Origin of the sequence: Tritonibacter sp. AK171 (assembly GCF_030127025.1) — a bacterium.
In the GTDB taxonomy this organism is placed as follows: domain Bacteria; phylum Pseudomonadota; class Alphaproteobacteria; order Rhodobacterales; family Rhodobacteraceae; genus Epibacterium; species Epibacterium mobile.
In genome coordinates this window covers 1,356,377-1,412,894 of record NZ_CP126134.1, presented here as the reverse complement: position 1 = coordinate 1,412,894, position 56,518 = coordinate 1,356,377, and the positions used below count along the sequence as shown (strand labels likewise).

Below are 56,518 nucleotides of genomic sequence, written 5' to 3'. Positions count from 1 at the left end.
GCGGATGCCGCGCCGGCAAAGCCCAGAGCAACAGTTGCAGCAGATGCGAGAAGTGTTTGTTTGAGGACCATAAGTTCTCTCCCTGATTTAAAACCGAAATCGGTCGCGGTGCCGATAGTATGCGGGCGATGCTTCCACAAGTTATTTTTGTAGTCACGACATAACTAATGTTTTTTCTTCGCCACCCAATAGGCGTTGTTGTCTTTGCGTAAGGTCTCGTACGACGTGATTCTGTCCTTCACATCCTGCCCCCCCAAAGCAACCAGCAATGACACGAGATTTTCGGCCACAGCCATAACGCCCGTATAACACCCAAAGTGATGTGTGCTTAGTGTAGATGCAACCAGAGTTTCTTCAGGGGTGAAATTTGAAGAAATGACCTCACTATCGGAGATCATCACCAGCTTCACACCTTTTTTTCGTGCGAATTCACAGGCTTCGATGGTTTCACGAGAATACGGGGTAAGTGTAATAGCGATCATCACATCGCCCTCGTCAGCGTAATTCAATTCATCAATGGCACTGTTGATATGGCGTGGAATCAGCTGCAACGAGGGCAGCGCCATGCGCCCCACATAGTGAAAGTAGTAGGCAATTGAATAGCTTGCGCGCACAGCCGTCAAATAGACATTCTTGGCACCCAATAGCATTTCCGCCACCCGTTGCAGCTGTTTAAGGTTCTGCCCCTCCAAACTACGCTGCACAATCGCCATAGAATTCAGTGCGGCTTCGGCCTGTTTTTGTCCAATTTCACCGCTTTCCCGCCATCTGTTGATCCACTCCGGCGCGTCAATGAATTGTGTCGGAGCCACCAGAGCCACGCGAAATGGGTCGCGCATGTCCTCATAGCTATCAAAGCCCAGCCGCTCTGAAATTCTCACAAGTGTATAGGTCGACACATCCGCCTTTCGCGCCGTGTCGCGGATCGAGTCGAGGCCAAAATCCGCAGGGTGATCGACAATGTACTTTGCCGCCACTTGCAGCCGGGGTGACAGCTCGGGGATTTCTTCCTTGAGGCGAGTTATTGTTTTATTTCGGATGGTTGGGTCCACGTTCTCACCTGCGTCAGCGCATTGCGGCCTGATAACGAATGTTATTTTTCACCTACATTGACGAGATTTGTGATTTCATCAAGGCTTTTCGCGTGCCCCACCCATCGGCATGCAACGTCTGCTGCCGCAGAAATGGAACGAACTCATGTCCACCTCCCTTCCCGCTCATGCATCTGTTGTCGTCATCGGCGGCGGAATTATGGGGTGCTCGACCCTCTATCACCTCGCCAAGATGGGGGTGAATGATGCCATTTTGCTCGAGCGCAATGCACTAACATCCGGCACCACATGGCATTCTGCAGCCCAAGTACGCGCCTTGCGTCATTCGCGCAATCTCACACGGATGATCCAATATTCTGTCGAGCTATACAGCCAGCTTGAGCGTGAAACCGGGCAAAACGTGGGATGGATTCAAAAAGGCTCATTGTCGCTCGCGACAAATCCGGACCGCCTTACCCACATCAAACGACAAGAGGCGCTGGCGCATGCTTATGGGATCGACGCAAGCTCGATTTCGACCGAAGAAGCCAAAGAGCGCTGGCCGTTGATGAACGCGGATGATGTGCTCGGCGCTGTTTGGTCACCGGACGATGGCCGCGTGTCGCCTTCCGATGTCTGCGCCGCCTTAGTTAAGGGCGCTAAGTCACTGGGTGCACGTATCTTTGAAAGAACGGGCGTCACTGGCATTCTTACGGAAAACGGGCGCGTAAAAGGAGTTGAAACCACGCAAGGTGTGGTGAAGTGTGACGCAATTGCGCTCTGTGCGGGGCTGTGGTCACGTGAGGTCGGAGCCATGGCCGGTGCGGAGGTCCCTGCCCTCGCTTGTGAGCATTTCTATCTGCTGACGAAGCCGATCGATGGGATTGAAGGAAACACGCCAACGCTGTCGGATCACGACAACCATCTTTACATCCGCGACGATTCCGGCGGCCTCCTCGTGGGGTGTTTTGAGCCGATGGGCAAACCGATTGCGCCCGGCATTCTGGATGAGAGTTTCGAATATGGTCTGTTGCCAGAGGATTGGGATCATTTCGAACCGATGATGCTCAACGCTCTGCACCGCCTGCCCGCGCTGGAAACGGCTGAGGTTAAAATGCTGCTCAACGGGCCAGAGAGTTTTACACCGGATGGCACATTCATGTTGGGTGAAACTGCAGAAACCCGTGGGCTCTTCCTTGGCTGCGGCATGAACTCCGTTGGCATCGCATCGGGCGGTGGCGCGGGCATGAACCTTGCGCATGCAATCGTGCATGGTGCGCCCGCTTACGATTTGTCTGAGGCAGACGCCAAACGCTTTGCACCTGTCTTCAATTCGCTTGATCATCTGATGGCCCGAGCGCCAGAAATCCTCGGAACCCATTACGAAATCGCATACCCGGGCAAGCAGCTCTCAACCGCTAGGGATCTGCGCCCCCTGCCCGTCGATAGCGACTATCGCGCGGCTGGGGCCCAGTTTGGCCAGGTGTATGGCTGGGAGCGTCCGCTATATTTTGGTAAAACCGCAGAACCAAAACTTCGGTTCGACAAGCCCGACTGGTTTGCCATTGTCGCAGCAGAAGTCGAGGCGGCGCACCAACGCGCTGCAATATTTGATGCCTCTTCCTTTGGCAAAATTGACGTAACGGGGCCGGATGCAGAGGCATTCCTTTTGCATGTTTGCGCAGGGCGAATGGCACGCGCGCCTGGATCTGTCATCTATACGGCGGTGTTGAATGAACGCGGCACCTTCGAGAGCGACATCACGGCGCAACGGATTACAGAGGATCACTATCGCCTGTTTGTTGGAACCGCAGCCATAAAACGCGATATGGCGTGGTTCCTGCAGCACGGTGAAGGATACGATGTAAGTATCTGTGATACAACGGAAGAATACGCGATTTTTGGGTTGATGGGGCCGGAGGCTGCGAAGATTGCTGGCGCGGTCGGTGCCGAAAGCCTGACGCGGATAAACTACTTCAAACATGGCGAAGCGACCATTGCCGGCCATCATATTCGGGCTGCGCGTCTATCTTATGTGGGCGAAGCGGGCTGGGAAATCACCTGTCGCGCCGCCCATGCACAAGATGTGTATCGCGCATTGACCCAAGCCGGAGCCGCGCCAGCGGGTCTTTATGCACAGACGTCGATGCGAATTGAAAAAGGCTTTTGCGCCATGGGGCATGAGTTGGACAGCGATGTCACTCCATTGGACGTTGGTCTAGGCTTTGCCCTGCGCAAATCTGGCGGCTACATCGGCGCAGAGGCTGTTGAAGAGAAACGAAAAACTTCTGCCACACATCAAGTCGTATCGCTCATACTTGATGATCCAGATGCGGTGCCACTGGGGCATGAACCTGTTTATTCAGGGGATCAGATCATCGGGCATACCACCTCTTGTGCCTTTGGGTATCGGGTCGGACGTCCAGTTGCATTGGCATTTTGCAAAACCGGGTTCGTCGGTGGTGATCAGGTTGATGTCAATATCGCAGGGCAAAAGTTCACGGCAACTGTGCATCTGGGCGCGCTGTTTGACCCCAAAGGCAGTCGGATGCGCAATATGGACGAGTGATGAACCGGACCGCGAGGGTCGCGCTGGCTCTCGCCCTTCAATTTTTCAGGTGCTTCCCTATCAGCCGTGTCGAGGTTACGGAAAAGATGCAGAGGTTGTTAACTGAATGGCGGAGGGGCGCAGAGCCACTCACGGCGCTGGTTTTGCGACAATGCCCGACCGCAGCCCTAACAAATCTTAAATCACGGAGTTTGCAAAAAATGATGTACCTAGATGTCAATGATGAGGTCATGCCGTCACGAACGCAAATCACACTGCGCCCATTAAGAGAGCTTAACAGCGCTCTCAATTCGCTAAGGAGTTTCAGGCGTCGTTGTTAACCCGAGTGTTAAGGTCTCATCGAGAGGCTTGTTTCGCAATTAGAATTGCTGGGCGGGCGTCATAAGGGAACCCCCGCAAAATGACCGCCCTTGCATAATTGCAAGGGCGGATTTGCATTATTGTGTCGCGTTAAGGTTTAGAAAAACGCCTGAAGGCCGGTTTGCGCGCGCCCGAGGATCAGCGCGTGCACATCATGGGTGCCTTCATAGGTGTTCACCGTCTCAAGGTTCATCATGTGCCGGACCACTTGGAACTCGAGGCTGATGCCGTTGCCACCATGCATATCTCGCGCATGACGGGCGACTTCCAACGCCTTGCCGCAGTTGTTGCGCTTCACGATGGAGATCATCTCCGGCGCTGCATTGGCCTCATCCATCAGTCGTCCAACACGCAGAGAGGCTTGCAGGCCAAGCGCGATTTCGGTTTGCATATTGGCCAGTTTCAGCTGAAACAGCTGCGTGTTCGCCAAGGGGCGGCCAAACTGGTGGCGATCAAGACCATATTGGCGAGCGGCGTGCCAGCAGGCCTCCGCCGCGCCCATGACTCCCCAGCTGATGCCATAGCGTGCCCGGTTCAAACAGCCAAACGGCCCTTTCAAACCTTCGACATGCGGCAGCAATGCATCTTCACCGACCTCGACACCGTCCAGAACGATTTCGCCGGTGATCGATGCACGCAGAGACATTTTCTGCTGAATTTTCGGTGCGGACAGGCCCTTGGTGCCTTTTTCCAGCACAAACCCGCGGATCTTGCCGCCATGCGCTTCAGACTTGGCCCAAACGACGAACACATCCGCGATTGGTGAGTTCGAGATCCACATCTTGGAGCCGGTCAACCGGTAGCCGCCATCTGTTTTTTCGGCGCGGGTTTTCATTCCGGCGGGGTCAGAGCCTGCGTCCGGTTCCGTCAGGCCAAAACAGCCGATCCACTCGCCAGATGCCAGTTTCGGCAGGTACTTTTGACGCTGCTCTTCGCTGCCATAGGCATAGATGGGATACATCACCAGCGAGCTTTGAACCGACATCATGGAGCGATAGCCGCTATCCACGCGCTCCACCTCGCGCGCGACCAGACCGTAGGACACATAGCCACCACCCAGTCCACCGTACTCCTCGGGGATCGTGGTGCCCAGCAACCCCATCTCGCCCATTTCGCGAAAGATCTCGGGGTCGGTCTGCTCGTTCTCATAAGCGTCAGTCACGCGGCTTTGCAGTTTTTCCTGTGCATAAGCGCGTGCAGACGCTTCGATCATGCGTTCATCTTCGGTCAGCTGATCGCTAAGGCGCAAGGGATCGTCCCAGCTGAAGCGGCCAAGGTCAGGTGCATCTTTTGCGCGAAGGGTCGGTTTGTCATCCAGCATGGGGACCTCCTGTGAAAGTGTTGACGAGACCTTAAGCTCGTGAAGCTGCAAAAAACAGCGAGACTTTCGCAATCACATATGACAATACCTCATACATGTCTGTGCCCCGCCGTTTCCTTCCCTCCATTGCCTCGCTGCGTGCGCTCGAAGCGCTGGACCGGCTGGGCAGTGCGTCTTCAGCTGCGGCGGAGTTATCGCTTACGCAAGGTGCCGTAAGTCGTCAGTTGCAAGCACTTGAGCGGCAGTTGGCCGTAGAACTGGTGGTGCGCGAGGGAAAATCCCTGTCATTGACACCTGATGCGACTGCCTATGCCGAAGAGGTGCGCTACGCATTGGATCGGATCGCCAAAGCAACGCTCCAGCTGCAATCTGCGCCTCTGGCCGGAAGCCTCAATCTTGCGATATTGCCTGCCTTTGGCATGCGCTGGTTAATGCCGCGCCTGCCGGAGTTTTCCCGTCGTCACCCGGATGTGACAATCAATATGTCCACGCGCTTGGCTCCGTTTAACTTTGCCTCAGAGAGCTTTGATGCGGCTATACATTTTGGAAATGCGGATTGGCCAGGAACACAGGCGCTGTTGCTAAAGCACGAACAGCTTGTCCCAGTGTGTTCGGCGGATTTGGCGGGACGTGCCAAAATCGAGGCACCCCGAGATATCCTCTCCCTGCCCTTGCTGCACATCCAGACCCGCCCTCATGCGTGGGCAGATTGGTTTGCACGACAGAATGTGCCTACTGAGGGCAATCTTGGGGGCACGATCTATGATCAATTCTCCACCATTAGCCAGGCCGCGCTGCATGGCTTGGGCGTTGCGTTGATGCCTGATTATCTGGTGGAGCAGGATCTGGCCACAGGTCGCCTAGTTGCGCTCCATCATGTCTCAGAGGACATAGGCGGCGCGTATTATCTGGTCTGGCCAACATCGAAGTCCCGTCATAGTGGCCTGTCCCAGTTTCGGGAATGGCTCGCCGGGCAGGCTCAACCCGAAGATCCGTTGCCAAGATAGATCAGCCGGATGTAACAACGGCCCCGGGAATTCCGAAGCCGCTAGAACTCGTTACGCAAAATACCTTATGTAGTCCTTTAACCGAGAGCGTAGCCTGCGCCGCGCACGGTTCTGACCGGATCATCGCCGCCATGCTGGGTCAGCGCCTTGCGCAACCGCCCGATATGGACGTCAACAGTGCGGGTATCCACGTAGATGTCGCGCCCCCAAACACGGTCCAACAACTGTTCGCGGCTCCAAACCCGACCCGGTTTTTCCATAAAGGTAGACAGCAGGCGGAACTCAGTCGGGCCCAGCTTCAGTGGTTGCTCAGATCGGCTCACCTTATGCGTTTCCGCATCCAGAATGATGTCGTCGAACTCCAGTCGCATACCGACCGTGGCAGGACGGACCCGCCGAAGCTGCGTGCGCACCCGTGCCATCAACTCGATCACAGAATAGGGTTTTACCACGTAATCGTCCGCGCCTGTTTCCAGTCCGCGCACCTTGTCCACCTCTTCAGAGCGGGCTGAGAGCATGATGATCGGAATCCCACGCGTATCAGTGCGTGTTTTCAGGCGCCGGCAAATCTCGATCCCGGTGAGATTGGGCATCATCCAGTCCAGAACGATAATGTCAGGCATGTCCTCTTCGACGAGTAACAATGCCTCTTCGCCATTTTCCGCCTTGATCACCCGAAAGCCGTCGGCTTCCAGGTTATAGGCCAGCACTTCACGCTGAGCCAGTTCGTCCTCGACGACCAGAACAGTGGGCTGATCGACTGCCATAGCTTAGATCTCCTGCGTCGTGACCGACGTGGTGTCGGCTTTAGCACGCTCTTCTTCGGGTTTGTTGCCGGTCACCAGATAGACCACCTGCTCGGCAATCGCGGTGACATGGTCGCCCATACGTTCGATGTTTTTTGCGATAAAATGCAAATGCATACAGGACGTAATGTTGCGCGGATCTTCCATCATATGGGTCAGGAATTCCCGGAACAGAGCGTTATACATCTGGTCCACATCGCGGTCACGATCAATCACGTCGCGGGCCAGTTCATCGTCGCGCTGGATGTAGCTGTCGAGCGCATCCTTGAGCATCAACTCGACCTCGCGCGCCATCCGGCGCAGGGCTGCTGCGCTGTCGGAAACCGCGGGGCTTTGGGCCAGAACGCCGGTGCGTTTTGCCATGTTCTTGGCGTAGTCACCGACACGCTCCAGATGGCCCGAGATTTTGATAACGCTCAGTACCACGCGCAAATCAACCGCGGCGGGCGCACGAATGGCGATGACACGCGCTGCGTCCTCGTTGATCAGCTCCTCAAGGCCGTCGATCGCAGCATCGTCTTTGACCACTTTTGCGGCGAGTTCTTCATCGCGGGCCTCGAGTGCGCGAGCGCCTTCCATGATGGCTGCCTCAACAAGGCCGCCCATCTTCATGATCCGGGCCTGGATGGCCTCTAGGTCGCGGTCGAATGCAGATGCAATATGTTGTTCAACCATTTGATATCTCTCCAACTTAGCCGATTCGGCCAGTGATGTAGCTTTCGGTGCGCGGATCTTCTGGGTTGGTAAAGATCTGACCAGTTGGGCCGAATTCCACGAGGTTGCCGAGGTGGAAGAACGCGGTCTTCTGGCTCACACGGGCGGCCTGTTGCATGGAGTGCGTCACAATCACCACCGAGTAGTTTTCGCGCAGCTCGTCGATCAGTTCTTCGACCTGTGCGGTGGCGATTGGGTCAAGCGCGGAACAGGGTTCGTCCATCAGCAGAACCTCAGGTTCGGTGGCAACGGCGCGCGCGATACACAGGCGCTGCTGCTGCCCCCCGGACAGACCTGTTCCGGGGGAATGAAGACGGTCTTTAACCTCATCCCAGATCGCACCGCGACGCAGAGATTTCTCAACGATTTCATCCAATTCCGCCTTGTTCTTTGCAAGGCCGTGAATGCGCGGGCCGTAGGCCACGTTGTCATAAATCGACTTCGGGAACGGGTTTGGCTTTTGAAAGACCATGCCGACCTGCGCGCGCAGCTGAACCGGGTCGACGCGCTTGTCGTAGATGTCTTCGCCTTCCAGCAGGATATCGCCCGTCACGCGGCAGATATCAATCGTGTCGTTCATACGGTTCAAGCAGCGCAGAAACGTCGACTTGCCGCAGCCCGATGGGCCGATAAAGGCGGTGACGGTCTTGTCCTCGATCTCGACGTTGACGTCTTTGATGGCATGGCTGTCGCCGTAATAGACGTTGACGCCATTGGCTGCGATCTTGGTACGTTGGGTTTCCACGGTGCTATCCATTGCTGTCATATCGTTCATTGTAGTGCCCCCTCTTACCAGCGGCGTTCAAATCGGCGGCGCAAGATCACGGCCAGTGTGTTCATGGTGATCAGGAAGACCAGCAGAATGATGATACCGCCCCAGGCGCGTTCGTAAAACGCCGGGTCAGCGCGCTTGGCCCACTCATAGATCTGCGCGGGCATGGCAGAATTGGGTGAAAGCAGGCCTGAGGCAATGCTATCCGGTGCGTTTGAGGCGATGAAGCCCACCATGCCGATCAACAGAAGCGGTGCGGTTTCGCCAAGAGCTTGCGCCAGACCGATGATGGTTCCGGTCAGAATGCCCGGTGCGGCCAGCGGCAGGACATGGTGAAACACCGCCTGCATCTTGGACGCACCAACACCAAGCGCGGCATCACGGATGGACGGCGGAACCGCCTTCAGCGACGCGCGTGTGGAGATGATGATGGTCGGCAGTGTCATCAAGGTCAGAACCAGACCACCCACCAGTGGCGCAGAGGTCGGCAGGTGCATGTAGTTGATAAAGACCGCAAGCCCCAGAATACCAAACACAATCGACGGAACCGCCGCGAGGTTTGAGATATTCACCTCAATGATGTCGGTGAGCCAGTTTTGCGGTGCGAACTCCTCCAGGTAGATCGAGGCCGCCACACCAATGGGCAATGCCAGCGCCAGCACCACAAACATCATAAAGAGCGAGCCCAGCATGGAGACACCCATGCCTGCGGCTTCGGGGCGTGCGTCGGATGCATCCGCGCCGAGGATAAAGTCGAGATTGAAGGTCTTCTCGATCACATCCGCTGCGACAAGTGCATCTACCAGATCGAGTTGCTCGGCAGAGATGTTCTTATCGTTCTCAATACTATCACGGCTCACACGCCCTTTCAGATAACCGTCAACACGGCTCTGAGCGAGGAAGCGGAATTCGACCGTTTTGCCGATCTCATCGGGGTTGGCGATGACAAATTCGCGCAAGGTTGCTGCGGCGTCCTTGGACAGCAGCCCAGCCATGTCTTTGGCCTTGAGCGGTGTTTCGACACCCAGCTCGGTCACTTTCGTCTCTACGGCGTTGCGGATGATCGGGGCATAACCGAAGGTGGTGACCTTCTTGATGTCGTCCAGATCGCGGTTGCCGTTTTTGTCGAGTTTTTCTTCCAAAAGCTCCACCTGAAGCGTGATGAAAGTCTGCTGGAAGGCGCCGATGCCCTTGCTGAAGATGGTCGTTACGAGAACCACCAGCATCAACAGGCCGACCGCAATGGCCGCGATGCCATAGGCCTTGAACCGGGTCTCGGCAGCATTGCGGCGCTTGGTACGATCCGTCAGTTCGAGCAGGGAGTTGCCATGTTTGCGAGGCATAGGGACGTCTCCGGAGGCGGGAGTTTGGCTAAGATCGGTCATCAGTCGTACTGCTCCCGATATTTGCGCACGATATAGAGCGCGAGAACATTAAGCCCGAGGGTCAGCACAAAGAGAGTCAGACCAAGGGCAAAGGCGACCAGCGTTTCGGGGCTAGCAAAGTCAGTATCCCCCGTCAGCTGGCTGACGATCCGGGTGGTGATTGTTGTCATGGATTCCAGCGGGTTGAGCGAGAATTTCGCAATCGCCCCTGCCCCCATAACCACAATCATGGTCTCGCCGATGGCGCGCGAGGCGGCCAGCAGGACGGCACCGACAATACCGGGAAGGGCTGCGGGCATGACCACCTGACGTACGGTCTCGGATCTGGTTGCGCCCAGACCCAGAGAGCCGTCGCGCATCGCCTGAGGCACTGCGTTGATGATGTCATCCGAAAGCGACGACACAAAGGGAATGAGCATGATGCCCATCACCACGCCTGCGGTCAGAACAGAGGTGGCGCCACTCATCCACTCGACCCCAAGGATGCCGTTTTCGCCCTGACCAAAAAACCGCACAAGCGCTGGACCGACAGTCAGCAGCGCAAAGAGGCCATAAACAATGGTCGGGATACCGGCGAGGATTTCCAGAAGTGGTTTGGCAAAAGAGCGCGTTGTTTTGCTGGCGTATTCGCTGAGGTAGATCGCCGCAAACAGACCGATTGGAACGGCGACCAGCAATGCGATCACCGAAATATAAAGTGTGCCCCACAAAAGCGGCAGGATCGACAGATCCGAGTCGCCGCGGAAGTTTGGTGCCCATGTGCCGCCAAAGAAGAAGTCGGTCCAGGAATGCAGCGAGAAGAAATTGCGTGTCTCAAACAGCATCGACAACACAATACCAATGGTGGTCAGGATCGCGAGCGAGGCTGCAAGGATCAGCAGCGCCAGAATACCTTGTTCGACCACATTGCGGGCACGAAAATCCTTATGTGTGCGGCTATAAGACCAGCCAAACCCACCCAGCGCGACCAAGGCAACCATCACGGTCATTGCGATATTGCCGGTGTTCGAAAGGGTCCGGTAGGTTTGCGCGGCGCGCAGAACCTCGGGACGCACATCCGCGCCAAGGGCTACGCCGATTTCGCCCAGACGCCCGCGCACATCAGAAAACTCACTGCGCAGGTTGCGGGCCTGTTCTTGGGTCATTGCCCCTTCGGCCACCGCCAGATCAAGCCCTTCGGCGACCCGACGCACGTCACTCATGACGAGGCCAATGGTGGACCCTTCAGAAATCGTTTCTTCGGGGATCATACCTGATACCCGCTGATCAATGATCATTGGCTGCACCAACAACCAAATTGCAAGAAGTGCGAGCGCCGGCACCAAGGCCGAGAGCGCCACGTTGTGCCCATAGTAAGAGGGCAGCGAGTGAAGGTCCTTGGAGTTTCCGCCAGCGGAAACCAGAGCGCGATTGCGGCCGAGGAAGAAACCGGCGACCGACAGCGCGATCAGGGCGAGGACAAGCCAGAAGGTGGGCATCAAGAGCTCCGTTTGACGGTGCAAATTAAGGGGAAACAGGTTTGCTTTTGATACGAAAGGCCGGGACGTATGATCCGCCCCGGCCTGGTTTAACCGTGCGCGGGGCTCTTAGGAGTTGCCGCCCATGGTTGCTTCGGAAGCAACAGCTTCCTGAGTTTTTGCCAGTTCCGGGTCAGCAACGAGGCCGTACTCGGAGAGCGGGCCGTCGGGGCCTGCAACTTCATCAGAGACGAAGAACTCAGCATATTCTTTCAGGCCGGGGATCACGCCGATGTGGGCTTTCTTCACGTAGAAGAACAGCGGGCGGGAGACCGGGTATTCGCCAGTTGCGATCGACTCGGTGGAGGGAACGATACCGGACATGGTTGCGACTTGCAGCTTGTCGGTGTTGTTCTCGTAGAAGGCCAGACCAAAGACGCCGATGCCGTCTTTGTTGGATTCGATACGTGCGAGGGTCTCGGTGTAGTCGCCGTCGATATCCACGGACACGCCGTCGGTGCGCAGAGCGATACAGGCTTTCTCAGCTGCTTTCTCGTCGCCGCCATTGGCTTCTTTGAACAGCTCAAACGCGCCGGTTTCTTCGCAGCCTGCGAGGATCACTTTTTCTTCGAACACTTCACGGGTGCCGTGCTTGGTGCCGGGGATGAACGCTTGGATGGCTTGTGCCGGGAAGTCGCCGTTCACGTCGGCCCAGGTTTTGTTCGGGTTGTCGACCAGCTTGCCGTCAACGGAAACTTTGTCGGACAGTGCCAGGAACCAATCGGTCGGGGTGAATTCGAACCCGTTGCCGTTGATGTCGGAGGCGAACACGATGCCATCATAGCCGATGCGGACTTCGATGATGTCGGTCACGCCAGCTTCGGCGCAGGCCTTGATCTCTTTTTCTTTGATCGCGCGGGAGGCGTTTGCAACGTCGATGGTGTTCTCACCAACGCCTTCGCAGAAACGCTTAAGGCCAGCAGAGGAGCCGCCGGATTCGACAACCGGTGTCGGGAAGTCAAAGTTCTCACCGAAAGCTTCAGCAACGATCGAAGCATAAGGCAGAACGGTGGAGGAGCCTGCGACCTGCACCTGATCACGCGCAGCAGCTGCGGTGGCCGATACGGCGGCGATGGCCAGGGTGGATGCGGTCAGTTTCACAAAGGACATTGAAGTCTCCATGAGTTTAAGAAGTTTACGATCACCCCCAAGATGATCTTGAGCCCGTCCTAGAAGGCTCAGATGTGGCTTTTGTGACAGCTGTGTAACAGCTGTATGACAACCGCAGCCCTGAAGTGAAAAAAAACCGAAACACTTGGCCAGTCGCCCGGCAATGTTGAATGAAACACGTATTACGTGCGTCGTGTGCGCGATCTGATTGATTAACCCATTGTCACAAAATGGCAGATTTGCCTTCTTGGGGCATGCGAAGTGGGCGCGATAGAGGCGGCGACAGGTTTATTGCGGCAAAATGACCGTGAATGTCGCGCCTTTTCCCAGATCGCTTTCGACCCGCAAGCGTCCGCGGTGGCGATTGATGATGTGTTTCACAATCGCAAGCCCAAGCCCCGTCCCGCCCAACTCGCGCGAGCGGTGGTTGTCAGCGCGGTAGAACCGCTCCGTCAGGCGTGGCAGATGCACTGGATCAATACCGGGGCCATCATCGATCACCTGTACCCGCACTGCAGGACATCTGAGCGCCGGGTCGCGATCCAGCGCCGTCAGAGAGACAGTGACATTCTCACCGCCGTACTTCAGCGCATTCTCGATGAGATTGGTGAAAACCTGCTGAATCTGGTCGGGGTCCGCCGGGATTTCAATCGGCAAGTCAGGCGCTTCCAGAGTGAGGTTGCGGCCACCGCTCTCTGCGATGGGACCGAGTGATTTGATGGTGGAGCTAAGATAAGCGACCAGATCTATACGCTCTTTGGGGCGCACACGCTCTTCGCTCTCAACCCGGTTTAGAGACAAAAGATCGCCGACCAGCCGGTTCATGCGGCTGGCTTCGCCTTCCATGATCTCAAGGAAACGATCCCGCGCATTTGCGTCGTCACGGGCCGCGCCGCGCAGCGTCTCAATGAATCCCATCAGTGCAGTCAGAGGCGTGCGCAGTTCATGGCTGACATTGGCGACAAAATCACGACGCATCTGGCTGGCGTGTTCGCGATCTGTGATGTCGTCAAAACAGATCAGCACCGCACCGCCATTGACCGCTCCAACGCCCGGTACATAGCGCAATGTGACCTCAAAGGTGGTATCTTGCGCGCCGTCATTGGACAGATGCCGCGCCGTGCGCGGTTTGCGGTCCAACAGACAGGACTCGATTGCGGTGGTCACATTGGGTTGCCGCAGGATGGTGGCAAAATGGCGCCCGATCACCTGCGGGCCAAGCAGGGTGGCGCCTTCGACATTTGCCGCAATCAAACGCTCAGTCTGATCGATCAAAACAGCGGGCATCGGAAACGCGGCCAGCAGCCCGTCGATCAGCTCTTGCGACATGATTTTTTGCCTCGTCATTGCGTCGTGACGGCCTTCTTAGGGTTTGAATGTAACTATGACATGGCAGAGTTGATTGCCGCCTCAAAAATCGCGCAAAGCGTGTCCGGGTCTTCCAGCCCGACCGACACGCGAAAGAACCCCTCATGCAGACCAAGTGCTGCGCGATTTTCCGGGGTAAGGGCGCGGTGTGACGAGGAGGCCGGGTGCGAGAGCGTGGTGCCCACATCCCCGAGGGTCGGCGCAAAGGACAGCCCTTCGGCCCCGCGGGTAAACGCGTTGGCCGCGTCGCGTCCGCCACTCAGCTCAAAGCTCACCATATTGCAGCTCCTGCCCTTCAATAGCGCCTGCGCGCGGGCATGATCCGGGTGGTCGTGGCGCGTCGGGTAAATGACGCGTTCCACCCCCGGCAGCCCTGCGATGTGATCGGCCAGACGCGCTGCCGTGGCCTCAGCGCGGTCAAAACGCAGATCGAAGGACAACAGCCCCCGCTCTGCCAACCAGCAATCAAACGGGCTCGGCGTCATGCCGGTGGTAACGGAAAACACCCGCATCCGGTCATTGAGCGCAGGGTCCTTGGCCACCACATAGCCCAGCATCACGTCGGAGTGCCCAGCGAGCAGCTTGGTGACGGAGTGGATGACAATGTCTGCGCCATGCTCAAACGGTTTGAACGCGCGGGGCGTGGTGAAGGTGTTATCGACCGCCAGCAGGATGCCGTGTTCCCGGCACAGCGCGGCGATTCCGTCGATGTCCGCCACCGCAAGCGTTGGGTTCGACACCGCCTCCACCAGAATGAGCTTGGTCTCGGGGCGGATCGCGGCGCGGATTGCATCGACGTCGCCGGGATTGGCCAGAGACGTGTTGATCCCCAGACGCGGCAGATCCTCCTTCATCAGCCGCAGCGAACGCCCATAAAGCTGATCGCCACCGATGACATGATCGCCTGCCTGCAACAGCCCCATGAGCACTGCGGAGACTGCCGCCATGCCAGAGCCAGTCACAACGCCCCCGGTTGCGCCCTCCATGTCATCAAGCCGACGCGCAATTACATCGGCGTTGGGATGCCCCTCACGGGAATAGGTATAGCCATGCACGCGGCCCTCATATTGATCGTCCAGCGCATCCGGGGTTTCGGACGCATAGACCACCGAGGGGCTGAGCGGTGTCACCACAGGGTGGCTGGCACTGTCGGGAAGACCATGCGGGCGCATCACGGAGGGGCGGGAATTCTTCACGGTCAAATCTCCTTCAGCTCCGCTTTGAAACGGCGCATGTTTTCCTGATAGTGCACGGCGCTGTCGGTCAGCTTGGCGGCGAGTTCGGCATCCACCTCGCGCACCACTTTGCCCGGTGCGCCCATAACCAGAGAATTATCAGGGATTTCCTTGTTCTCCGTAATCAGCGCGCCCGCCCCGATCAGACAGTTCTTACCGATCTTGGCGCCGTTCAGGATGGTCGCCCCCATCCCGATCAGGGAGTTCTCGCCAATGGTGCAGCCATGCAGCATGACTTTATGGCCAATGGTGCAGTTTTCGCCGATGGTCAGCGGGTAGCCTGCATCAATATGCATGACCACGTTTTCCTGTACGTTGGAGCCCCGCCCGATGCGGATTTCCTCGTGATCGGCGCGGATGGTGACGCCAAACCAGACCGAAGCCCCCTCTTCCAGCACCACCTTGCCGATCAGATTGGCATCCGGGGCCACCCAGGTATCTGCGTGGATTTGCGGGCGGTGTTCGCCAAGCGCGTAGATGCTCATGACAGATCCTCGAATTCCTGTTGCAGGGTGCGGGCGTGCTCGATCAGCGAAGGCTGTTGAATGCGGCGCAGGCGGGTGGCTGTGATGATGGTCTTCAGCGCCTCTTCGGTCTCATCAAGGTCCTCGTTGATCAGCACATGATCGTAGGAGCCCCAGTGCGAGATCTCGTCCCAGCTCTTTTGCATGCGGCGTTGGATGGTCTCGGCATCATCCTGTCCCCGGCTTTCCAGGCGGCGTCGCAATTCTGTGATGGAGGGTGGCAGCAAGAAGATCGACAGCGTGTGTTTGCCGAGATCCGAATTGGTGATCTGCTGCGCGCCCTGCCAGTCAATGTCGAATAGCACATCGCGGCCTTCATTGATGGCCTTCTGCACCGGCCCCTTGGGTGAGCCGTAGAAATTACCAAACACGTGGGCATGTTCCAGCATCTCGCCATCTGCCACGTCATGTTTGAACGAATCCACCGAGACAAAGTGATAATCCTGCCCGTCGACCTCGCCGGGGCGAGGTTTCCGTGTGGTGGCCGACACCGAAAAGCTGATATCGCTGTCCCAGGCCCGCAGCCGCTTGGCCAGTGTTGATTTCCCCGCGCCGGAGGGAGAAGACAGGATAATGAGAAGGCCCCGTCGCTGTGCTTTTGAGTGTGCCATAATGAGGGTGCTCTCCTTATTCTATGTTTTGAACCTGCTCGCGCATCTGGTCGATCACGGTTTTGAGTTCCAATCCCACCTCGGTCAAGGCCGCGTTCTGCGCCTTTGAGCAGAGCGTGTTGGCCTCGCGGTTGAATTCCTGCATCAGAAAGTCGAGCTTGCGCCCCACTAGACCGCCCTGCCCGATCAGTTTTCGCGCGGCGGCCACATGGGCCACCAGCCGGTCGAGTTCTTCGGTTACGTCGGCTTTTACCGCGATCAGTGCGAGTTCTTGGGCCACGCGATCCGCATCTGCGCCGTCGCTGTTGCTCATCACGCGCGCAAGATTGGCTTGGAGCGTTTCTTTAATCTGGACCTCTCGGTCCGCGGCGCGCTGGGCTGCGGCATCGGTCAGGGCCTCAATCCGCGAGAGCTGTTCTGTCAGCACCGCGTGCAGAGCCGCACCTTCACTCGCACGCATGTTAATAAAGTCGGCCAAAAGTGAGTCGAATTCGGATAGGAGCCGCTTAACCAGATGTTCGGATTCATTCTCCGCTGTGGCCTGTTCCAATACCCCGCGCATCTGAAGGATATCGGTTGCGCGCACTGGAGCGAGTTGCAATCCCACCTGCGCCGCCTGTGCTTGTGTGGCTGCAATGGCGGCCAGCATCGCCTCCATCGCAGCCGCGTTGATCTGGAGTTGCCCCTTGCAATCCTCCGCGCGGCCGAGGCGCAAGCCAACAGTCACATTGCCGCGACCAAGCTTTTTGGACGCGCGGGTTTTTATTTCGTTTTCAAGGCCTTCTAACCAATCCGGCACCCGGACGCGCACGTCCAGCCCCTTGGCGTTTACAGATCTGATATCCCAGACCCATGTATATGCGCCCTCTGCGCCCTGCCCGGAGGCAAATCCCGTCATCGAATGCAAAGTCATCTGTGACCCTCCTGCATCCTGAATACAGTGGCACAGAGCGGGGTCAATGGCCGGGCGTATGCCCGCACACTGCAAAGGCAGAGACCGCCTATACCAAAGTGTTAACCATTGATTAAACTATTGGTCCAAACTTTATTCAGATTGTGTCATGTTAACTCCAAGGTAACCACTTCGGCGTTAACACTTGGGCATGGGCCTCTTGCCAAGTTTCGATGCTGGAACCGGATGCAGAGGACAAGATAATGATTTTTCGCGGTCACGACGGCGCAGACAAGAAGACAGGGTTGGATAAAGTGGTAGCAATGGATCGCTTTCGCACACGCTCGAACGTGTCGCCTCTGCGTCAGGCCGAGGCTTATTGGACTGCTCTGCGTCGTGGTGACGATATTCCCAGCCGCTCGCAGGTTGATCCGCGTGGTCTGGAAAATATCCTCAGTCAGACTTTCATTCTGGAGCGTGTTGCACCGGGGATCGCACGTTTCCGTCTTGCCGGTCAGAAGGTCAACGAACTGGCCGGAATGGAAGTTCGCGGCATGCCTCTGACCGCATTTTTCACCGCCGAGTCACGCAAGACCGTCAGCGCTGCGCTGGAACATATGTTCGACGATCCCTCCATTCTGGAATTTGATCTGCACACTGAGGCAACGCGCCTGCGCGGTAGCCGCACTGCCAAGATGATCCTGCTGCCACTGCGCAGTGATCTGGGCGATGTAAGCCGCGCGCTGGGTGTGATGGTTTCCGAAGGTGGGGCAAGCCGCGTCTCGCAGCGCTTCCTCGTCGACAATTGCGAGATTCGCAAAATCACCAAAACCGAGCAATCGAAGGCTGCTCCGGAGTTCAAAGCGACACCACGGGTGTCCGATCCGCACCTACAGGACATGTCACAGCGTGATTTGACCAATAAAACGCCGCAAACGGACGGCTTTGGTGAACCGCGTTCGACTTTTGAGCGTAAATCCACCAGCTTGATGGATGAGGCCCGTTCTTTGTTGGATCGCGCCCGCCGCGAAAATAAGGATGCGTTGAAATCCACGCGCTCGCCGTCTCGCTCGGACGCAAAACCCGCGCCGGTCGCGCTGGAAACCGTCTCGACGACAGAAGCCGAAAAACTGGTGTCGCGCCCGCCTCGCGGTGGCAAGCTCAAGAATGGCGCACCACACCTGCGCCTTGTGGTTTCGCGGGACTGATTACTAAAATTCGAATCGAAAGCACCGAGAATTAGCTTAAGTTTCAACCTACTGGACATAGACGTTGAAGCATTGACGCCCGGACGCAGAACGCGTTCCGGGCGTTCTTTTTTGAGTATGACGCAAAGCGAGAACGATCACAAAAAAACGGCCCGCAAAAAATGCGAGCCGTTGAGTTTGAAGGAAAGCCTGCGCGCGTTAGATCGCGGCGCGAGAATCGTCAGGCGTCCGAAGACGTGAAAGCTCTTCCGCCACAAGGAACGCCAGTTCCAGCGATTGATCGGCATTCAGACGCGGATCACAGGCTGTATGATACCGATCGCTGAGATCCTCGTCGGTCACCTCGCGTACGCCACCTGTGCATTCGGTTACGTCCTGACCGGTCATTTCAAAATGAACACCACCGGGAATTGTGCCCTCGGCCTGATGCACGCCAAAGAAGTCACGCACCTCGCGCAGCACAGATTCAAATGGGCGGGTTTTGTAGCCGCTTGCGGATTTGATTGTGTTGCCGTGCATCGGATCACAGACCCAAGTCACCTTGGCACCCTCGTCCTTCACCGCTTGCACAAGCCGGGGCAGATGATCTGCGACTTTGCCTGCGCCAAAACGTGCGATCAGGGTTAGCTTGCCTTCTTCGTTCTCAGGATTGAGCTTTTGCATCAATACTTTGAGGTCGTCGGCTGAGGTGGTTGGACCGCATTTCAGACCAATCGGGTTCAGCACCCCACTGCAGAATTCGACATGCGCGCCATCGGGTTGGCGCGTACGGTCACCAATCCAGATCATGTGACCAGATCCCGCCAGCCATTTTCCAGAGGTGGAATCAAGACGGGTCAGCGCTTCTTCATATTCGAGCAACAAGCCCTCGTGGCTGGTGTAATATTCCACCGTCTGCAGCGTGTGCGCGTTGTCTTTGGTCACCCCTGCCGCTTTCATGAAATCAAGCGTATCGGTGATCCGGTTCGCCATGTCACGATAGGCTTCGGCTTTATCGCCTTCGGTAAAGCCCAGCGTCCACGCGTGGACCTGATGCACATCTGCATACCCACCGGTAGAGAAGGCGCGGATCAGGTTCAGCGTTGCCGCAGCCTGCGTGTAGGCCTGCAGCATTTTCTTCGGGTCGGGAATGCGCGCTTCGGGGGTGAAAGCCAGCTCATTGATGATGTCCCCACGATAGCTCGGCAGTTCTACCCCATTGATGGTTTCCGTCGGGGCGGAGCGTGGCTTGGCAAATTGACCAGCCATACGGCCGACTTTGACCACCGGCACCTTTGCGCCATAGGTCAGAACCATCGCCATCTGCAGCATCACCTTAAAGGTATCGCGAATGCCATCGGCGCTGAATTGTTCAAAGCTTTCCGCACAATCGCCCCCCTGAAGCAAGAACGCCTCGCCCCGGCCGGCTGCGCCGAGTTGCGCCTTCAGGCGGCGCGCTTCGCCTGCAAAAACCAGTGGCGGATACTTGGCCAGCTGCGCTTCGACAGAGTGCAGCGCATCCTGGTCGGTATAGTCCGGCATCTGGACCCGCGGCTTGCTGCGCCAGTTCGATTTTTGCCAGTTGCTCATGGTTTTCACTCCGAAAATGACTTTGGAACCGTGATTTACGAAAGAAGCGTATACATAAGAGCGCTAACAGTGGCCAGTTTAGAATTTCCACATCTTGACCCGGACGCTATCCTGTGAGCAGGTTTCCCGAATTCGCGGCCTCCGTGTCGCGTGGCTTTCCCAGCTCCGTCTGAAAAGACCCGATTTGTAAGGACCCGAGCCATGCAAACCAAGCCAGAGACGCTTCCTGAACTGACTTCGGGCGGTAAACATCGCCGGTTTACGTTTGTCCTTCTGGATCAGTTCACATTGCTGTGCTTCTCCGCTGCGATGGAATCGCTGCGCATTGCCAACCGGATGGCTGGGCGGGAGCTCTATTCGTGGAACCTCGTCGGTGAAGGTGGCGAAACCGTCACCTGTTCTGCCGGGACAGTATTTCAGGTGGATTCTGATTTTTCTGAGCTTCAGCGCGATGACACCATCATGGTGTGTGGCGGGATCGAAGTTCAGAAAGCCACCTCGAAACGGGTTTTGTCATGGCTTCGGCGCGAGGCGCGTAAGGGGCTGACAATCGCCGGACTTTGTACTGCGTCCTACACGCTGGCCAAAGCGGGCTTGCTGGATGGGAAACGTGCGACAATCCACTGGGAGAACTCTGACAGTTTTGCCGAAGAATTCGAGGACGTTGATCTGACCAAATCGGTCTTTGTGATTGATGGCAACCGCTTGTCGACTGCGGGTGGGACCTCCTCAATCGACCTGATGCTGAAGATCATCGCCGATGACCATGGCGAAGAACTGGCAAATCTGGTGGCGGATCAGCTGATCTATTCGTCGATCCGGACCGATCAGGACACCCAGCGTCTGTCGATCCCCACGCGTATCGGTGTACGCCATCCGAAACTCTCGATGGTGATCCAGATGATGGAGAAAAACATCGAAGAGCCCATCAGCCCGTCGGTTCTTGCTGAGGATGTCGGCATGTCCACCCGGCAGCTGGAACGGCTGTTTCGCCGCTATCTGAACCGCAGCCCCAAGCGCTACTACATGGAACTGCGCCTGCAAAAGGCCCGTAACCTGTTGATGCAGACAGATATGAGTGTGATCAACGTGGCGCTGGCCTGTGGGTTTGCCTCCCCGTCGCATTTTTCCAAATGTTACCGGGCGCATTATGACACAACGCCCTATCGCGAGCGTGGCAGCAAAGGTGTGCGTCAGATCACCTGACGTCTACTCTGGGGTGATCCTGTAAAGGGCCCCCTCATACTCAGATGCGAACCAGATTGCGCCGTCCGGGGCTTCGCGGATGTCACGTATACGGCCTGTCTCGGGGGATTGCAGCTTTTCTACTTCCTGCAGCTTTGTTCCGGACAGCCTTGATATGTAATCGAACTTCAGCGATCCGACAAAGATGTCCCCACGCCATTCTGGCCACAGCGCGCCAGAATAGATCAACATACCAGACGGCGCGATCGAAGGGTCCCAATACCATTCGGGCTGCTGCAGGCCGGGTTTGGCGCTGCCTTCGCCAATCTTGAGGCCCGAATAATGCCTGCCATAGGATATGACCGGCCAGCCATAATTTGCGCCGCGCTCAATCCGGTTTACCTCATCGCCACCTCTCGCACCATGTTCGACCGCCCAGATATTGCCCTTCGCGTCCATCGCCATGCCCTGCGGGTTTCGATGGCCATAAGACCAGATTGCAGGACGTGCACCCGCAACATCGACAAAGGGATTATCACCGGGAACACGCCCATCCGGCAGAATGCGGATGATTGATCCTTGCTCGCGCGCCAGATCCTGGGCGCTGGGACGGTCGCCACGCTCTCCGAGGCTTACAAACAGGCTGCCATCCTGCGCTTCGATCACCCGAGAGCCAAAATGACGCCCCCCGCGCGCACCGGGTGTGGCCTCAAATATCACCTTGATATCCTCGAATCGTGTGGCATCGGAACTAAGCCGCCCACGCGCAACAGCAGTTCCGGCACCGCGCCCCTGTGGGCGTGAGAAGGTCAGGTAAACAGTTCGGCTTTGTGGAAAGTCCCGCGCGGCCACAACGTCGAGCAAACCACCCTGCCCGTCAGCCGCAACATCTGGCACGCCTTTGACCTGATGACGCCTATCACCTTTCAGGTACCAAAGTTGCCCGGCTCGTTCTGTTACCAGCATCGCTCCGTCGGGCAGGAAGGTAAAAGCCCAAGGAACATCAAAGCCATCCGCCATTTTTTCAACCCGCAGTTCACCTTGCGAGCTTTCCATTGCGATTGCGGAAATGGGCTGCAGGATGGTGGCTCCAAACGTGAGTGCCGCGATCACGGCGAAGGGTCGTAGCATTGGCTTTCTCCTTTGATGCAGAGGTGTTAGCGCAGACAATGTAACGTAACAAAAAGCCTGTCTGATCGCTCTTCCCTTTCCTGCGGGGCTTGCATAGGGTTCCTCTCGAACAACATTGTTCCAACAAGGGAGTTTTCAAATGAAAAAACTGCTGACCGCGACTGCAGCCATCGCATTGAGCGCTGGCACCGCGTTTGCAGAGGGCCAACCCAAGGAAGTCAAACTCGGCATCCTGTTTGGCTTCACCGGCCCGATCGAATCTCTGGCACCGACCATGGCGTCTGGCGCCGAGCTCGCCATGTCAGAGGTCTCCGAGTCCGGCAAATTGTTCGATGGCGCAAAAGTAACGCCGCTGCGCGCAGATACCGGCTGTATTGATAACGGTCTCGCTACTGCAAACGCCGAAAAGCTGATCGCTGAAGGTGCAAGCGGTATCGTGGGTGGCGACTGTTCGGGTGTGACCGGTGCGATCCTGCAAAACGTCGCGATCCCGAACGGTATGGTGATGATTTCTCCTTCCGCAAGCTCGCCGGGTCTGACCTCGATGGAAGACAACGGTCTGTTCTTCCGCACCACCCCGTCGGACGCCCGTCAGGGCGAGATCATGGCGTCGATCCTTGCTGATCGCGGCGTCGATAGCATCGCCATCACCTACACCAACAACGACTACGGTAAGGGTCTCGCGGATTCGATCCAGTCGTCCTTCGAAGCCGCTGGCGGTGAAGTGACCATCGTAACCGCACATGAAGATGGCAAAGGTGACTATTCTGCCGAGGTCGCGGCGCTGGCATCTGCTGGTGGCGACATCCTCGTGGTTGCGGGCTACTTGGACCAGGGTGGTTTGGGCATCATTCAGGGTGCGCTCGACACCGGTGCATTCGACACCTTTGGCCTGCCCGACGGTATGATCGGTGATTCGCTGCCGACAAACGTCGGTTCGGACCTCAACGGCTCCTTTGGTCAGATCGCAGGCTCCGACAGCGAAGGTGCCGAGATCTTTGCGGGCAAGGCTTCTGAGTTGGGCTTTGACGGCACCTCCGCCTATTCCCCGGAATCCTATGATGCGGCAGCACTTTTCCTGCTGGCGATGCAGGCATCCGGCTCGGTTGATCCCAAGGACTACGTCTCCAAGATCACCGAAGTCGCCAACGCCCCGGGTGAGAAAATCAACCCCGGTGAGCTGGGCAAAGCGCTCGAAATTCTCGCCAACGGCGGTGAAATCGACTATGAGGGCGCGACCGGCGTGAACCTCATCGGTCCCGGCGAGAGCGCAGGCTCCTTCCGTGAGATCGAAGTTCAGGACGGCAAGAACGTGACGGTGAAATTCCGCTAAGGCGGACCATCGTTGCACATTAGAGATCTGATCAGCCCGGGAGCCGCAAGTGCCTCGGGCTGTTCCAAATAAAAGGGCCGCGAAATATGACGGCAGGGGATTACATGACATGATCGTCGTCGAGGATTTGCATAAGCACTTCGGCGGGTTCCACGCGGTGGACGGCGCTTCGCTGGAAATCGCCAAGGGCTCCATTACTGGTTTGATCGGACCAAACGGTGCGGGAAAAACCACTCTTTTCAACGTAGTGGCAGGGGTTCTTTCTCCCACGTCAGGCCGCGTCCTGATGGATGGTGAGGACATCACGGGCCTGCCACCGCATGAGCTGTTCCACAAAGGATTACTGCGCACCTTCCAGATCGCGCATGAGTTCTCCTCGATGACCTGCCGCGAGAACCTGATGATGGTCCCGGGCAACCAATCGGGTGAGACGCTGTGGAACACATGGTTCGGGCGTAAACGCATCGCCGATGAGGAACGCGCCCTGCGCGCCAAGGCGGATGAGGTGCTGGAGTTCCTCACCATCAGCCATATTGCGGACCTCAAGGCGGGTGAAATCTCTGGCGGTCAGAAGAAACTTCTGGAACTTGGCCGCACCATGATGGTCGACGCCAAGATCGTGTTCCTTGACGAGGTGGGCGCAGGCGTAAACCGGACGCTGCTTTATACTATTGCCGATGCCATCAAGCGCCTCAATGAGGAGCGCGGCTACACCTTCGTGGTGATCGAACATGACATGGAATTCATCGGCCGTCTGTGTGACCCGGTGATCGTCATGGCCGAGGGTAAGAAACTGGCCGAAGGCACGCTGGACGAGATCAAGGCTAACGATCAGGTGATCGAAGCTTATCTCGGCACGGGACTGAAAAACAAAGATAAATTGCAAGGGGCTGACGCATGAGCGAACCCTTTTTGATTGGTGACAGCATGACGGGTGGCTACGGCAAAGGGCCGGACATCCTTCATGACTGCACCATCGCCGTGAACCCCGGCGAGATCGCTGTCATCGTCGGCCCCAATGGCGCTGGTAAATCCACCGCCATGAAAGCCGTATTTGGCATGCTGAACGTGCGATCTGGCGCGGTACGTCTGGGCGGTGAGGATATCACCACCCTCAGCCCGCAAGAACGCGTGATCAAGGGCATGGGCTTTGTTCCGCAAACGAGCAATATCTTCACCTCAATGACGGTCGAAGAAAACCTCGAGATGGGCGCCTTCATCCGTACTGATGATTTTTCCGACACGATGGAGCAGGTCTATCACCTGTTTCCGATCCTGAAGGACAAGCGCCATCAGGCCGCCGGGGAGCTGTCGGGCGGTCAACGCCAGCAGGTGGCCGTGGGTCGTGCGCTGATGACCAAACCGAAGGTATTGATGCTCGATGAGCCGACCGCTGGCGTGTCACCTATCGTAATGGATGAGCTGTTTGACCGCATCATCGAGGTATCCCGCACCGGGCTACCGATCCTGATGGTCGAACAGAACGCCAAACAAGCGCTTGAAATTGCGGACAAAGGCTATGTTCTGGTGCAGGGCGCAAACGCCTATACGGGCACCGGGCAAGAGCTTTTGGCTGATCCCGAAGTGCGCAAATCTTTCTTGGGAGGCTAAGAGATGGATTTCCTCAACGCCTTCGTGGCGCTTTCAAACTTCGTTCTCATTCCCGGCATCGCCTATGGCAGCCAGTTGGCACTTGGCGCGCTCGGCGTGACGCTGATCTACGGGATCTTGCGGTTTTCCAACTTTGCCCATGGCGACACCATGGCCTTTGGCACCATGGTCGTGATCCTGTTCACTTGGTTGTTCCAATCCTGGGGCATCTCTGCTGGCCCATTGCCAACTGCGCTTCTGGCTCTGCCCATTGGCATCGTGGCAACCATGGCGCTGGTGTTGGTCACCGATAAGGCCGTGTTCAAATTCTACCGCGAACAAAAGGCCAAGCCTGTGGTCTTCGTGATGGTGTCACTTGGTGTGATGTTCATGATGAACGGTCTTGTACGGTTCATTATCGGCCCCGGTGATCAGCGTTTTGGCGATGGCGAGCGGTTCATCATCAAGGCAGGCACGTTCAAGAAGATGACCGGATTGGACGAGGGTCTTGCCATCAAAACCTCGCAAGGGATCACGGTGGTCACTGCGATCATCGTTGTGGCGCTGCTGTTCTGGTTCCTCAATAAAACCCGCACCGGAAAATCCATGCGTGCCTATTCTGACAATGAGGATCTGGCGCTGTTGTCGGGCATCAACCCTGAGCGCGTTGTTATGATCACATGGCTGATAGTGGCGGCGCTTGCGACGATTGCTGGCACGCTCTATGGGCTTGATAAGTCTTTCAAACCCTTCACTTACTTCCAGTTGCTGTTGCCAATCTTTGCTGCCGCGATCGTTGGTGGCCTTGGCAGTCCACTTGGCGCGATTGCTGGTGGTTTTGTGATCGCCATGAGCGAAGTCATGATCACCTATGCGTGGAAGAAAGTAGGCGGGTACATCCTGCCAGAAAGCCTTGAGCCAGAGGGGCTCGCGCAGCTTCTGAGCACTGATTACAAATTCGCGGTCTCCTTTGCGATCCTTGTTGTCGTGCTGCTGTTCAAACCCACCGGCATCTTCAAAGGAAAAGCGGTATGAGCGATACGTTGAAACATACGCTTCTGTTCGCCTTCGTCGGCCTTTTGCTGCTGCTGGAGGGAACCACAACGGCGTTCGGAGTCTTTTCCGGATCTTGGAACTCGTCACTGACCATCCTCAACATGGGATTGATCTCCGCCATTATGGCGCTTGGGGTGAACCTGCAGTGGGGCTTTGCAGGGTTGTTTAATGTTGGCATTATGGGGTTCACCGCGCTTGGTGGTCTCGCCGTGGTTCTGACATCCATGTCGCCCACACCGGGTGCGTGGGAGGCTGGCGGTCAGCGCATTCTGCTGGCGCTGGTTTTGGGGGCTGCGACCATCGCGGCGGCAATCTATACCTATCGAAAGTTGGCTGCTGGTCTGACCCGGACTGTCGCAATGCTTGCGATCCTGATCATCGGCTTTGTGATCTATCGTGCGGTGCTCGACCCCGGTGTCGCCGCCGTCGAGAGCATCAACCCAGCGCTCGAAGGCAATATCGGCGGTCTCGGTCTGCCAGTGTTGCTGGCCTGGCCTCTGGGTGGTCTGCTGGCGGCAGGTGTTGCATGGATGATCGGCAAGACCGCGCTTGGTCTGCGTTCGGATTATCTGGCAATTGCGACGCTCGGGATCGCCGAGATCATCATTGCGGTGCTCAAGAATGAGGACTGGCTGTCGCGCGGCGTGAAAAACGTGGTCGGCCTGCCGCGTCCCCTGCCCTATGAGGTTGATTTGCAAGGCGATCCTGCCTTTGTGGTAAAAGCGGCCTCATGGGGGCTGGATGCCACCACGGCTTCGACGCTCTATGTCAAACTTGGCTACTCCCTCATGTTCACGGCGGTCCTGCTGGTTCTGTTGTGGATGGCGCAGATGGCGCTCAAGAGCCCATGGGGCCGGATGATGCGCGCCATCCGCGACAATGAGGTCGCGGCCAATGCCATGGGCAAACATGTCACCCGTCGGCACCTGCAAATCTTCATCCTCGGCTCTGCCATCTGTGGCGTGGCCGGTGCGATGATGACCACCCTCGACAGCCAATTGACCCCCGGCACCTATAACCCGCTCCGGTTCACCTTTCTGATCTGGGTGATGGTGATTGTGGGTGGTTCCGGCAATAACTTCGGCTCTGTCCTTGGTGGGCTTTTGGTCTGGTTCCTTTGGATCAAGGTGGAACCCATGGGCGTTATGCTAATCGAATTGGTGACCTCTGGCATGTCGGAAGACAGTGGCCTGCGCGCACATCTGTTGGAGAGCGCTGCACATATGCGTCTCTTTACCATGGGGCTGGTGCTGTTGCTGGTGCTGAGGTTCAGCCCACGCGGTCTGATACCCGAGAAATAAAGCTCCGGGCACAGATCAAACGATAAAAAACGCCTGCCGATAGCATGTCGGCAGGCGCTTTGCGTTCAGGATGGTGTGAGAGATCAATCCCGAAGTTTGGTGAAAACAACCTTCATCGGAATATCCGGCGCATCCACACAGGATGCAGTTCCGACCATGCGCTCTTTGGTGAGTAATTTGGCATTTACAGTCATAGTGACATGTTCTTTGCCAAAAATAGGAACGAGATCATTTTTGTGAGAATGACGAAATGCCTCAAGTTGAATCTCAATATCCGAACCCGTCTCTGTATAAGTGCCATTATAGGCCACAATGCTATCGCCACCACGGGCACGACCCTGTTCGAAGATGACCACTCCGAATCCTCTCAGAGCAGGTGTGATAAAGTCAACTTTGTATAAGCCGTTTAACTTGCTCAATTTTTTGCTCCATGAAACCAGCCATGAACCCGGCGATCAAAATATCATAGAGCCTATTCTATTCTGGAAAGTTTACGGATCATACGTGTTTCGTAGAAAGCTCTGCGCACGGACCCCGACAACCTCTGTTCAAAGGCAGGTGTATTTTGAGGGTTTATTTGCGCCAACCGAAATCAATTTCGAAATTGGTGTCTTGGGGGCTGTTCAAAGCGGATGTTTATTATCCTACGCGCTTTGAACAGCCTTATGAGATCAATAAATCTCAAAATGAGAGGCAGTTTATTCTGTCATTTCACGAAGAGTGGAAAACAACACGTCTACACCGCGTGCAAGCTGGTCATAATCCGTCCACTCATCAGGAGAATGGGACACGCCAGCGCGACTGGGGACAAAGATCAGACCCGTCGGCGTGTAATCCGCCATGATCATCGCATCATGACCAGCACCGCTGACCATCGTGCGTGACTTGAGGCCAAGCTGGTCCGCATGTTTCGTGAGGCACCCGTGGAGCTCAGTCGAGAGCATGATTGACGGCGCAAAAAGATCCTCTTGCACTTCGGCTCTCAGCCCGTTGCCCTCCACCGCGGCGATCACCAATCGGGTCTGGTCCACCAACTCCCGCACGACATCCTCGCTTGGCGCGCGAATATCGACTGTGAACGCGACTTCATCGGGAATAACATTTGCGCCGCCGGGCTTTACCTCAAGCTTCCCAACGGTCAGAACCGCGTCCTGGCCGATCTTATGTGCGAGATCCGGCAGCTGAGACAGAGCGGAAACCGCACCGACCAGCGCATCGCGCCGCGCTGGCATTGGTGTCGTACCTGCGTGTCCGGCATTGCCATAGATATGAACCCGGAGCTGGGTCAAACACACGATGCGATCGACGATTGCAACGTCTTCTTCATGTGTTTCCAACACTGGTCCCTGCTCGATATGAAGCTCTAGGAAGGCGTGGATTGCTCCTTCCGGCAACACCACCTCGTCGAGCCGCGCAGGATCAAGCCCGTAGTTTTGCATGGCTTGGGTGAAACTTACGCCATCGCCACCTGTGATCTGAGACAGCGCCTCGGTGTTAAGCTTCCCCGTCAGCAAGCGAGACGCCATCAAACCGCTGCCAAAACGGCTGCCTTCTTCTTCGATCATGGCGATGACTTCGATCGGGCGATGGGGCGTGATGGCGTGATCCTGGAATAAGAAAGCCGCTTCAATACCAGCGATAACCCCAGCTGGACCGTCGAACTTGCCGCCATTGGGGACAGAGTCAAAATGCGAGCCGACAAGGATCGGTTCGAGATGATTGTTGCTCCCTTCCAATCGACCGAAGAGATTGCCAACCGCATCTTCGCGCACCACAAGGCCAGCCTCTTGCATTTTGGCACGCAGATAATCACTTGCCTGCCGAAACTCCGGACTGAAGGTAAAGCGGGTCGTGCCCGCGCCCGGCGTCGCCGTGAACTGATCAAGCCCTTCAATCATCGATTGGATGCGGTCAGCGTTTGCAAATTTAGTCATCACAGAAGCCCCACAAAAATGCCCGCCATTACAACGGAAACCATGGTCACCGTCACAAATCCTGCAACCAGCATGGGCGGCAGCATATGGGCGGTAAGCAACTCGCGTTCGTCCTGATCGTCGGTCAGCGTGTTTATGACCTCTTTGGTGATGACGTAATCCGCCGGAAAGCCATAAAGCGCCGTCAGTGAACAGGCAAAGGCCATCGCCGGGCTGACGCCGACCAGCTTACCGGCGATGAATGAGAAGACATACATCCCGAAAATGCCGATTGCGATCAGAGCAAACATCGGCACGGCCAACTCAGTGAGCATATCCGGGGTGGCGCGTTTGAGCCCGTCGAAGATGAACACCATCAGGATCAAGATTGTAAAACCAAACGCATTCGAAGAGCGCAGCGGTTCCCGTTCAAGAAACCCGATCGACGTGGCGATGACGCCAAAGATCAAGCACAGCACAAAGGGGCTGATGGTGAACAGCGGCGCCACCGCTTGCGATGTCCCCCACGCAAGAAGAGCAACCAGCCCCAAACGCAGAAACTTGAAATAGAAGGTGTTATACGCCTCCGGCAGCTTTGCAAACAGACGTGCGGGCGCAGGTTCACCTGATGTCGGGACCGTCGATTGATCCGCCTGCCCCTGCCAGTCACCGGCGCGGTGGCGACGCAGCACATGGTTTCCTTCGCGCTTCAGCATAATGGCCGTGAGCGGGTAGCCGACGAACCCCTGCATGACATAAATCAGGATCGCCAGCACCGACAGGCTGGTCAGCCCTGCCTCTGCCGCAGCTTGAGACATGATCAACGAGGATACCACCCCGCCCACCAGCGGTGGTGCACCAACGACGACGGTTTCCCAGTCCAGCACCAACAAACCCACGGTGAAAAGCAGTGCGACGATGCCCGCGATCCCCGAGAGCGACACCACAACCGTTTTCCATTGGCCCACCAATTCGCGCACCGACAACAGCGTGCCCATATTGGTGATAAGCAGGAAGATCGCCAGATATACGATCGGTGTCTGGAACCCTGCAATCGCAACGATATCTGCGGGAAAGAACGTCCAATAGCCCAACAGAAACAAGACGGCGCAGACAAAAACCGAAGGCAACCAAGACTTCGTCCGTGTCGACAATACATCGCCTATGTATAGGATGGAAACCAGTAGAGAAAAGGCAACTAATTGTGGCATAACGAAATTCCTTTGGTGTCGATGGTGCTTTGCGGACGACCACTTGCCATGTGGCTGGCCACTTGCGCGGCACAATTGTTCCATATGGATGTATCTTGCAAGGTAAAATTTCGTTTGAGCGTATCGTGGGGTATTAATGAATAACGACAGCAGTGAAACCGCCGCAGCAATGCTTGATCAGACCTTCAGCTCTGATTTGCGATACCTTATGGCCGTGAGCTATATCGTGCTGAGCAACAATCAGGTCACCAGCCGACATATCGAGCGCGAGTATCAAATGCCGGTACATGCATGGTCAGCGCTTTATGCGATCACAGAGTTTCCCGGATTGCGCAGCAAGGATATCCAGCACCTGTTTCCGCGGCCTCAAAACTCGATTAGCCGTGTGGTGCGTCTGCTGATAGATCGCAATCTGGTTGAGGAGGAAGTGTCGAGCACCGATGCGCGTGCAAAACTTCTTTATGCTACCGATAAGGGTGCTGAATTGCTTAATGAAATCAAAGCCAAGGCGCTCGCGCGTCAGGCCGAAATGCTTGGTAGTTTAGATGCCGAAGAGCGCGAGGTTTTTTTGAACTTATGTCGAAAAATTGCCGCAGATCCGGGCCTGCGTCAGTCGGATGCAATGCCGTGACGGCCGAGAAACGCCGTCGTGCGCGGCAAAATGGCACGTCTTACAAATCCTCTGGCTTTTTCATGGGTTTGCGCCATAAAGTTCGGCTATGAACCGGGGCTTTCTCCATAACCTCATTTATTGCACTGCGATCTGGCTGCTCATTTTGGGGAGCCTGCTATCTGTCGTCGCCATGTCACCTGAGAAAAGTGATGCTGTGCGTGCGGAGATTGCAGCGATGGGAGTGGCGGAAGCTGATTTCTGCGGCGATAGCGGATCTGGGCACGATCACAGCTGTCCCTTCTGCACACTCTTGCCCGAAGCTGAGGTACCAAGCCTGCCGAGCATGGCTTTACCGTTGATGCCCTATTCGCTGTGGCAGCGCTCGGATGACCTCCACCGCGCGGCACAGGCACGCGATCATGCGCGCTCGCCCCGCGCGCCTCCTGCTCTGATCTGATCGCCGCCCTCCGAAAGAGAGGGCATTTCGTCAGATAACGCGACACTATTGTCGCCAATAGCGCAGGCTGCGGTGCGTCCGCGCGCGCTCACGGAGCATCCTTATGAAAACTATCACTATTGCCGGGGCTTTTGCCCTCATGGCTGGTTCTGCCCTTGCCCATGCAACCCTCGCCGAAAAAGAGGCACAGGCTGGCAGCACCACTAAAATCACTCTTCGCGTACCACATGGCTGTCAGGGTGAGGCGACCAATAAGGTCCGTCTGACCCTCCCTGATGGGTTTTACGCTGCCAAACCAATGCCCAAAGCGGGTTGGGAACTGCAAACCCAAACCGGCCCCTATGCTACGCCTTACAACAATCACGGTCGCGAAATGACCGAAGGCTTGCGCGAAGTGATTTGGTCTGGCGGTCACCTCGAAGATGGCTGGTATGATGAATTCACCGTCCGAGGTACGATTGGCAAAAATATCGCTCCGGGGACTGTTCTTTACTTCCCCGCTTTGCAAACATGCGCGAATGGCACGGCGGATTGGACGGATGTTTCTGGCTCTCATGACGTGGCAAATCCGGCACCAAAGGTAACCGTCGTTGCCGCCGCCATGGATCACGGACACGGACACGGACGCGGGCATCAACACAGCTCATCCTCCGGTGAAACCGTCACGCTAGGTGCGCTGGAAATCAGCAATCCCTTTTCACGCGCCACCCTGCCAAACGCGCCGGTCGCGGGTGGTTTTATGACCATCACCAACACCGGCAAGGCCGCTGATCGCCTCATCGGCGCAGCGTCTGATGTCGCGGGCCATATGGAAGTGCATGAGATGGCGATGAATGGTGATGTCATGCAGATGCGCGAATTGAAAGATGGGCTGGAAATCCCCGCCGGAGCGACCGTCACACTCAAGCCCGGCAGCTTTCACTTGATGTTCATGGACCTGAAAGAGCCGCTTGTCGAAGGGGAAACCGTTTCGGTCACTCTAACCTTTGAGCAAGCGGGCGATGTGACATTGCCGCTCTCGATTGGAGCGATCAACGCCAAGTCGCATGGTGGGCACATGAACCACAGCGGCCATGGCAATCATGGCGATCATGGCCACGGATCAAAGTGAGGCAGGCATGACCACCATCCGACGCAAATATCTGGTGATCGGGGTGTTGTGGGGGCTGGCGCTGCTGGCCCTCATCCCCTTTACCTGGTCCCGCTGGGGCAGCGCCACAGTGAACGACAGTCTCGCCAATAGCATTGGTCCGGGCGACTATCGCTTAACCACAACCTCTGGTGCGGTTTTTACCGAAGACACCCTCAAGGACGGCCCAACGGCAGTTTTTTTTGGCTTCACCCATTGCCCGGAAGTCTGCCCGACAAGTCTTGGCGATATTGCGGCCTTTCAAGATGAACTGGGTCCTGAGGAACAAATCCGCGTCTATTTTGTCACCGTTGACCCTGAGCGCGACCAGCTTGATCAGCTGCGCGATTATGTGACCTGGGCCCCCGGCGTTGAGGGCGTTTCAGGATCGCGCGAAGAAATCGACAAGGCCATCCGCGCGTTTCGGATTTATGCACGCAAGGTGCCGCTTGAGGATGGTGGCTACACGATGGACCATTCGGCAAACATCCTGCTGTTCGACCAAAACGGACGGTTCTTCGAGCCCATCGGCTATCAGGAAGAGACAGACCGCGCGGTGGAAAAGATCCGCCGTATGAGCGCGCTCTGATCCACGGGAATAGCTGGTGCGCTATACCCTCATAATTCTGCGGTGCGTATTGTTGGCCGCACTTGTGTTCGCAGGCACCGTGCCTGTGGGCATGATGCGCGTGTCGGCGCAGAATGGTGAGGGCATACGTCTAGTGCTCTGCACAGACGAAGGCACGCGCGAAGTCTGGATGCGCGAAGATGGCACCATTGCCGAAACGTCCGAAACCCAGCAGGGGGAGCGCCACTCCAAACATGGCGCACCGCATTGTGTGCAGGTCAGCCTTTTCGCACCGGATTGGTCGCTGCCCACACCGTCGCCTTTCTCGGAAGGTTTTAAAAGTGCGGTTCTATCCTCGCAAACGGATCAGATTTCCTGTCTGGCCCCCACCCGCCGCGCGCATCTTTGTCGTGCCCCACCGCCCTCGGTCTGAGCGCCTAGCGCTTTCACCGAGGACGGAAGGGAGCATACCTCACCGCCTCCTGATCGATTGAACCCGGCTCGCATGTAGCGGACCGGCCATTTCCGGAGACATTTCATGACACATCAAACTGCTCTGCCTTGGGCTGGAGACGCGGTAGAGCCCGCTTGCCCGACGGCGTTGCATTCTGCACCTCTCTGGCAGGATCACCCGCTCTTTGAGGGGTTGACGGAGGCTGAACTCACCCTTGTCACCCGCTATTTTACCGCCGAGACCTTGAGTGCGGGCGAGGTTTTGCAAGCAATGGATCGCAGCCATGGCCATATTGGCATCGTTCTTGAGGGGGCGCTGCGCGAAGATGCCAACTCAAATGCCTCAGAAACCAACCTTCTCGGGCTGGTGTTTGCAGGTGGCCTGTTGTGCCCCACCGGCCCGCGTTTGCCGCGATTTGCCGAGACTGCGCTGTGTGATACCGAGGTCTGGATCTGCCCTGCAGATGAATTCCCAGCATTGGCAGGGCAAATCCCCCGGCTCGCGCTGAACCTTGTTACAGAAACGCAGCGGCGATTGAACGAAGCGATGGCGCTTTATCAACTGCGCGGCTGTATGACCGCAATGGAGCGCGTGGCCGGGCTGATCTCGGTTTTTTCCAGCAGACAAGGTCACCCGGAAACGATTTCGCTCTTCCTCAGCCGACAGGACCTCGGTGCGCTCGCTGCACTTACGCCTGAAACCGTCTCCCGCCAGATCAAAACGCTGGAGCGGGACGGCATTCTATCGCTGGCATCTCCTTCCCGCATCGCAATCCGCGATCACGCGCAACTTCGCGCCGCAACCGGGGTTGGAGCCTTCACAGCGTTGGCGGCCTGACATCGGCAGACATTGAGCAGGATGAAACACAACATCCGGACCATATACCTGCTTAATCACGCCCCCAAGTGATTGAGGCAGCCGAATTCCACAAAGAAAAAGGTGCCCGTGCTGATCAACGTCAGTACGGGCACCGTTTGGGAAGTCAGATCAACAAATAACCGGCGTCAGTGACCGGGATTTTCCTCATCTGCAAATGCACCGTCGCGATCAAAGCGCGCCACATAGGTCTCCAACAACGCGGTCTTCCCCTGGACCACACGCATTTGTCGCAATGCATTACGCCATCCAGAACGGCCTTCACGTGTGCCGGGTTCGATCGCGTCCTCTGCTGGCACGCTGCGCTCGATACAGCGGGTCAGGGCTGCTTTTCCTTCCATGTATTGTTCGGCTCCCCACGCACCAAGCAATGTTTGAAAGGCGTCATAGGCAGCCCGGTTCAGCGCCTTGTCTTCGCCCAAACGTCCAATCACCGGGTTTTCGGGATGCATATAACCACATGGAACCCAGCCTTCGGGGATCGGTGTATTGGCCGAGTGCGTACGCTCAGCGCGCAAGAGTTTAGGAAGCACATGGGTATGGGGGCCTTCCGGCGATTTACCCCCAGTGTCCGGCCCGCCGATCATCTGATAGACCTCAACCCGACCAATCCGGGTAAGCGCAACGCGATGTGGATGCGCCTTTAAAATAGCGCCCATGGCAGGGTTGTTTTGCTCAAATAGAGACCGACCTACCTCTGCCTGTAACAGAGCGATCAGATCTGGATCTGCGGTACGAATGCAGAAATCCACCTGCGGCTGCGCTAGCCCCATGTCAAAGAGATGCGCCGCGCGATCTTCTTCGCGGATTGCCCCCTCGTCGGGTCCAAGGTCCGTCAACACTGTGCGCCTCGACATGGCCGCCTCGACTTCGGGCAAGCAGAGCGCAACCGCCTGTGACCAGCGATGGGGTTTGGGCGAGAGCGTCTCATAGGCGACAGGGCGCACGCCCTCCAAATGATCAATGCGGATGCCACCTCGATCAGTGAATTGCTCTAACCCCTCTTTCGCGATGGGCGCTGAATCACCGGCAACATGGTGAAATTCCGCAATGGCCCCAAAGGACCCCATGTTCCAGCCTGTTTCAGCGTCCTGCAACGCTGCTTTTAACGTCTCGTGCAATTCAGGCATGCTGCGCCTCCTGTCGTTCGTTGATCCATTCCCGCGCCCCTTTGAGGATCGCGGTGTAAACGCTATGCCCAATCACCTCTCCCAGAGCGGTGTGAAGACCTGCGTAAGCCTCCTGCCCCTCTGGTGCGGCAACTGCGATGCAATCTGTGCCAGTTCCGGTTGCAACCCCCATTGGCAGCGCAAACTTGGCATCCATCACTGCGGCGGTACGGGCTTGGGTCGCAATGCTCATCGCTTCGATCAGGGCGGTCGGCGTGAGACCACATGAGACCTGCACCGCAATATTGATCGTTCCCCAATCGCGACGGCTGTAGTCCATACGATGCCCGATGCGTTCCGCATTCGAGAGGCCAACTGTTGCCACAGCATGGGCCGTGATCCCGCCCACCTCTGACTGAACCTGTGTGTAGCGGCGCACATCCCGAGACGTAAGAAATGCCACGGTATCTTGCGCGCTATGGGCCTGCAAATCGGTGGCAAACCACTCCGTCACATCGAGATCTTTGGGAAGGTCGCGATTGCGTACCTCGCGCCACAGGATGTGTTGCGCCATCACCATACCGGGGCGGTTGACCGCCCAGCTCAGCACCTGATGCGGCTGACCAAGGTCAAATCGCAGCCAAGGGCGGTCCAATATAACCCTGGTCACTTCAGCACCGACAGCGGTTGGAACACCGGTCCTTGATCTGTTTGCTGATGCCAGACGGAGATACCAAACGCCTGCGCCATCAAATCTTGCGTTAATACCTCGGCGGGCGGGCCATCAGCAATGATACGCCCCTCGACCATCAACAGGACGCGGGTGCAATGGCGCGCCGCAAGACTGAGGTCATGCAGCGACACAAAGGCCGACCGCCCCGTTTGCGCCAGTTCGGAAAACACCTCCATGGTAGATATTTGATGCGCGGGGTCCAGACCTGCTGCAGGTTCATCCGCCATTAACAGAGGCGTATCCTGTGCTAAGGCCCGCGCAATCAGTGCCCGCGCTTGCTCGCCTCCAGAGAGACGCGAAGCCGCACGTTTGCGCATCGCGTCCAAACCCATATGCGTAATGGCACGATCCACCAGCGTCTGATCGTGCGGCGGCAGGCCCCGGCCCGAGGGCAAATGCGGCAAACGGCCAAGGGCGACCAGGCGTTCCACCGGGATGGGCCAGGCGATCTCTCGCGCTTGCGGCATCCAAGCGGCTGCCTTGGCCCGCTTGCCTGAACCCATCAGAGCCAGCGAACTCCGCCCCTCGGCCTGCACCAGACCAAGCGCCGCCCGCATCAGGCTTGATTTACCAGCGCCGTTAGGGCCGATGAGCCCTACAAATTCACCCTTACCAATCTCGAGATTCACGTCTCGTAACACGGGGCGGCCACGCAATGTGAGCGAGAGGTTCTGGACAGAAAGAAGGCTCATGCCAGCTCCTTTCGTGTCTTGTAAATCAAGTGCAAAAACAAGGGCGCGCCGACCAAGGCCGTAACAACGCCCAATTTCAAATCGCGCGCCGGTAGGATGACACGCACTGCGATATCCGCCATCTGTAACATCACCGCGCCACCGAGGGCCGAAGCCCACAGGAGCCGCGAGGGCTGCCCCCCAACCAAGGAGCGCAGAATATGCGGGACCACAAGACCGATGAACCCAATCGCTCCCGCCACCGCTGTCGCCCCGCCGACAATACTGGCTGTCCCAAGGACAAGGATCAGGCGCAGGCGCTTGAGGTTGATGCCGAGGCTGTCCGCTGCGTCCTCGCCCAGCGTCAGAGCGTCTAAACCGCGCCCAAGTGACAGCACCAAAATAGCTCCGACCGTAAGGAACGGCAGCAGCAAAAACACATGTATCATGGAGCGATCTGCAAGCGACCCCATCATCCAGAACACGATCTCATTAGCGGCAAAAGGATTGGGCGAAAGGTTCAAAACCAGCGACGTCAACGCGCCTGCCATGGCCGATATTGCAATACCCGCCAAGATCAGCGTGAGCGATCCGCCTTGTGGTCCGGCCAAGGTCATCACCAGAAATACACCTAAAAGCGCACCGGAGAGTGCCGCTATCGGCAGTCCCAGCGTTGCACTGGCCGCGATGCCGGTGTTGATTGCCAGCACCGCACCAAAGGCCGCAGAGGAGGACACCCCAATCAGCCCCGGCTCCGCCAGAGGGTTGCGCAGATACCCCTGCATCGCCGCGCCGCATAACCCCAAACCGCCGCCAATCAAGGCTGCCAAGAGCGACCGTGGCAGTCGGATTTCCTGCATCACCAGAGAAAGCGGACCGTAGTCGTCAGAAAACAGGGCATGAAGGCTATCGCCAAGGCGCACATCCGCCGGACCTACTGTCAGTGAGACACCAAACAACAGAACAATCAGCGCGCTAAGCGACAGCATGAGCCGCGTCATTGGGACACTTCCTTTGTATTTTGACCTACTTGGAGGTCTTCGCGCGCACTCACGAGCGCCTCGACAGCGCGCAACACATGCGGCGTGCCGCACACCCAGTCGCCATCGCGCATTTGACCCGCACGACTGCGTGCCGCAAAATAATGCACCACCGGATGGGCAAGCACATCCTCAGAACGCGACGCACGCGCATAAGGTCGGGTGCCGACCAGCAAGTCCGGATCAGACAGCGCCAACAGTTCCAGCGGCAACGTGCCTGAAAAATCATACCCGTAGTCTCGGGCAATATTATAAAGCCCCGCCGCCTCAACGATCTGGCCCGCGAGCGACATATGCCCAGAGGTATAGCCATTGGCAGAATAGAGTGCTGCGCGCGGGCGATTATCGTCCGCTGGCAAAAGTCGATTGAGCCGCGTCTCATACTCTGCAATCAAGGCGTCAGCCGTATCTGTGCGTCCCAGAACCTCTCCCATCTGGCGCAGGCGCGCGGAGACATCTTCCAAAGAATTCGCTGGCTCAAACACCACAACGGGTACACCGAGGCGGCGCAGCATATCGGTGGTTGCACGCGTAGAAAAACTGCCCGCAATCACCAGATCTGGTTTCAGGAGGTAAATCTCCTCCGCCAGTCCGTGATTTACAGGATAGGCCATGGCATCGTCTGCCATGGCGGAGGCGCGTTTGTCGCGCGCAATATAGGACACGGAAACCAGCTGGCCGGGGGCAGCCACCATCATAGCCAGCTGATCCGTGCACAGATTCATCGACACCACGCGGGCGGGATCGGCCAGAGTGCCGCTTGCGCCAAAGATGAGGCCCAGCAGAAGACCAAATGCCCGCCCCATGGATCAGAACGATGCCTTGAGGCCGATGTAGGCAGCCCGGCCACGCTTTGCGTAGCCCCAGACATCGGAATAGTCCTCGTCAAAGAGATTGGTGATTCGTCCGGTCAAGGTCACATTCTCCGTCAGCTCATACTGGGCTGCCAGGTCGACAGTGGTGTAGGCGTCCATCTCCACCGTTGCGTAGCTGCCCCAGTATTGGGTGTCGTAGTTCCCGGCCACGTGACGCAGGTCTGCCGTGATCAAACCACGCCCACCGAAGGTTTGCACGATCGCGCTCAAAAGAACCTCGTGTTCGGGGCGACGGACTTCCACCGATCCATTCGGGTTCGTCGCATCGAGATAGGTATAGGCCAGACGCAGATCGATCACATCCGTGGCTTCCAGTTCCGCGCTCACCTCTACGCCCTGACGGTCGCTGTCGCCTGCCTGATTGCGGTAGGAAAAGATGCTGGCGCTGGTCACCGGATCGGTGCCTACAAAATACCTCTCGATCTCGTTTGTGAGCGTTTCGTTGAAATAGGTCACATCGATCACGCCACGGCCCTGCAGCACCGGCACTTCGACACCGATGTCAAAGCTGCGGTTCTCCTCCGGCTTCAGGTTCGGATTGCCCTGATAGACCGAGGTGCCGTAATCTGCGTTGGCATAAAGTTCAAAATAGGATGGGTTGACGATCCCGGTTCCGGCAGAAGCGTGCAACCGCACGCCTGAGGCAAAGGTATAGGACGCACTAGCGGTCCAGGTGGTGGCATCATCAAAGACCTTGTTGTCGTCAAACCGCGCCCCAAGCTGGATGTCCAGCCCGTTGCCGAAGCTGCCGCGATACTCCCGCGCCACGGAATTTGACTCACGGTTATAGGCGGGATTGGAGCTGCTCGTGTCTTCTTCCCATTCCAGCATCGCGTTCAGCAGATGGCTCGCATCGACAACCTGGCCGCCGTCAATCGCATAGCTCAGGAGATATTTCGCGGCCGTGGTCTGGGTCTCGGTCGGGGTTCCACCATTGTAGGACTGGTCGTAATCGGTGCGTTCATAGGAAAGACGATGCTTCATCCGGCCACCGAGCATTTCGTATTCGGCAAAGACTTGTCCCAGCCGCTCGTCGCGCTCGCTGTATGGGGCGGCTTCGTCGACGACATAGGAAGCGGCGTCAGTCGCGCTCCAGGACGTGCTGTCGTTGTCGTATTCCTCATCGGCTTTGCGGAAGGTGAACCCGAGCTTCAGCTCAGGGGTGACGAGATAGTCGCCGGAAAGTTGCAGCGTGCTGCGGCGGATGCCATCCTCTTCGCCGCCATCGCCGGAGATATCGTAGCCGTCATCCTGGTCATGGGCGAGACTGAGGGAAAGGCCACCGCGGTCGGTGCGCGTGGAGGCTCGAGCCGAAGCCCGCCATCCATCTGCGCCGAGTTCCAGACTGCCGCCGTACTCCTGGCCGATATTGCCCTTCTTGGTAATGATGTTGATTACCCCGGAAGAGGCGTTGGAGCCATAAAACACTGACTGTGGCCCGCGCAGCACCTCGATCCGTTCGATATTGGCAGTATCGAGCCCGGTAAGGATGTATTCCCCGTCGCCACCTGTTGCTTCGATGCCGTCGATCAGGATCAGCGTATGGTTGCCCTCGCCACCGCGTATACGGACCTGGGTAAAGCTGTCCCCGGAACCATTTACTGCGAGACCGGGAATGGAGCGAAGTGCGTTTTGCACGGATGTAATGCCGCGTTCCTCGATGTCCCGCGCGGTCAGGACGCTGGCCGAACGGCCGTACCGTTGCAGTTCCATCGGGGTAAATCCTCCGGACACGATAATTGGCTGAAGGTCGATCACAGGATTGTCCTGTGCTTTGGCGTTCCCGGCTGCAACAACCGCGCAGATCGCAAAGAAAGAGGTAGCTGTCGTTCTCATTGTCCCAAAACCCTTATGACCTGCGCATACAGGTCAACGCGCCGCATGTATGCGGCTTCTTTGTCTATCTTGAGTTCGAGGAAACGCAGAGGCTCCCGCAAACGGTGAAAATACCACCGCATCGGAACATCCGAAGTCCTTGGCACGCCCCGCGCCCGGACTGGGTGATTGTTCGGGCAGGTCTCCTGACTCGCGGGTCGAGGCTTTGTCGCGCCTTCCCGCCCCTCTGGGGCAGTGGTCTGTTGCGACATCGCTCTCCGCTTACAGTTGCGGGGGCAGTCACGGATTTGGTGCCTGTTGGCTACACCACACCGTGTTCCCTTTTAACCGGGTGAAGACTTCTCCAGCCGGACCAGAACGTTGGGCAATAAGCAGGATGCACCCAACCCTGTCAAGTTTCCAGAAGGCGCATTAAGGAATTTGTAAGGACGCCGAGCACCAAGTGCGCGCTCCCCCTTCTTGCCGCAGAAAATCGAGCGACAAAAGTCTGCAACCACTTCGGCGCATACTTTCGCAGGTCCCATATAGGCGAGGTTTTTGGTCTTAAGGGAGTTTGGTGCGGGTGAAGGGACTTGAACCCCCACGCCTTGCGGCGCCAGAACCTAAATCTGGTGCGTCTACCAATTCCGCCACACCCGCAGTGAGAGCGTATTTGTCAGCCTCGCCCGAGAATGTAAAGTGCTTTTGCGCGGATCATGCCACTCATCGGGCGTGCAAACCGATCCCCCCTCAGTGATCATAGTATTCCTCTGAATAAAGGCAGAAAAATTGCTCTGGCTTTGCTCAAAACGCTTGCCGTTGTTCTGCAGACAGTGATACTGAGCGCATGTCGCGGGTGTAGCTCAATGGTAGAGCAGCAGCTTCCCAAGCTGACGACGAGGGTTCGATTCCCTTCACCCGCTCCACTCCGCTAAATTTCACATGATCGCTGCGTCGCATTGGTGCCGAAATGGGTTGCGCCTTTGTATGGTTCTCCGTAGTCCCCTATCTTATGGAACCACGCTTTCTCACACCGCTCACCGCCGATGAACAACTTGCCCAAGGGTTGCCCGCAGCCGTGCCCATGGCCATGGCGGATCGTGTTCGTTTCTCTGAAATCGACATTCTTCAGCATGTGAACAACAAGGCCTACCTCGACTGGTTCGAGGCGTTGCGGGTGAACTACTACAACAGCCATTTCCGCCATCATTTCAACGGTGATGAACCGCGTCACGTGGTCCGCAATGCCGATATCCATTATGTGCGTGAGATGGTTCTGGGGGAAACTTACGTGACCACCGCACGGGTGCTGTCCTTCAGACGGACCTCGTATATTCTGGAGCAGCAAATCTGGTCTGGAGATTTGCGCGCCAGCATGGTCGGTGTAATGGTGTTCAGATCTGCAGACGGTAGCGCAGGCTACCCGATCCCGGAAAGCCTGCGACAGCAGTTTGTCACATTGGATGGGGCAACAGAGGCAAGCTGATCGCCTCCGCGCGCCTTGGTGCGGCGTGACTTATTCCGCCCAGTGAACCTGACATTCTGACAAAACAGCCTGAATAGGTGCCTCTTCCGGTGGCAGGCTCTGTGCGCGCTCGAGTGCCTCGCGTTTCTCTGCCCCAAAGATCACCAGATGTTTCGCCATTGCCGCATCCAGAACATGCGCCGAGAGCGTGATACGCGCCTCGGGTTGGCTATCTGGGCGCATCACAGCGACTTCCGGCGCATCAGCAGCTAGGGCGTGCTCAAGCCCGGCGACGCCGGGAAACAGCGAGGCGGTGTGCATATCCGTCCCCATGCCCAAGAGCGCAACCGCAAGACCACCCTGCCCGCGCACTTTTTCCGATAGGCTTTCGATGGCGTCATCCGGCTCCAGCCCGTCTGTATAAAACGGCAGGAATTGCGCCTCAGCCGCGCGATTGGTCAACAACCGGCTGCGGATCAGCTTGGCGTTGGAGCGATCGCTGTCTTCGGGCACCCAGCGCTCGTCCGAGGCCATGACGCAGACATTGCCCCAATCCAATTCAGCCGCGCAAAGGTCATCAAAAATCGGACCCGGCGTGGTGCCACCCGCAACGGCGATTGCCGCGCGCCCATTGCGCAGCAGATGATTTTTCAGATCCCCGGCAATACGATTGGCCACCGAGATCGAGAGCATCTCTCTATCCGGATATTCGTTGAAATTCATGACACTGCTCCTGAATTCTGAGGTGACATCATTGCTGATGTGACATTCTGAACAAAACAGTGTCATAGCTCAACCCGAAGGCCAAGTGCCGCCATGCCGGCTCAGTTGATATAGAATTCGCCCACCACGTTACGCCATTCCCCGCTCGACATCATTTTACGATGCGAAAAGCGGACATGATGCAGCGGACCTTCGATTTCCTGTTTCCAGAAATCTATGAAGGAAAACAGTCGCGGATGATCCGGTGCCAGATCATAATCCTGCCAGACAAACGTGTTGAGGACATGTGTATAGTCAGGCATGTGATAAGTGAATTCAGCCGTGGTCAGGCCGTAACCTTTGAGCATCAGTTCCGTTTCAGATGGTTCCATTTACATCCTCCGAAAAAGGGTTGATGTAACCAGCCTACGGAAGACAGGTAAATTTTCATATAAATCATATTGTTAGCAGATAAGCGCCATTGCTGCTAAGGTTTGCGGGGCTGCTTGCTTGCACGGTATATGCGCGGTCTGATATGGTGACCCCACAACATATAGATCCAAAAGAGAAGCGGGCAGCCAACGTGAGCGATACGCCGGAAACTCCTGAAAACCCTGATGAAAACCTGCCAGCGCGCCCGTCTTATGATGGTCCGACGGTTTCCATCGAATCCGAGATGCGCAATTCGTACCTCGATTATGCGATGTCGGTTATTGTCAGCCGTGCCATTCCCGACCTTCGGGATGGTCTGAAGCCGGTGCACCGCCGGATTCTCTATGCCATGCATGAGACCGGCAACAGCCACGACAAGGCCTACCGCAAGTCGGCCCGTCCCGTCGGCGACGTGATGGGTAAATACCACCCCCACGGTGACAGTGCGATCTACGATGCCTTGGTGCGGATGGCGCAGGATTTCTCCATGTCGCTGCCGCTTCTGGATGGTCAGGGCAACTTCGGCTCTATGGACGGCGATAACCCTGCCGCCATGCGCTATACCGAAGTTCGAATGGATAAGCCCGCAGCCTTCATGCTCGCGGATATCGAAAAAGAAACGGTTGATTTCCAGGACAACTACGACGGCAAGGACAAGGAACCCACTGTTCTTCCGGCACGTTTTCCAAACATGCTGGTCAATGGTGCCGGTGGTATTGCGGTCGGTATGGCCACCAATATCCCGCCGCACAACCTTGGCGAAGTGGTGGATGCAACCCTTGCCCTGATTGAAGACCCGGATCTGACGTCTGAGCAACTGATTGATTATGTGCCGGGTCCCGATTTTCCGACCGGTGGCGTGATGCTGGGCCGTTCTGGCGCGCGCAAGGCCTATCTTGAGGGTCGCGGCAGCGTTATCATTCGCGCGAAGACCCGTGTCGAAGAGATTAGGAAAGACCGCTACGCTATTGTTGTTGATGAGATTCCTTATCAGGTCAACAAGGCGTCCATGATCGAAAAGATCGCGGAACAAGTGCGCGAAAAACGCATCGAAGGCGTCTCTCATGTGCAGGACGAATCTGACCGCAATGGCGTGCGTGTTGTTGTCGAACTGAAGCGCGATGCCACCGCCGAGGTCGTGCTGAACCAGCTTTATCGTTTCACGCCGATGCAAACGTCCTTCGGCTGCAACATGCTGGCGCTGAACGGTGGCCGTCCTGAACAGCTGACCTTGCGCAAATTCCTCACGTCTTTCATAGACTTCCGCGAAGATGTTGTGGCGCGACGCACCGCCTACAATCTGCGCAAGGCGCGCGAGCGCAGCCACATCCTATGTGGTTTGGCGGTTGCCGTTTCCAACGTTGACGAGGTGGTCGCCACCATTCGCTCCTCTGCGGATGCTGCCGAAGCCCGTCAAAAGCTGATGACACGCCGCTGGCCAGCCTCGGACATCGCAGGCTATATTCGCCTGATCGATGATCCGACCCATACGATGAACGACGACGGTACCTATAACCTGTCGGAAGTTCAGGCCCGCGCGATCCTTGAGCTGCGGTTGCAGCGCCTCACCCAACTGGGCGTCAAAGAGGTCACCGATGAGCTTGAAGAACTGGCAGCTAAGATCAAGGAATACCTTGAAATCCTGTCCTCTCGTGAGCGCATCATGGGGATCATCGCCGATGAGCTGACCGAGGTCAGAAACAGCTTTGCCGTGCCCCGTCGCACCGAGATTGTCGACTGGTCCGGTGACATGGACGACGAGGATCTGATCGAGCGCGAGGACATGGTGGTGACCGTGACCTCTGGTGGTTATATCAAACGCACCCCGCTAGCAGATTTCCGCGCCCAGAAACGCGGTGGCAAGGGGCTGTCGGGCATGCAGACCAAGGAAGAGGACGTGGTCACCACGCTCTTCGTGGCCAATACCCACACGCAGCTTCTGTTCTTCACCACGGATGGAATGGTCTACAAGCTCAAGACCTGGCGCCTGCCGCAGGGTGGCCGGACCTCCAAGGGCAAGGCGATCGTCAATATCCTGCCGATCCCCACGGGGGTGTCCATCGCCGCCATCATGCCGGTGGATCGCGCCGAGGAAGAGTGGAACGATCTGCAGATCATGTTCGCCACATCTGCAGGAACTGTGCGCCGTAACCGTCTGTCGGACTTCACGAATGTCATGCGCAACGGCAAGATCGCGATGAAGTTTGAGGACGATAACGAGGGCACCAAGCTGATCAATGCGCGCATCTGTTCCGAAGATGACGACATCATGCTGGTGACCAATACCGGGCGCGCGATCCGCTTCCCAACAACCGAGGTGCGGGTGTTCAACTCTCGCAATTCCGTTGGTGTGCGCGGGATCAAGCTTGGCGATGGTGACGAGGTTGTCTCCATGTCGGTGATCCGCCACTCCAAGTACACGCCCGAGCAGCGGACGGCTTACCTCAAGATGCGCCGCGCCATGGCGGGTCTCACGGATGAGGATGCCTCTGACGAGGATGCGGTCGAAGATCCGAACTTCTCCACCGAGCTCTTTGCAGAGATGTCTGCGGCGGAAAACCTGATCCTTACCATCACTGCAGGCGGGTCCGGTAAGCTCTCGTCCAGTCACGATTACCCTGTGCGCGGGCGTGGTGGAATGGGTGTCACCGCGATGGACAAAGCGATGCGTGGTGGCGCATTGGTGGCCTCCTTCCCGGTGGAGCTGGATGACCAGATCATGCTCGCAACATCTAAGGGTCAGTCGATCCGTGTGCCGGTCGATGGCATCTCATTCCGGTCTCGTTCTGCGGGCGGCGTGCGGATCTTCAACACCGGTAAGGGTGAAGAGGTCGTCTCGGTCGCTTGGATTGCGGACAACGGTGACGACGAAGAAACTGTGGAAGAATAATCTCTTACCGCTAAAATCTCGCGAAAACGCCGCTCCAGATTTGGGGCGGCGTTTTTCGTTTACGCTTCGCTCATGTTTTGGGCGCAAACTTGACCGTGATTTCCGCGTATTGAGTCGGGAGAAGCGGCGCATGAATCTCTACCATTGTCAGATTGACCTCCAACACGAAGCTAAGGCTTTGGCCTTTGCCAGCGCTGTGGAGCAATGGATGGAATATCTGAAAGGTCGCGGCGCGATCACCGGTTGGCGCCTGCTCCGGCGCAAGCTGAACCTTGCAAACGATACCTGCAAGGATTTCCTGCTGGAGATTGAGTTTGAGAATATGACTCAGCTTGATCAAGCGTTTCGTATTCTGGGTGAACACGACGAGGAGGTTGCGCGCCTCTATGCCAATGTCAACGCACTGATTGCGCGGTCCGATTTTGGACTGTACCGACCGTTCCCCGATCCCGAACGCGCCGAGCGAATGGCCCTCATCTGATCTGAAAAAGCCCGGGACATAGGCCCGGGCTTTTTCTCAGATTTGGCCTGCAAGCACCTGTTACAGATTGTAAATCTCGGAGAACTTCGCCTCAAGATAGGTCATCAGCGGCTGATGCATCGGCGCGGAGCCTGCGGCATGGGTGATGGTGTCACGCGGTTCGCGCAATCCGCCAAACTGTTGCAGGTTTTCCCGCAACCACCCGGTCGCAGCAGAGGTATCACCTTCGGCAAGCTGCGCATCCAGATCAGCTACATCACGACGCAGCGCCTCATGCAGGCAGCCAGCATAGACATTGCCCAGCGAATAAGTCGGGAAATACCCAAACAGGCCAACGGACCAATGCACGTCCTGCAAACAGCCATTTGAAGGCTTGTCGACCGGGTAACCAAAGTCCGCGAGGAAACGGTCGTTCCACGCAGCTTCAAGATCCTGAACTTCCAGATCTCCCAGCATCAGCGCACGCTCCAGATCGAAACGCAGCATGATATGCAGGTTGTACTGAAGCTCGTCGGCCTCTGTACGGATGTAGCCATTCTGCACCCGGTTCACCGCCGCATAGAACGCCTCTTCCGAAGAAACACCAATGTCGCCAAAGGCTTCTTTCATTTCCTTGAACAACCAGCTGGTGAAGGCGCGGCTGCGCCCGATCTGGTTTTCATAGATCCGGCTCTGGCTTTCATGCACGCCCATGGACACACCACGCCCCAGCGACGTCAGCAGATGCACGCGGTCGATGTTCTGTTCATAGGCCCCGTGCCCGACCTCATGAATGGTGGAGTAGATGCAGTTGAACGGATCAAGCGGATTGGTCCGCGTGGTGATCCGCACATCCAGACCGCTGCCGGAACTGAACGGGTGCACCGCCTTGTCAACGCGGCCATGGCTCATATCGTAGCCAAAGGTCTTGGCGACCTTGCGCGCCAGTTTCATCTGCGCGTTCTCGTCAAAGGTGCCCGCCAGACCGGCCGGGGTTGGCTGCTCCAGTACACGCGCACGCAGATCCACCAGTCCAGGACGCATGGCATCAAAGATTTCCGCGATTTCAGAGGAGGTTGTGCCCTGCTCGTAATCTGCGACCATTGCGTCGTAGAGGTTGCCACCGGCGGCCAGCGCCTGACCTTCTTGCCGCTTCAGCGCTACGACCTCTTCGAGGACCGGCAGGAATGCTGCGACATCCTCATCCGCACGCGCCTGCGCCCATTTTCCTTGCGCCTCAGACGTCACGCGGGCGATCTTGCTTGCCAGCTCACCGGGCACCTTAACGGCCCGCTCATAGGCACGGCGAATTTCACGCAACTGCGCAGCGCCGATGTCGTCCGGTGCCTTGGCGGCCTCCAACCAGTCCGCAACCCGCGGGTCTGATCGGCGCGCATGCAGCACCGCCTCGATTGCGGCCATTTCCTCACCGCGCTGGGGGGCAGCTCCGCGTGGCATCATGGTTTCCTGATCCCAGCCAAGACGGCCCGCGATTTGCCCAAGCGCCTGTGTTTCGCGTTCAAAAGCAATCAGTTCGTCAAAAGAACTCATGTTTCTAATGTCCTTTGATAGAAGTCGTAACAGGATAGGCGGCCAAGAAGCGTGCCCGCAAGATCAACACCCAGACCAGAACAGCCACAACTTGGTGAACGATGGCAATTTCCACGGGAGCCGCAGTCAATACGGTTACAATGCCGATAACGATCTGCAGGCTCAAGGCCGCAAACACCGCGTTGAAGGCGAACCGTGTCGCTGGGTTTGCACTTCGACGCCCGCGCAGCCAGACCACTATGGCGAATGCAAACAAGAGATAGCCAGAAACCCGGTGAATAAACTGAACTAACCCCGGATTTTCAAAGAAGTTTTTCCAGATGGGTTCAATCATAAACGGACGCGGCGGCAGGATCTGTCCACCCATCAAGGGCCAGTCGGTATAGGATCGGCCCGCATCAATGCCAGCCACCAACGCGCCCAGCAGGATCTGCAGGAAAGCAAAATGCAACAGTCCGGTGCTCATCCCGAAGATCTTCGTTTCTTTCAAGCGCCGCGCCTGCATCAGGTCGCGCTCTTCACGGCCAAGCATGAACATAAACCACGCCAAATAACCGAGGATCACAAAAGCCAAGCCAAGATGCGTCGCCAACCGGTAGGAGGCAACAGCGGTCATACCTTCGCCAAGCGTCACGCCAGACGACACCATCCACCAGCCGATCGCGCCCTGAACGCCGCCGAGAATACCGGGCAGCAGCAACCGCCCTGTCCATCCAGTGGGAATGCTGCGCGTAACCAAAAAGCCCAGGAAGCCAACCGCCCAGATCAGGCCCATGACGCGGCCCAGCTGCCTGTGCCCCCATTCCCACCAGTATATTTGTTTAAAATCAGATAATTCCATCCACTTGTTCAACAGGTGATACTGGTCGATTTGTTGGTATTTCTCGAACTCTGCCTGCCAGTCGGCCTCACTCATCGGAGGGATCGCTCCGGTCACAGGCCGCCACTCTGTAATCGACAGACCGGAATCCGTCAGGCGCGTCAGCCCGCCAACGGCGATCATCGCCACCACCAGCGCAAACAGCACAGCAAGCCAGACGCGGATTGCACCGCGCGCGCCGCGGCGTTTGCGATCAATACCGCCGGGGGTCGGTGTGGGCTGTTGTTTGCTGTCGGAGGAAACTTCCTCAAAAATCGTGCGATTGCTCATCTTGGCCTCACATCTTCATCTGGCGGGACGCTAGGGTCTGAGGGGGAAAAGGTCCAGACAGAGTTAGTCTGACCCGTGTTGCTTCCAACGGACCATCTGTCGCATCACGCCATGCAACATCTGTACATCCGCACGCGTGAGGCGCATCCGGCTCCAGAGGTTACGGAAAACCGTCTTCATGCCCGGCGCCTTTTCCGGTGGGAAGAAGTAACCCGCCTCCGTCAGACGCTCCTCGTAATGTGTGACCAGCGCTTCAATCTCTTGACCCGTAGCCCAGTCGGATTTGCCGATCTCGAAGGTCTCATCCGGGACCTGTTCTTCCTGACGTCGCCACTCATACGCAGTGAGCAGGACGCATTGCGCAAGGTTCAAAGACGCAAACTCCGGGTTGACCGGCACGGTGATGATGGCGTTGGCCTTGGCGATGTCATCATTTTCCAGCCCCGCACGCTCAGGACCAAAGAGAACGGCGACCTTCTCACCCTGCCCCAACAGCTCTGCGGCTTTCTTCATCGCACCTTCGGGGCTGAAGACGGGTTTGGTCAATTCGCGTGGCCGGGCCGTGGTGGCAAAAACATAGGTGCAGTCTGTCAAGGCCTCGGGCAGATCCTGTGCCAGTTGCGCCTCATCCAGCAACCGCCCTGCACCGGAGGCCATGGCGACCGCCTTCTGGTTCGGCCAGCCATCCCGGGGCGCGACAATTCGCATCCGGTCGAGGCCGAAGTTCCACATGGCACGCGCGGCCCCGCCAATGTTTTCGCCCATCTGCGGGCGGACAAGCACAAAGTGAGGTTGAGGGCGGTCTGTGGGCATCTGCGAACTCCGGAAAAATCGGCTCTGCCTTACTGTCTGCGCCGGGTTGGGGCAAGCCTTCGCCACTGGAAAACCCGCATCAACCCCCTTCAAATCCTTGCGTTGCGCGTGAATTCGGGTAAATACCCGCCAATCATGCCAACAGGAGCCCTGACAATGGACAGCGCAGAGCAGACACCGGAGCAGCCGCAGATTTACCTGGTCACGCCGCCGAGCTTTGAGCTGGGGCAGTTTCCAGGGCAGCTCGCGCGGGTGCTGGATGAGATCGAGGTCGCCTGTGTGCGTCTGGATCTGGTGAGCCGCGATGAGGACACGTTGAGCCGCGCTGCCGATGCGCTGCGCGAGGTGACCCATGCGCGCGACATCGCACTTGTGATCTCTGACCATCAGATCCTTGCAGAGCGGCTGGGGCTGGATGGGGTGCACCTGTCGGATTCGTCGAAATCGGTGCGCAGCGCGCGCAAGGCGCTGGGAACAGAGGCCATCGTCGGCTGTTTCTGCGGTGCCTCCCGACATGAGGGCATCACCGCCGGTGAAGCTGGCGCGGATTACGTCTGTTTTGGTCCGGTTGGAACCTCCGGTCTGGGCGATGGTGCGATCGCTGAGGCGGAGCTGTTCCAGTGGTGGTCCGAAATGATCGAAGTCCCCGTTGTGGCCGAAGGCGGGCTCACCACCGAGGTTGTGCGCAATATCTCTCCGATCACCGACTTCTTTGCTGTTGGAGAAGAGATCTGGCGGGAGGATGATCCTGTCGCCGCTATGAAAGCGCTTCAGGTAGCCATGAGCTGATCTCCCTCAAGAGCGATCCAAAGTAAGGGGTAAGCCCCCTTATGACCAGGCTCGGCCCTGCGCCGAGCTATTTTTTGTGCATCCCGTCAAATGGTTCTGATATGAAGGCGATTGTTCCCGCTTGCGAATGTGCTTGCGGGGGGCGTTGAAAGGCGGCATGAGATCCATATGACTGAAAGCGCTGATTTTTCCAAACCTGATATCCTTTGCGTCGGCTCTGTCCTGTGGGACATAATCGGGCGAAGCACTATGGAGATGCAGCGCGGCTCTGACATGCCCGGTCGCATCACGCGCCTGCCCGGTGGCGTTGCCATGAACATCGCCATGACGCTTGCACGATTCGGGATGAAACCCGCCGTTCTGAGTGCCATTGGTCGCGATCCCGAAGGTGACGAACTGGTCACGGCCTGCGGTCATCTTGGCCTGATCACCGACTATCTCTACCGCTCCGAGGATCTGCCGACCGACCGTTATATGGCAGTTGAGGGGGCGAATGGCCTGATCGCGGCCATTGCGGATGCGCATTCGCTTGAGGCCGCTGGAGACAAGATCCTGCGCCCGCTGGTTGAGGGGCCTCTGGGCACCTCCGCGCAGCCCTTTGTTGGACCGATCGCGCTGGATGGAAACCTGAAGCTCGCGCTCCTTGATGACATCGCAACCCATCCGGCATTTGATGGCGCGGATTTGCGCGTGGCTCCGGCCTCACCGGGCAAGGCCGAGCGTCTGCGTCCGTTCCTGACCCACCAGCGAGGCACCCTCTATGTGAACTTAGAGGAAGCGGGCCTCTTGTGTCAGGACACCTTCACCGACAGTGAAACCGCAGCCCATGCGCTCCTGTCACGCGGTGCCGCCCGCGTTTTGGTCACCGATGGTGGACAATCCGCCACCGAAGCTGACGCCAGCGGTGCACGCACCCAAGTTCCGCCACGCGTAACCGTCGCCCGGGTCACCGGCGCTGGCGATACGTTCATGGCAGCCCATATCGCTGCAGAAGCGCGGGGAGAAGATCGCGACAGTGCGCTCGCCTCTGCCCTTCATGCCGCTGCAACCTATGTATCCGGAGAACCACCCCTGTGATCGACATCACCTATTCCGCCGAAGTCGAAGCTGCCCGCGCTGAGGGCAAACCCATTGTTGCGCTTGAGAGCACCATCATCACCCATGGTATGCCTTACCCGCAGAACGTCGAAGTGGCGGCGCAGGTAGAAGCAGATATCCGCGCCGCTGGCGCAGTTCCCGCTACCATGGCAGTGATCAAGGGCACGTTGCATGTGGGGCTTGAGGCCGACACATTGCAATCGCTGGGTCAGGCCGAAGGTGTGGCAAAGATCTCGCGCGCAGATTTCGCCGCCTGCATGGCGTCGGGTGGCACCGGAGCCACCACCGTAGCCGCCACCATGATTGCTGCGCGCCTTGCGGGGATTTCCGTCTTTGCAACTGGCGGTATCGGTGGTGTTCATAAAGGTGCGGAAACCAGCTTTGACATCTCTGCCGATCTTCTGGAGCTGGCTCAAACCGCAGTGACCGTTGTCGCAGCTGGTGCCAAGGCGATCCTCGATGTGCCCAAGACACTGGAAGTTCTGGAAACCCAAGGGGTTCCTGTGATCGCTTACGGTCAGGACAGCTTCCCTGCGTTCTGGTCGGCGACCTCTGATCTGAGCGCGCCGCTGCGCATTGACAGCGCCGCCGATATTGCCCGCGCCCATTTCCTGCGTGGTGCGTTGGAGCTTCCCGGTGGTCAGCTGGTGGCAAACCCGATCCCTGCAGAAGAGCAAATTCCTGCAGAGGATCTGGCCCCCATCATTGCACAGGCGCAAAGCGAGGCGGATGCGCAAGGTGTAACGGGCAAGGATGTGACCCCCTTCCTGCTGCAGCGCATTTTTGAGCTGACCGAAGGTCGCTCTCTTGAGGCCAATATCGCTCTCGTGCGCAACAACGCCCGCCTTGCCGCAGAGATTGCAAAAGAATTGGCCAGACTTTGAGACAATCGCAACAGGCCGCATGTGAAAGCATTGTAGCTAGGGGCAACAATCCCTAACTTGCATGCGAGCCAATCAGACAGCAGAATATGAACACGCCATTTGACGAGACCCCGCCTCCGCCACGCCGTCCCGGGCTCTTTGCCCGGCTGCGGTCTTCCTTCCTGACGGGCATTGTTGTCATTGCACCGGTTGGATTGACCATTTGGCTATTGTGGTCGGTGATGGGCTGGGTCGATGGTGTGGTCTTGCCCCTCGTGCCTCATACCTTCCAGCCCGAGCAATATATCGGCATCAATCTGCGCGGCGTCGGGCTGATCATCTTTCTGCTGTTCACCATCGTTGTGGGCTGGATTGCCAAAGGCATCATCGGCCGGTCTTTGATTGGCTATGCCGAACAGCTTGTGGATCGCATGCCCGTCGTGCGTTCCATCTATTCTGGCATCAAACAGATCTCTGAAACGGTTTTCGCACAAAGTGAACGCAGCTTCGAAAAAGCCTGTCTGATCCAGTACCCGCGTCGTGGCATCTGGGCGATTGGCTTTATCTCGACCACGGCAAAAGGCGAGATCGTCAAACGCGCTGAGACCAGTGGACGGTTGATCAGCGTGTTTGTTCCGACAACACCAAACCCGACATCGGGCTTTCTGCTCTACTTTCCCGAAGAAGATGTGGTTGAGCTGGACATGACCGTCGAGGATGCAGCAAAGCTGGTGATTTCTGCAGGCCTTGTCTATCCGAACGGCAAAGACCCGGTGGAGATCGCAAACGCCAAAGCCGCAAAGGATCAGTAGATCAGCCGAACATTTCGACAAGATCGACGGTCTGGCGCTGTCCTAGGTCATCAGAGTGTTGGTTCAGGAACCCATCCGCGGCCTCTCTGCCCGCGTCCTTCAGCATGTGCAGGATCTGCGGGATCGGGATGAGTTTTGTCGTGACCGACAGCCGCGTCATCAGATCATCATCGGCAATCATATGAACCAGAACTCGTTTCATACGCCCTCGTTCCATGGTTCCGTCTGCGATCAACCTCTGAACAAAGGAGATCGCGCGCAACTCTCGTAGCAAGGAAGAGTTGAAGCTGATCTCATTCACTCGGTTCTGGATGTCATGGGCGGTTTTGGGAACTTCTTCACGCACCAATGGGTTGATATTCACCACCACGAGATCGTCAGGCAGTTGGTCTTGAAACAGCGGAAAAAGCGCAGGGTTGCCGGTGTACCCCCCGTCCCAGTAGGCCTCTGACTGACCTGTAGCAGGGTTTTCAATCTCGATCGCCTGAAACAGGTTGGGAAGACAAGCAGAGGCCAAAATCGCGTCGGTCGAGATTTCTGTTCCGGAAAACACCCGCACTTTGCCGGTTTGTACGGATGTTGCGCAGATATAGAGATCAGGCCCCGCATCTGCGCAAACCGCACCGAAGTCGAACTGCTCGACCACCGGTCGCAGCGGGTTGCGGTAAAACGGGCCGTAGGAGTAAGGCGAAACAGCCTGGCTGATGGCCTCCATTGGTGAGAATGGCGCCATCACCTTGAGCGCGTTGAGCAACGGGCCCGCGTCAAAGCCAGCTATCCAATTGGCCATGCGCATATCGCCCACGGCCCCCATGCGCGCCCACAGCCGATCCAGCGCGGCCTTGGCGCCGGCGCGCCCATCTCTGGCCATGCCCGCCTTGAAGGCTGCTCCATTGAGCGCCCCGGCCGAGGTCCCGGTTATGGCGGCAATCTCAATGTCCGGATCTTCCAATATCCGATCAAGAACACCCCACGTAAACGCGCCATGTGCGCCGCCGCCTTGCAGAGCCAGATTGATGCGTTTGACCATGTGCCGTCCTGTTATCTGCGGTATAATTCACCAGTACCTGCCGGAACATACGCCCCGGCAGCGGCAGGTGAAATTTTGTCAGTTCAAAGCGCGGTCCAGCCGCCATCAACACTGATGGTGGTGCCGGTGATCTGCTTTGCGGCGTCAGAGCACAAGAAGTTCACCGTACCGCCCAGCTGCTCAACCGTTGCAAATTCGCGCGAAGGTTGGCGTTCGAGCATCACTTTCTTGATCACATCCTCGCGGCTCATGTTGTATTTCTCCATGGTGTCAGGGATTTGCGCCTCGACCAATGGGGTGAGAACATAGCCCGGACACACCGCATTGCAGGTGATCGGCTCCTCTGCGGTTTCCAGCGCCACGGTCTTGGTCATGCCGACGATCCCGTGCTTGGCGGCCACATAGGCGGATTTATAGGGCGAGGCCGTGAGGCCGTGTGCAGAGGCGATATTCACCACCCTGCCCCACCCGGCTGCGCGCATCTTTGGCAAAGCGGCTGCGGTAGTGTGAAAGGCAGAGGTCAGGTTGATCGCGATGATCGCGTCCCATTTCTCAGTCGGGAAGGTGTCAATCGGCTCGACATGCTGGATGCCTGCGTTATTGACCAGAATATCGCACTGCCCGGCGTTTTCGATCAACGCACGGCATTGATCGGCCTTGGACATGTCAGCCTGAATGTAGCGGGCCTCGACACCGAACTCCTTGGCGATCTCGGCAGCAATGGCGTGGTCTTCGTCGCGATCTGTAAAGGAGTTCAAAACGACATTGGCACCAGCTTTGGCCAACTCCCGAGCGACACCCAAACCGATTCCGGAGTTGGACCCGGTGACGACGGCGGTTTTACCTTTGACGGACATGAGCATTCCTCTGCGATATCGTACGTGAAATTTACGACAGCTTTGCATGCTGCAAGCGCAAAATAAACGCCTCATCGCTGGGAAAATATCTCAGCAGGCCTCAACCACTCGGTTTTTTGTTCAAATGAAGCTGTGCCCGTAAAAAAGAAAAAAACGCCGGCACGAAGCCGGCGTTCAGTTATTGAGGCAGGTTTCATACAGGCAAGAAACCTATCGAGCAGTGAGTCTGTTATAAGCAATTTCCGGCCTCGGTCCAAGCTAAAAGTTTGAACTCCCCTCAAGGCCCGGATAGCTTCGGGGCTTATGAAAATAAGGGCAGCGCAGGATTGTTCTCAAAATGAGACCATTATTTTTCTCATCTATCCGGTCGACAATGACCGGAATCGCACTTCTGGCGAGTGCGACTCTCGCATCCGCAGAATCAGCCCATGGTATTGCCATGTATGGCGATCCGGCTCTGCCGCGTGGGTTTAAATCGCTTCCTTATGTAAATCCGGATGCACCTAAAGGCGGTACGGTCGTTTTTGGAAATTTGGGCGGATTTGAC

General features: G+C 57.2%; 55 protein-coding genes, 2 tRNA genes and 1 riboswitch (2 of these 58 cut by a window edge). Of the genes, 24 read left to right on the top strand and 33 right to left on the bottom strand.

Annotated elements, in window-relative coordinates; genetic code table 11:
• Both QNI81_RS06705 and QNI81_RS06700 read right to left on the bottom strand, forming a co-directional pair.
• Positions 1-71, bottom strand: partial view of a TAXI family TRAP transporter solute-binding subunit gene (locus QNI81_RS06705; RefSeq protein WP_126136997.1) — the beginning only. The gene continues 901 nt to the left of window position 1, outside the view; 71 of the gene's 972 nt are visible here — the first part of the coding sequence; it begins with the start codon at positions 69-71; the stop codon falls past the left edge of the window.
• A 93-nt stretch (positions 72-164) separates the two neighbouring features.
• Positions 165-1,052: a MurR/RpiR family transcriptional regulator gene (locus tag QNI81_RS06700; RefSeq protein ID WP_110363774.1), complete on the bottom strand. Its 888-nt coding sequence runs from the start codon at positions 1,050-1,052 to the stop codon at positions 165-167.
• Positions 1,053-1,197: 145 nt separating this feature from the next.
• On the opposite strand from QNI81_RS06700, the gene QNI81_RS06695 reads away from it, so the two are divergent.
• The gene (locus QNI81_RS06695) at positions 1,198-3,600 is read left to right on the top strand and encodes a GcvT family protein (protein WP_283967766.1); all 2,403 of its coding nucleotides are present in this window, start codon (positions 1,198-1,200) and stop codon (positions 3,598-3,600) included.
• Positions 3,601-4,057: 457 nt separating this feature from the next.
• On the opposite strand, the gene QNI81_RS06690 is transcribed toward QNI81_RS06695, so the two are convergent.
• Positions 4,058-5,281, bottom strand: coding sequence for an acyl-CoA dehydrogenase (locus tag QNI81_RS06690; RefSeq protein ID WP_283967765.1), 1,224 nt, complete (start codon positions 5,279-5,281; stop codon positions 4,058-4,060).
• A gap of 95 nt (positions 5,282-5,376) precedes the next feature.
• On the opposite strand from QNI81_RS06690, the gene QNI81_RS06685 reads away from it, so the two are divergent.
• Entirely contained in the window at positions 5,377-6,288 is a 912-nt protein-coding gene (locus tag QNI81_RS06685; RefSeq protein WP_283967764.1) for a LysR substrate-binding domain-containing protein, read from the top strand.
• Positions 6,289-6,365: 77 nt separating this feature from the next.
• Here QNI81_RS06685 and phoB read toward each other — a convergent pair whose 3' ends face one another.
• The 11 genes from phoB to QNI81_RS06630 all read right to left on the bottom strand — a co-directional run bounded on the left by phoB (position 6,366) and on the right by QNI81_RS06630 (position 17,243).
• Positions 6,366-7,055 carry a phosphate regulon transcriptional regulator PhoB gene (gene phoB / locus QNI81_RS06680; RefSeq protein ID WP_005615597.1) on the bottom strand — a complete coding sequence of 230 codons (690 nt, stop codon included), beginning with the start codon at positions 7,053-7,055 and terminating at the stop codon, positions 6,366-6,368.
• A 3-nt stretch (positions 7,056-7,058) separates the two neighbouring features.
• Entirely contained in the window at positions 7,059-7,769 is a 711-nt protein-coding gene (phoU, locus tag QNI81_RS06675; RefSeq protein ID WP_126136993.1) for a phosphate signaling complex protein PhoU, read from the bottom strand.
• A gap of 16 nt (positions 7,770-7,785) precedes the next feature.
• Positions 7,786-8,583, bottom strand: coding sequence for a phosphate ABC transporter ATP-binding protein PstB (gene pstB / locus QNI81_RS06670; RefSeq protein WP_039982877.1), 798 nt, complete (start codon positions 8,581-8,583; stop codon positions 7,786-7,788).
• 14 nt (positions 8,584-8,597) lie between these two features.
• On the bottom strand, positions 8,598-9,965 hold the full coding sequence (gene pstA / locus QNI81_RS06665) for a phosphate ABC transporter permease PstA (protein ID WP_283967763.1): 1,368 nt from the start codon (positions 9,963-9,965) through the stop codon (positions 8,598-8,600).
• On the bottom strand, positions 9,965-11,443 hold the full coding sequence (gene pstC / locus QNI81_RS06660; RefSeq protein WP_168576871.1) for a phosphate ABC transporter permease subunit PstC: 1,479 nt from the start codon (positions 11,441-11,443) through the stop codon (positions 9,965-9,967). Before pstC ends, pstA begins: the two co-directional genes overlap by 1 nt.
• 108 nt (positions 11,444-11,551) lie before the next feature.
• Positions 11,552-12,592, bottom strand: coding sequence for a substrate-binding domain-containing protein (locus tag QNI81_RS06655; protein WP_009176154.1), 1,041 nt, complete (start codon positions 12,590-12,592; stop codon positions 11,552-11,554).
• A gap of 288 nt (positions 12,593-12,880) precedes the next feature.
• A complete protein-coding gene (locus QNI81_RS06650; RefSeq protein WP_114963662.1) occupies positions 12,881-13,921 on the bottom strand; it encodes a sensor histidine kinase in 1,041 nt (346 codons plus the stop codon).
• 53 nt (positions 13,922-13,974) lie between these two features.
• On the bottom strand, positions 13,975-15,132 hold the full coding sequence (locus QNI81_RS06645; protein WP_283967873.1) for a trans-sulfuration enzyme family protein: 1,158 nt from the start codon (positions 15,130-15,132) through the stop codon (positions 13,975-13,977).
• Positions 15,133-15,158: 26 nt separating this feature from the next.
• Positions 15,159-15,680 carry a gamma carbonic anhydrase family protein gene (locus tag QNI81_RS06640; RefSeq protein ID WP_165809405.1) on the bottom strand — a complete coding sequence of 174 codons (522 nt, stop codon included), beginning with the start codon at positions 15,678-15,680 and terminating at the stop codon, positions 15,159-15,161.
• The gene (gene gmk, locus QNI81_RS06635) at positions 15,677-16,330 is read right to left on the bottom strand and encodes a guanylate kinase (RefSeq protein ID WP_065334007.1); all 654 of its coding nucleotides are present in this window, start codon (positions 16,328-16,330) and stop codon (positions 15,677-15,679) included. Before gmk ends, QNI81_RS06640 begins: the two co-directional genes overlap by 4 nt.
• Before the next feature lie 16 nt (positions 16,331-16,346).
• Positions 16,347-17,243: a YicC/YloC family endoribonuclease gene (locus QNI81_RS06630; protein ID WP_283967762.1), complete on the bottom strand. Its 897-nt coding sequence runs from the start codon at positions 17,241-17,243 to the stop codon at positions 16,347-16,349.
• A 242-nt stretch (positions 17,244-17,485) separates the two neighbouring features.
• Here QNI81_RS06630 and QNI81_RS06625 point away from each other — a divergent pair, with 242 nt between their 5' ends.
• Positions 17,486-18,430, top strand: a complete 945-nt coding sequence (locus QNI81_RS06625; RefSeq protein ID WP_219230820.1) for a PAS domain-containing protein — start codon at positions 17,486-17,488, stop codon at positions 18,428-18,430.
• 198 nt (positions 18,431-18,628) lie between these two features.
• On the opposite strand, the gene QNI81_RS06620 is transcribed toward QNI81_RS06625, so the two are convergent.
• Positions 18,629-19,999, bottom strand: a complete 1,371-nt coding sequence (locus QNI81_RS06620; protein ID WP_283967761.1) for a class II 3-deoxy-7-phosphoheptulonate synthase — start codon at positions 19,997-19,999, stop codon at positions 18,629-18,631.
• A gap of 201 nt (positions 20,000-20,200) precedes the next feature.
• Here QNI81_RS06620 and QNI81_RS06615 point away from each other — a divergent pair, with 201 nt between their 5' ends.
• Positions 20,201-21,205 (top strand): GlxA family transcriptional regulator, encoded by a 1,005-nt coding sequence (locus QNI81_RS06615; RefSeq protein ID WP_065324065.1) that lies wholly within the window; start codon positions 20,201-20,203, stop codon positions 21,203-21,205.
• A gap of 3 nt (positions 21,206-21,208) precedes the next feature.
• Here QNI81_RS06615 and QNI81_RS06610 read toward each other — a convergent pair whose 3' ends face one another.
• A complete protein-coding gene (locus QNI81_RS06610; RefSeq protein WP_283967760.1) occupies positions 21,209-22,315 on the bottom strand; it encodes a PQQ-dependent sugar dehydrogenase in 1,107 nt (368 codons plus the stop codon).
• A gap of 139 nt (positions 22,316-22,454) precedes the next feature.
• On the opposite strand from QNI81_RS06610, the gene QNI81_RS06605 reads away from it, so the two are divergent.
• The 5 genes from QNI81_RS06605 to QNI81_RS06585 all read left to right on the top strand — a co-directional run bounded on the left by QNI81_RS06605 (position 22,455) and on the right by QNI81_RS06585 (position 27,595).
• Entirely contained in the window at positions 22,455-23,648 is a 1,194-nt protein-coding gene (locus QNI81_RS06605; protein ID WP_005615637.1) for an ABC transporter substrate-binding protein, read from the top strand.
• Positions 23,649-23,757: 109 nt separating this feature from the next.
• Positions 23,758-24,549, top strand: coding sequence for an ABC transporter ATP-binding protein (locus QNI81_RS06600; protein WP_283967759.1), 792 nt, complete (start codon positions 23,758-23,760; stop codon positions 24,547-24,549).
• Positions 24,546-25,259 (top strand): ABC transporter ATP-binding protein, encoded by a 714-nt coding sequence (locus QNI81_RS06595; protein WP_005615643.1) that lies wholly within the window; start codon positions 24,546-24,548, stop codon positions 25,257-25,259. Before QNI81_RS06600 ends, QNI81_RS06595 begins: the two co-directional genes overlap by 4 nt.
• Before the next feature lie 3 nt (positions 25,260-25,262).
• Positions 25,263-26,273, top strand: a complete 1,011-nt coding sequence (locus QNI81_RS06590; RefSeq protein ID WP_005615646.1) for a branched-chain amino acid ABC transporter permease — start codon at positions 25,263-25,265, stop codon at positions 26,271-26,273.
• The gene (locus QNI81_RS06585; protein ID WP_283967758.1) at positions 26,270-27,595 is read left to right on the top strand and encodes a branched-chain amino acid ABC transporter permease; all 1,326 of its coding nucleotides are present in this window, start codon (positions 26,270-26,272) and stop codon (positions 27,593-27,595) included. Before QNI81_RS06590 ends, QNI81_RS06585 begins: the two co-directional genes overlap by 4 nt.
• Before the next feature lie 83 nt (positions 27,596-27,678).
• Here the strand turns inward: QNI81_RS06585 and QNI81_RS06580 are convergent, their stop codons facing one another.
• The 3 genes from QNI81_RS06580 to QNI81_RS06570 all read right to left on the bottom strand — a co-directional run bounded on the left by QNI81_RS06580 (position 27,679) and on the right by QNI81_RS06570 (position 30,719).
• On the bottom strand, positions 27,679-28,014 hold the full coding sequence (locus QNI81_RS06580) for a hypothetical protein (protein WP_165809411.1): 336 nt from the start codon (positions 28,012-28,014) through the stop codon (positions 27,679-27,681).
• 279 nt (positions 28,015-28,293) lie between these two features.
• Positions 28,294-29,529 (bottom strand): Zn-dependent hydrolase, encoded by a 1,236-nt coding sequence (locus tag QNI81_RS06575; protein WP_283967757.1) that lies wholly within the window; start codon positions 29,527-29,529, stop codon positions 28,294-28,296.
• Positions 29,529-30,719: a hypothetical protein gene (locus QNI81_RS06570; protein WP_283967756.1), complete on the bottom strand. Its 1,191-nt coding sequence runs from the start codon at positions 30,717-30,719 to the stop codon at positions 29,529-29,531. The genes QNI81_RS06575 and QNI81_RS06570 overlap by 1 nt, the downstream gene beginning before the upstream one ends.
• Positions 30,720-30,855: 136 nt before the next feature.
• Here QNI81_RS06570 and QNI81_RS06565 point away from each other — a divergent pair, with 136 nt between their 5' ends.
• The 6 genes from QNI81_RS06565 (at position 30,856) to QNI81_RS06545 (ending at position 34,777) form a co-directional block, all read left to right on the top strand.
• Positions 30,856-31,350, top strand: coding sequence for a MarR family winged helix-turn-helix transcriptional regulator (locus QNI81_RS06565; RefSeq protein ID WP_065329396.1), 495 nt, complete (start codon positions 30,856-30,858; stop codon positions 31,348-31,350).
• An 88-nt stretch (positions 31,351-31,438) separates the two neighbouring features.
• Positions 31,439-31,789 (top strand): DUF2946 family protein, encoded by a 351-nt coding sequence (locus tag QNI81_RS14770; RefSeq protein ID WP_065329395.1) that lies wholly within the window; start codon positions 31,439-31,441, stop codon positions 31,787-31,789.
• 103 nt (positions 31,790-31,892) lie between these two features.
• Complete coding sequence (locus QNI81_RS06560) at positions 31,893-32,900, top strand: DUF1775 domain-containing protein (protein ID WP_283967755.1); 1,008 nt, start codon at positions 31,893-31,895, stop codon at positions 32,898-32,900.
• A gap of 7 nt (positions 32,901-32,907) precedes the next feature.
• Positions 32,908-33,507 carry an SCO family protein gene (locus tag QNI81_RS06555; protein WP_081285235.1) on the top strand — a complete coding sequence of 200 codons (600 nt, stop codon included), beginning with the start codon at positions 32,908-32,910 and terminating at the stop codon, positions 33,505-33,507.
• 52 nt (positions 33,508-33,559) lie between these two features.
• A complete protein-coding gene (locus tag QNI81_RS06550; RefSeq protein WP_168577259.1) occupies positions 33,560-33,919 on the top strand; it encodes a hypothetical protein in 360 nt (119 codons plus the stop codon).
• A 105-nt stretch (positions 33,920-34,024) separates the two neighbouring features.
• The gene (locus QNI81_RS06545; protein WP_283967754.1) at positions 34,025-34,777 is read left to right on the top strand and encodes a Crp/Fnr family transcriptional regulator; all 753 of its coding nucleotides are present in this window, start codon (positions 34,025-34,027) and stop codon (positions 34,775-34,777) included.
• 167 nt (positions 34,778-34,944) lie between these two features.
• Here QNI81_RS06545 and QNI81_RS06540 read toward each other — a convergent pair whose 3' ends face one another.
• The 7 genes from QNI81_RS06540 to QNI81_RS06510 form a co-directional block, all read right to left on the bottom strand.
• Positions 34,945-35,946: a DUF6925 family protein gene (locus QNI81_RS06540; RefSeq protein ID WP_283967753.1), complete on the bottom strand. Its 1,002-nt coding sequence runs from the start codon at positions 35,944-35,946 to the stop codon at positions 34,945-34,947.
• The gene (locus QNI81_RS06535) at positions 35,939-36,580 is read right to left on the bottom strand and encodes an adenosylcobinamide amidohydrolase (protein ID WP_283967752.1); all 642 of its coding nucleotides are present in this window, start codon (positions 36,578-36,580) and stop codon (positions 35,939-35,941) included. The genes QNI81_RS06540 and QNI81_RS06535 overlap by 8 nt, the downstream gene beginning before the upstream one ends.
• A gap of 11 nt (positions 36,581-36,591) precedes the next feature.
• The gene (locus tag QNI81_RS06530) at positions 36,592-37,350 is read right to left on the bottom strand and encodes an ABC transporter ATP-binding protein (RefSeq protein WP_283967751.1); all 759 of its coding nucleotides are present in this window, start codon (positions 37,348-37,350) and stop codon (positions 36,592-36,594) included.
• Positions 37,347-38,330 carry a FecCD family ABC transporter permease gene (locus QNI81_RS06525; protein WP_283967750.1) on the bottom strand — a complete coding sequence of 328 codons (984 nt, stop codon included), beginning with the start codon at positions 38,328-38,330 and terminating at the stop codon, positions 37,347-37,349. The genes QNI81_RS06530 and QNI81_RS06525 overlap by 4 nt, the downstream gene beginning before the upstream one ends.
• Positions 38,327-39,175 (bottom strand): ABC transporter substrate-binding protein, encoded by an 849-nt coding sequence (locus tag QNI81_RS06520; protein WP_283967749.1) that lies wholly within the window; start codon positions 39,173-39,175, stop codon positions 38,327-38,329. The genes QNI81_RS06525 and QNI81_RS06520 overlap by 4 nt, the downstream gene beginning before the upstream one ends.
• Before the next feature lie 3 nt (positions 39,176-39,178).
• On the bottom strand, positions 39,179-41,080 hold the full coding sequence (locus QNI81_RS06515; RefSeq protein ID WP_283967748.1) for a TonB-dependent receptor plug domain-containing protein: 1,902 nt from the start codon (positions 41,078-41,080) through the stop codon (positions 39,179-39,181).
• Between the two features lie 158 nt (positions 41,081-41,238).
• A riboswitch (cobalamin riboswitch) is annotated at positions 41,239-41,452 on the bottom strand.
• Between the two features lie 182 nt (positions 41,453-41,634).
• Positions 41,635-41,719 (bottom strand) — tRNA-Leu (locus tag QNI81_RS06510).
• Positions 41,720-41,911: 192 nt separating this feature from the next.
• On the opposite strand from QNI81_RS06510, the gene QNI81_RS06505 reads away from it, so the two are divergent.
• Positions 41,912-41,985: transfer RNA gene (locus tag QNI81_RS06505), tRNA-Gly, on the top strand.
• Positions 41,986-42,071: 86 nt separating this feature from the next.
• Positions 42,072-42,545: an acyl-CoA thioesterase gene (locus QNI81_RS06500; protein ID WP_009176870.1), complete on the top strand. Its 474-nt coding sequence runs from the start codon at positions 42,072-42,074 to the stop codon at positions 42,543-42,545.
• A 30-nt stretch (positions 42,546-42,575) separates the two neighbouring features.
• Here QNI81_RS06500 and pgl read toward each other — a convergent pair whose 3' ends face one another.
• A complete protein-coding gene (gene pgl, locus QNI81_RS06495) occupies positions 42,576-43,247 on the bottom strand; it encodes a 6-phosphogluconolactonase (protein WP_065321851.1) in 672 nt (223 codons plus the stop codon).
• Positions 43,248-43,348: 101 nt separating this feature from the next.
• Positions 43,349-43,618, bottom strand: coding sequence for an usg protein (locus tag QNI81_RS06490; protein ID WP_005615669.1), 270 nt, complete (start codon positions 43,616-43,618; stop codon positions 43,349-43,351).
• A 191-nt stretch (positions 43,619-43,809) separates the two neighbouring features.
• Between QNI81_RS06490 and gyrA the strand changes: the two genes are divergently transcribed.
• Together gyrA and QNI81_RS06480 are read left to right on the top strand one after the other, a co-directional pair.
• Positions 43,810-46,548 carry a DNA gyrase subunit A gene (gene gyrA, locus QNI81_RS06485; RefSeq protein WP_283967747.1) on the top strand — a complete coding sequence of 913 codons (2,739 nt, stop codon included), beginning with the start codon at positions 43,810-43,812 and terminating at the stop codon, positions 46,546-46,548.
• Between the two features lie 130 nt (positions 46,549-46,678).
• A complete protein-coding gene (locus tag QNI81_RS06480) occupies positions 46,679-47,029 on the top strand; it encodes a DUF6614 family protein (RefSeq protein WP_005615674.1) in 351 nt (116 codons plus the stop codon).
• A 60-nt stretch (positions 47,030-47,089) separates the two neighbouring features.
• Here the strand turns inward: QNI81_RS06480 and QNI81_RS06475 are convergent, their stop codons facing one another.
• From QNI81_RS06475 to QNI81_RS06465, 3 genes are all read right to left on the bottom strand, one after another.
• Complete coding sequence (locus QNI81_RS06475; protein ID WP_283967746.1) at positions 47,090-48,559, bottom strand: carboxypeptidase M32; 1,470 nt, start codon at positions 48,557-48,559, stop codon at positions 47,090-47,092.
• Between the two features lie 4 nt (positions 48,560-48,563).
• Positions 48,564-49,709 (bottom strand): heme A synthase, encoded by a 1,146-nt coding sequence (ctaA, locus tag QNI81_RS06470; RefSeq protein WP_168594553.1) that lies wholly within the window; start codon positions 49,707-49,709, stop codon positions 48,564-48,566.
• A 63-nt stretch (positions 49,710-49,772) separates the two neighbouring features.
• On the bottom strand, positions 49,773-50,522 hold the full coding sequence (locus QNI81_RS06465) for an RNA methyltransferase (protein WP_283967745.1): 750 nt from the start codon (positions 50,520-50,522) through the stop codon (positions 49,773-49,775).
• A 156-nt stretch (positions 50,523-50,678) separates the two neighbouring features.
• Between QNI81_RS06465 and QNI81_RS06460 the strand changes: the two genes are divergently transcribed.
• The 4 genes from QNI81_RS06460 (at position 50,679) to QNI81_RS06445 (ending at position 54,084) form a co-directional block, all read left to right on the top strand.
• Positions 50,679-51,311 carry a thiamine phosphate synthase gene (locus QNI81_RS06460; protein WP_283967744.1) on the top strand — a complete coding sequence of 211 codons (633 nt, stop codon included), beginning with the start codon at positions 50,679-50,681 and terminating at the stop codon, positions 51,309-51,311.
• 168 nt (positions 51,312-51,479) lie between these two features.
• Positions 51,480-52,388, top strand: coding sequence for a PfkB family carbohydrate kinase (locus QNI81_RS06455; protein ID WP_065324079.1), 909 nt, complete (start codon positions 51,480-51,482; stop codon positions 52,386-52,388).
• Complete coding sequence (locus QNI81_RS06450; protein ID WP_283967743.1) at positions 52,385-53,293, top strand: pseudouridine-5'-phosphate glycosidase; 909 nt, start codon at positions 52,385-52,387, stop codon at positions 53,291-53,293. The genes QNI81_RS06455 and QNI81_RS06450 overlap by 4 nt, the downstream gene beginning before the upstream one ends.
• A gap of 86 nt (positions 53,294-53,379) precedes the next feature.
• Positions 53,380-54,084, top strand: a complete 705-nt coding sequence (locus QNI81_RS06445) for a DUF502 domain-containing protein (RefSeq protein ID WP_065329386.1) — start codon at positions 53,380-53,382, stop codon at positions 54,082-54,084.
• Position 54,085: 1 nt separating this feature from the next.
• Here the strand turns inward: QNI81_RS06445 and QNI81_RS06440 are convergent, their stop codons facing one another.
• Positions 54,086-55,114 (bottom strand): patatin-like phospholipase family protein, encoded by a 1,029-nt coding sequence (locus QNI81_RS06440; RefSeq protein ID WP_283967742.1) that lies wholly within the window; start codon positions 55,112-55,114, stop codon positions 54,086-54,088.
• Between the two features lie 83 nt (positions 55,115-55,197).
• Positions 55,198-55,971, bottom strand: coding sequence for a 3-hydroxybutyrate dehydrogenase (locus QNI81_RS06435; RefSeq protein ID WP_114963779.1), 774 nt, complete (start codon positions 55,969-55,971; stop codon positions 55,198-55,200).
• A gap of 337 nt (positions 55,972-56,308) precedes the next feature.
• Between QNI81_RS06435 and QNI81_RS06430 the strand changes: the two genes are divergently transcribed.
• Positions 56,309-56,518, top strand: partial view of an extracellular solute-binding protein gene (locus QNI81_RS06430; RefSeq protein ID WP_283967741.1) — the 5' end (the start) only. It continues 1,617 nt past the right edge of the window; 210 of the gene's 1,827 nt are visible here — the first part of the coding sequence; the start codon lies at positions 56,309-56,311; the stop codon falls past the right edge of the window.

Excerpts from the sequence above, each read along its gene's own strand:
- QNI81_RS06465 (WP_283967745.1), bottom strand. The coding sequence starts at position 50,522 with ATGCCCACAGACCGCCCTCAACCTCACTTTGTGCTTGTCCGCCCGCAG.
- QNI81_RS06625 (WP_219230820.1), top strand. The coding sequence starts at position 17,486 with ATGATTTTTCGCGGTCACGACGGCGCAGACAAGAAGACAGGGTTGGAT.
- QNI81_RS06575 (WP_283967757.1), bottom strand. The coding sequence starts at position 29,529 with ATGACTAAATTTGCAAACGCTGACCGCATCCAATCGATGATTGAAGGG.
- QNI81_RS06445 (WP_065329386.1), top strand. The coding sequence starts at position 53,380 with ATGAACACGCCATTTGACGAGACCCCGCCTCCGCCACGCCGTCCCGGG.
- gmk (WP_065334007.1), bottom strand. The coding sequence starts at position 16,330 with ATGGCACACTCAAAAGCACAGCGACGGGGCCTTCTCATTATCCTGTCT.
- QNI81_RS06545 (WP_283967754.1), top strand. The coding sequence starts at position 34,025 with ATGACACATCAAACTGCTCTGCCTTGGGCTGGAGACGCGGTAGAGCCC.
- QNI81_RS06695 (WP_283967766.1), top strand. The coding sequence starts at position 1,198 with ATGTCCACCTCCCTTCCCGCTCATGCATCTGTTGTCGTCATCGGCGGC.
- QNI81_RS06610 (WP_283967760.1), bottom strand. The coding sequence starts at position 22,315 with ATGCTACGACCCTTCGCCGTGATCGCGGCACTCACGTTTGGAGCCACC.
- QNI81_RS06455 (WP_065324079.1), top strand. The coding sequence starts at position 51,480 with ATGACTGAAAGCGCTGATTTTTCCAAACCTGATATCCTTTGCGTCGGC.
- QNI81_RS06440 (WP_283967742.1), bottom strand. The coding sequence starts at position 55,114 with ATGGTCAAACGCATCAATCTGGCTCTGCAAGGCGGCGGCGCACATGGC.
- QNI81_RS06565 (WP_065329396.1), top strand. The coding sequence starts at position 30,856 with ATGAATAACGACAGCAGTGAAACCGCCGCAGCAATGCTTGATCAGACC.
- QNI81_RS06655 (WP_009176154.1), bottom strand. The coding sequence starts at position 12,592 with ATGTCCTTTGTGAAACTGACCGCATCCACCCTGGCCATCGCCGCCGTA.
- pstC (WP_168576871.1), bottom strand. The coding sequence starts at position 11,443 with ATGCCCACCTTCTGGCTTGTCCTCGCCCTGATCGCGCTGTCGGTCGCC.
- QNI81_RS06490 (WP_005615669.1), bottom strand. The coding sequence starts at position 43,618 with ATGGAACCATCTGAAACGGAACTGATGCTCAAAGGTTACGGCCTGACC.
- QNI81_RS06435 (WP_114963779.1), bottom strand. The coding sequence starts at position 55,971 with ATGTCCGTCAAAGGTAAAACCGCCGTCGTCACCGGGTCCAACTCCGGA.
- QNI81_RS06570 (WP_283967756.1), bottom strand. The coding sequence starts at position 30,719 with ATGCCACAATTAGTTGCCTTTTCTCTACTGGTTTCCATCCTATACATA.
- QNI81_RS06520 (WP_283967749.1), bottom strand. The coding sequence starts at position 39,175 with ATGGGGCGGGCATTTGGTCTTCTGCTGGGCCTCATCTTTGGCGCAAGC.
- pgl (WP_065321851.1), bottom strand. The coding sequence starts at position 43,247 with ATGAATTTCAACGAATATCCGGATAGAGAGATGCTCTCGATCTCGGTG.
- pstA (WP_283967763.1), bottom strand. The coding sequence starts at position 9,965 with ATGACCGATCTTAGCCAAACTCCCGCCTCCGGAGACGTCCCTATGCCT.
- QNI81_RS06645 (WP_283967873.1), bottom strand. The coding sequence starts at position 15,132 with ATGCGCCCGCATGGTCTTCCCGACAGTGCCAGCCACCCTGTGGTGACA.
- QNI81_RS06585 (WP_283967758.1), top strand. The coding sequence starts at position 26,270 with ATGAGCGATACGTTGAAACATACGCTTCTGTTCGCCTTCGTCGGCCTT.
- QNI81_RS06590 (WP_005615646.1), top strand. The coding sequence starts at position 25,263 with ATGGATTTCCTCAACGCCTTCGTGGCGCTTTCAAACTTCGTTCTCATT.
- QNI81_RS06540 (WP_283967753.1), bottom strand. The coding sequence starts at position 35,946 with ATGCCTGAATTGCACGAGACGTTAAAAGCAGCGTTGCAGGACGCTGAA.
- pstB (WP_039982877.1), bottom strand. The coding sequence starts at position 8,583 with ATGAACGATATGACAGCAATGGATAGCACCGTGGAAACCCAACGTACC.
- QNI81_RS06500 (WP_009176870.1), top strand. The coding sequence starts at position 42,072 with ATGGAACCACGCTTTCTCACACCGCTCACCGCCGATGAACAACTTGCC.
- QNI81_RS06560 (WP_283967755.1), top strand. The coding sequence starts at position 31,893 with ATGAAAACTATCACTATTGCCGGGGCTTTTGCCCTCATGGCTGGTTCT.
- QNI81_RS06460 (WP_283967744.1), top strand. The coding sequence starts at position 50,679 with ATGGACAGCGCAGAGCAGACACCGGAGCAGCCGCAGATTTACCTGGTC.
- QNI81_RS06600 (WP_283967759.1), top strand. The coding sequence starts at position 23,758 with ATGATCGTCGTCGAGGATTTGCATAAGCACTTCGGCGGGTTCCACGCG.
- QNI81_RS06630 (WP_283967762.1), bottom strand. The coding sequence starts at position 17,243 with ATGACTTTGCATTCGATGACGGGATTTGCCTCCGGGCAGGGCGCAGAG.
- QNI81_RS06555 (WP_081285235.1), top strand. The coding sequence starts at position 32,908 with ATGACCACCATCCGACGCAAATATCTGGTGATCGGGGTGTTGTGGGGG.
- QNI81_RS14770 (WP_065329395.1), top strand. The coding sequence starts at position 31,439 with ATGAACCGGGGCTTTCTCCATAACCTCATTTATTGCACTGCGATCTGG.
- phoB (WP_005615597.1), bottom strand. The coding sequence starts at position 7,055 with ATGGCAGTCGATCAGCCCACTGTTCTGGTCGTCGAGGACGAACTGGCT.
- phoU (WP_126136993.1), bottom strand. The coding sequence starts at position 7,769 with ATGGTTGAACAACATATTGCATCTGCATTCGACCGCGACCTAGAGGCC.
- QNI81_RS06685 (WP_283967764.1), top strand. The coding sequence starts at position 5,377 with ATGTCTGTGCCCCGCCGTTTCCTTCCCTCCATTGCCTCGCTGCGTGCG.
- QNI81_RS06620 (WP_283967761.1), bottom strand. The coding sequence starts at position 19,999 with ATGAGCAACTGGCAAAAATCGAACTGGCGCAGCAAGCCGCGGGTCCAG.
- QNI81_RS06595 (WP_005615643.1), top strand. The coding sequence starts at position 24,546 with ATGAGCGAACCCTTTTTGATTGGTGACAGCATGACGGGTGGCTACGGC.
- QNI81_RS06605 (WP_005615637.1), top strand. The coding sequence starts at position 22,455 with ATGAAAAAACTGCTGACCGCGACTGCAGCCATCGCATTGAGCGCTGGC.
- QNI81_RS06480 (WP_005615674.1), top strand. The coding sequence starts at position 46,679 with ATGAATCTCTACCATTGTCAGATTGACCTCCAACACGAAGCTAAGGCT.
- QNI81_RS06475 (WP_283967746.1), bottom strand. The coding sequence starts at position 48,559 with ATGAGTTCTTTTGACGAACTGATTGCTTTTGAACGCGAAACACAGGCG.
- QNI81_RS06650 (WP_114963662.1), bottom strand. The coding sequence starts at position 13,921 with ATGTCGCAAGAGCTGATCGACGGGCTGCTGGCCGCGTTTCCGATGCCC.
- QNI81_RS06615 (WP_065324065.1), top strand. The coding sequence starts at position 20,201 with ATGCAAACCAAGCCAGAGACGCTTCCTGAACTGACTTCGGGCGGTAAA.
- QNI81_RS06525 (WP_283967750.1), bottom strand. The coding sequence starts at position 38,330 with ATGACGCGGCTCATGCTGTCGCTTAGCGCGCTGATTGTTCTGTTGTTT.
- QNI81_RS06690 (WP_283967765.1), bottom strand. The coding sequence starts at position 5,281 with ATGCTGGATGACAAACCGACCCTTCGCGCAAAAGATGCACCTGACCTT.
- ctaA (WP_168594553.1), bottom strand. The coding sequence starts at position 49,709 with ATGAGCAATCGCACGATTTTTGAGGAAGTTTCCTCCGACAGCAAACAA.
- QNI81_RS06640 (WP_165809405.1), bottom strand. The coding sequence starts at position 15,680 with ATGAGCATCTACGCGCTTGGCGAACACCGCCCGCAAATCCACGCAGAT.
- QNI81_RS06530 (WP_283967751.1), bottom strand. The coding sequence starts at position 37,350 with ATGAGCCTTCTTTCTGTCCAGAACCTCTCGCTCACATTGCGTGGCCGC.
- QNI81_RS06515 (WP_283967748.1), bottom strand. The coding sequence starts at position 41,080 with ATGAGAACGACAGCTACCTCTTTCTTTGCGATCTGCGCGGTTGTTGCA.